Origin of the sequence: Curtobacterium phoenicis, assembly GCF_047238015.1 — a bacterium.
In the GTDB taxonomy this organism is placed as follows: domain Bacteria; phylum Actinomycetota; class Actinomycetes; order Actinomycetales; family Microbacteriaceae; genus Curtobacterium.
The window spans coordinates 2,396,480-2,454,150 of sequence record NZ_JBDFLZ010000002.1 but is presented as its reverse complement, the minus strand read 5'-3'; the positions used below and the strand labels follow the sequence as shown (position 1 = coordinate 2,454,150).

The 57,671-nt window shown below is 71.5% G+C and carries 49 protein-coding genes, 1 tRNA gene and 1 pseudogene (1 of these 51 cut by a window edge); 41 read left to right on the top strand and 10 right to left on the bottom strand.

What is annotated here, in order from left to right:
• Nucleotides 1–571, bottom strand: partial view of a TPM domain-containing protein gene (locus ABC270_RS11780; RefSeq protein WP_412880962.1) — the 5' end (the start) only. The gene continues 1,373 nt to the left of window position 1, outside the view; the window shows 571 of its 1,944 coding nt (coding positions 1–571); its start codon is at nt 569–571; its stop codon lies beyond the left edge, outside the window.
• A gap of 284 nt (nt 572–855) precedes the next feature.
• Between ABC270_RS11780 and ABC270_RS11775 the strand changes: the two genes are divergently transcribed.
• Both ABC270_RS11775 and ABC270_RS11770 read left to right on the top strand, forming a co-directional pair.
• Nucleotides 856–1,059 (top strand): hypothetical protein, encoded by a 204-nt coding sequence (locus ABC270_RS11775; RefSeq protein WP_290131554.1) that lies wholly within the window; start codon nt 856–858, stop codon nt 1,057–1,059.
• 41 nt (nt 1,060–1,100) lie between these two features.
• On the top strand, nt 1,101–1,667 hold the full coding sequence (locus ABC270_RS11770) for a 4'-phosphopantetheinyl transferase family protein (RefSeq protein WP_412880961.1): 567 nt from the start codon (nt 1,101–1,103) through the stop codon (nt 1,665–1,667).
• Here ABC270_RS11770 and map read toward each other — a convergent pair.
• Nucleotides 1,651–2,418, bottom strand: coding sequence for a type I methionyl aminopeptidase (gene map / locus ABC270_RS11765; protein WP_412880960.1), 768 nt, complete (start codon nt 2,416–2,418; stop codon nt 1,651–1,653). The genes ABC270_RS11770 and map overlap by 17 nt on opposite strands.
• Nucleotides 2,419–2,449: 31 nt before the next feature.
• On the opposite strand from map, the gene ABC270_RS11760 reads away from it, so the two are divergent.
• Nucleotides 2,450–2,734: a helix-turn-helix transcriptional regulator gene (locus ABC270_RS11760; protein ID WP_412880959.1), complete on the top strand. Its 285-nt coding sequence runs from the start codon at nt 2,450–2,452 to the stop codon at nt 2,732–2,734.
• A gap of 81 nt (nt 2,735–2,815) precedes the next feature.
• On the opposite strand, the gene ABC270_RS11755 is transcribed toward ABC270_RS11760, so the two are convergent.
• Both ABC270_RS11755 and ABC270_RS11750 read right to left on the bottom strand, forming a co-directional pair.
• Nucleotides 2,816–4,135: a M1 family metallopeptidase gene (locus tag ABC270_RS11755; RefSeq protein WP_412880958.1), complete on the bottom strand. Its 1,320-nt coding sequence runs from the start codon at nt 4,133–4,135 to the stop codon at nt 2,816–2,818.
• Nucleotides 4,136–4,143: 8 nt separating this feature from the next.
• The gene (locus ABC270_RS11750) at nt 4,144–8,070 is read right to left on the bottom strand and encodes a Pls/PosA family non-ribosomal peptide synthetase (protein ID WP_412880957.1); all 3,927 of its coding nucleotides are present in this window, start codon (nt 8,068–8,070) and stop codon (nt 4,144–4,146) included.
• Between the two features lie 150 nt (nt 8,071–8,220).
• On the opposite strand from ABC270_RS11750, the gene ABC270_RS11745 reads away from it, so the two are divergent.
• A tRNA-Arg gene (locus ABC270_RS11745) sits at nt 8,221–8,292 on the top strand.
• 185 nt (nt 8,293–8,477) lie between these two features.
• Here ABC270_RS11745 and ABC270_RS11740 read toward each other — a convergent pair.
• Nucleotides 8,478–9,038, bottom strand: a complete 561-nt coding sequence (locus ABC270_RS11740; RefSeq protein WP_412880956.1) for a hypothetical protein — start codon at nt 9,036–9,038, stop codon at nt 8,478–8,480.
• A gap of 58 nt (nt 9,039–9,096) precedes the next feature.
• On the opposite strand from ABC270_RS11740, the gene argS reads away from it, so the two are divergent.
• The 9 genes from argS (at nt 9,097) to prmC (ending at nt 21,194) form a co-directional block, all read left to right on the top strand.
• Nucleotides 9,097–10,767, top strand: coding sequence for an arginine--tRNA ligase (gene argS, locus ABC270_RS11735; RefSeq protein WP_412880955.1), 1,671 nt, complete (start codon nt 9,097–9,099; stop codon nt 10,765–10,767).
• A 246-nt stretch (nt 10,768–11,013) separates the two neighbouring features.
• Nucleotides 11,014–11,769: a hypothetical protein gene (locus tag ABC270_RS11730; protein ID WP_412880954.1), complete on the top strand. Its 756-nt coding sequence runs from the start codon at nt 11,014–11,016 to the stop codon at nt 11,767–11,769.
• A 43-nt stretch (nt 11,770–11,812) separates the two neighbouring features.
• Nucleotides 11,813–13,342: a diaminopimelate decarboxylase family protein gene (locus ABC270_RS11725; RefSeq protein ID WP_412880953.1), complete on the top strand. Its 1,530-nt coding sequence runs from the start codon at nt 11,813–11,815 to the stop codon at nt 13,340–13,342.
• Between the two features lie 29 nt (nt 13,343–13,371).
• Nucleotides 13,372–14,703: a homoserine dehydrogenase gene (locus tag ABC270_RS11720; RefSeq protein WP_058725330.1), complete on the top strand. Its 1,332-nt coding sequence runs from the start codon at nt 13,372–13,374 to the stop codon at nt 14,701–14,703.
• Between the two features lie 60 nt (nt 14,704–14,763).
• Entirely contained in the window at nt 14,764–15,843 is a 1,080-nt protein-coding gene (gene thrC, locus ABC270_RS11715; RefSeq protein WP_412880952.1) for a threonine synthase, read from the top strand.
• A 68-nt stretch (nt 15,844–15,911) separates the two neighbouring features.
• Nucleotides 15,912–16,835: a homoserine kinase gene (gene thrB, locus ABC270_RS11710; protein ID WP_412882086.1), complete on the top strand. Its 924-nt coding sequence runs from the start codon at nt 15,912–15,914 to the stop codon at nt 16,833–16,835.
• A 163-nt stretch (nt 16,836–16,998) separates the two neighbouring features.
• On the top strand, nt 16,999–19,200 hold the full coding sequence (gene rho, locus ABC270_RS11705) for a transcription termination factor Rho (protein WP_412880951.1): 2,202 nt from the start codon (nt 16,999–17,001) through the stop codon (nt 19,198–19,200).
• A gap of 3 nt (nt 19,201–19,203) precedes the next feature.
• Complete coding sequence (gene prfA / locus ABC270_RS11700) at nt 19,204–20,286, top strand: peptide chain release factor 1 (protein ID WP_412880950.1); 1,083 nt, start codon at nt 19,204–19,206, stop codon at nt 20,284–20,286.
• Nucleotides 20,283–21,194, top strand: a complete 912-nt coding sequence (gene prmC / locus ABC270_RS11695; protein ID WP_412880949.1) for a peptide chain release factor N(5)-glutamine methyltransferase — start codon at nt 20,283–20,285, stop codon at nt 21,192–21,194. Before prfA ends, prmC begins: the two co-directional genes overlap by 4 nt.
• 60 nt (nt 21,195–21,254) lie before the next feature.
• Here the strand turns inward: prmC and ABC270_RS11690 are convergent, their stop codons facing one another.
• Nucleotides 21,255–21,914: an HAD-IA family hydrolase gene (locus ABC270_RS11690; RefSeq protein WP_412880948.1), complete on the bottom strand. Its 660-nt coding sequence runs from the start codon at nt 21,912–21,914 to the stop codon at nt 21,255–21,257.
• A gap of 38 nt (nt 21,915–21,952) precedes the next feature.
• Here ABC270_RS11690 and ABC270_RS11685 point away from each other — a divergent pair, with 38 nt between their 5' ends.
• The 13 genes from ABC270_RS11685 to ABC270_RS11625 all read left to right on the top strand — a co-directional run bounded on the left by ABC270_RS11685 (nt 21,953) and on the right by ABC270_RS11625 (nt 32,776).
• Nucleotides 21,953–22,627, top strand: a complete 675-nt coding sequence (locus ABC270_RS11685; RefSeq protein ID WP_412880947.1) for an L-threonylcarbamoyladenylate synthase — start codon at nt 21,953–21,955, stop codon at nt 22,625–22,627.
• Nucleotides 22,624–23,850: an MraY family glycosyltransferase gene (locus ABC270_RS11680; protein WP_412880946.1), complete on the top strand. Its 1,227-nt coding sequence runs from the start codon at nt 22,624–22,626 to the stop codon at nt 23,848–23,850. The genes ABC270_RS11685 and ABC270_RS11680 overlap by 4 nt, the downstream gene beginning before the upstream one ends.
• On the top strand, nt 23,847–24,326 hold the full coding sequence (locus tag ABC270_RS11675) for a Cg1360 family ATP-synthase-associated protein (protein ID WP_412880945.1): 480 nt from the start codon (nt 23,847–23,849) through the stop codon (nt 24,324–24,326). Before ABC270_RS11680 ends, ABC270_RS11675 begins: the two co-directional genes overlap by 4 nt.
• Nucleotides 24,327–24,430: 104 nt before the next feature.
• Nucleotides 24,431–25,291, top strand: coding sequence for a F0F1 ATP synthase subunit A (gene atpB / locus ABC270_RS11670; RefSeq protein ID WP_412880944.1), 861 nt, complete (start codon nt 24,431–24,433; stop codon nt 25,289–25,291).
• A 58-nt stretch (nt 25,292–25,349) separates the two neighbouring features.
• Complete coding sequence (atpE, locus tag ABC270_RS11665) at nt 25,350–25,586, top strand: ATP synthase F0 subunit C (RefSeq protein ID WP_096899086.1); 237 nt, start codon at nt 25,350–25,352, stop codon at nt 25,584–25,586.
• A 9-nt stretch (nt 25,587–25,595) separates the two neighbouring features.
• Entirely contained in the window at nt 25,596–26,144 is a 549-nt protein-coding gene (locus ABC270_RS11660; protein ID WP_412880943.1) for a F0F1 ATP synthase subunit B, read from the top strand.
• Nucleotides 26,145–26,146: 2 nt separating this feature from the next.
• Nucleotides 26,147–26,941 carry a F0F1 ATP synthase subunit delta gene (locus ABC270_RS11655; protein WP_412880942.1) on the top strand — a complete coding sequence of 265 codons (795 nt, stop codon included), beginning with the start codon at nt 26,147–26,149 and terminating at the stop codon, nt 26,939–26,941.
• 109 nt (nt 26,942–27,050) lie between these two features.
• Entirely contained in the window at nt 27,051–28,679 is a 1,629-nt protein-coding gene (gene atpA, locus ABC270_RS11650; RefSeq protein ID WP_412880941.1) for a F0F1 ATP synthase subunit alpha, read from the top strand.
• A complete protein-coding gene (locus ABC270_RS11645; protein WP_412880940.1) occupies nt 28,680–29,582 on the top strand; it encodes a F0F1 ATP synthase subunit gamma in 903 nt (300 codons plus the stop codon).
• A gap of 46 nt (nt 29,583–29,628) precedes the next feature.
• Nucleotides 29,629–31,083 carry a F0F1 ATP synthase subunit beta gene (gene atpD, locus ABC270_RS11640; protein WP_412880939.1) on the top strand — a complete coding sequence of 485 codons (1,455 nt, stop codon included), beginning with the start codon at nt 29,629–29,631 and terminating at the stop codon, nt 31,081–31,083.
• A gap of 1 nt (nt 31,084) precedes the next feature.
• Nucleotides 31,085–31,348 (top strand): F0F1 ATP synthase subunit epsilon, encoded by a 264-nt coding sequence (locus ABC270_RS11635; RefSeq protein WP_022905158.1) that lies wholly within the window; start codon nt 31,085–31,087, stop codon nt 31,346–31,348.
• The gene (locus ABC270_RS11630) at nt 31,345–32,115 is read left to right on the top strand and encodes a YaaA family protein (protein ID WP_412882085.1); all 771 of its coding nucleotides are present in this window, start codon (nt 31,345–31,347) and stop codon (nt 32,113–32,115) included. The genes ABC270_RS11635 and ABC270_RS11630 overlap by 4 nt, the downstream gene beginning before the upstream one ends.
• 100 nt (nt 32,116–32,215) lie before the next feature.
• A complete protein-coding gene (locus ABC270_RS11625) occupies nt 32,216–32,776 on the top strand; it encodes a hypothetical protein (RefSeq protein ID WP_412880938.1) in 561 nt (186 codons plus the stop codon).
• A gap of 22 nt (nt 32,777–32,798) precedes the next feature.
• On the opposite strand, the gene ABC270_RS11620 is transcribed toward ABC270_RS11625, so the two are convergent.
• Complete coding sequence (locus ABC270_RS11620) at nt 32,799–33,035, bottom strand: hypothetical protein (protein ID WP_412880937.1); 237 nt, start codon at nt 33,033–33,035, stop codon at nt 32,799–32,801.
• A 405-nt stretch (nt 33,036–33,440) separates the two neighbouring features.
• On the opposite strand from ABC270_RS11620, the gene ABC270_RS11615 reads away from it, so the two are divergent.
• The 9 genes and pseudogenes from ABC270_RS11615 (at nt 33,441) to ABC270_RS11575 (ending at nt 49,057) form a co-directional block, all read left to right on the top strand.
• The gene (locus tag ABC270_RS11615; protein ID WP_412880936.1) at nt 33,441–33,797 is read left to right on the top strand and encodes an FHA domain-containing protein; all 357 of its coding nucleotides are present in this window, start codon (nt 33,441–33,443) and stop codon (nt 33,795–33,797) included.
• Between the two features lie 52 nt (nt 33,798–33,849).
• Entirely contained in the window at nt 33,850–34,671 is an 822-nt protein-coding gene (locus ABC270_RS11610; RefSeq protein WP_058725314.1) for a PP2C family protein-serine/threonine phosphatase, read from the top strand.
• Nucleotides 34,672–34,799: 128 nt separating this feature from the next.
• Nucleotides 34,800–36,212: a serine/threonine-protein kinase gene (locus ABC270_RS11605; protein ID WP_412880935.1), complete on the top strand. Its 1,413-nt coding sequence runs from the start codon at nt 34,800–34,802 to the stop codon at nt 36,210–36,212.
• Nucleotides 36,209–42,085: an Ig-like domain-containing protein gene (locus ABC270_RS11600; protein ID WP_412880934.1), complete on the top strand. Its 5,877-nt coding sequence runs from the start codon at nt 36,209–36,211 to the stop codon at nt 42,083–42,085. The genes ABC270_RS11605 and ABC270_RS11600 overlap by 4 nt, the downstream gene beginning before the upstream one ends.
• Nucleotides 42,086–42,163: 78 nt before the next feature.
• On the top strand, nt 42,164–43,135 hold the full coding sequence (locus ABC270_RS11595; RefSeq protein ID WP_412880933.1) for an AAA family ATPase: 972 nt from the start codon (nt 42,164–42,166) through the stop codon (nt 43,133–43,135).
• Nucleotides 43,132–44,544 (top strand): DUF58 domain-containing protein, encoded by a 1,413-nt coding sequence (locus tag ABC270_RS11590; RefSeq protein ID WP_412880932.1) that lies wholly within the window; start codon nt 43,132–43,134, stop codon nt 44,542–44,544. The genes ABC270_RS11595 and ABC270_RS11590 overlap by 4 nt, the downstream gene beginning before the upstream one ends.
• Nucleotides 44,541–47,036 (top strand): transglutaminaseTgpA domain-containing protein, encoded by a 2,496-nt coding sequence (locus tag ABC270_RS11585; RefSeq protein ID WP_412880931.1) that lies wholly within the window; start codon nt 44,541–44,543, stop codon nt 47,034–47,036. The genes ABC270_RS11590 and ABC270_RS11585 overlap by 4 nt, the downstream gene beginning before the upstream one ends.
• Nucleotides 47,033–47,101: pseudogene (locus ABC270_RS11580) on the top strand (zinc-ribbon domain-containing protein); the annotation flags it as partial. The gene ABC270_RS11585 and the pseudogene ABC270_RS11580, both read left to right, overlap by 4 nt.
• A gap of 969 nt (nt 47,102–48,070) precedes the next feature.
• Nucleotides 48,071–49,057, top strand: a complete 987-nt coding sequence (locus ABC270_RS11575) for an FHA domain-containing protein (RefSeq protein ID WP_412882084.1) — start codon at nt 48,071–48,073, stop codon at nt 49,055–49,057.
• 321 nt (nt 49,058–49,378) lie between these two features.
• Here the strand turns inward: ABC270_RS11575 and ABC270_RS11570 are convergent, their stop codons facing one another.
• Nucleotides 49,379–49,600, bottom strand: a complete 222-nt coding sequence (locus ABC270_RS11570; RefSeq protein WP_412880930.1) for a hypothetical protein — start codon at nt 49,598–49,600, stop codon at nt 49,379–49,381.
• Between the two features lie 310 nt (nt 49,601–49,910).
• The gene (locus ABC270_RS11565) at nt 49,911–50,882 is read right to left on the bottom strand and encodes an asparaginase (protein ID WP_412880929.1); all 972 of its coding nucleotides are present in this window, start codon (nt 50,880–50,882) and stop codon (nt 49,911–49,913) included.
• A gap of 190 nt (nt 50,883–51,072) precedes the next feature.
• Here ABC270_RS11565 and ABC270_RS11560 point away from each other — a divergent pair, with 190 nt between their 5' ends.
• Together ABC270_RS11560 and ABC270_RS11555 are read left to right on the top strand one after the other, a co-directional pair.
• Nucleotides 51,073–51,570: an OsmC family protein gene (locus ABC270_RS11560; RefSeq protein ID WP_412880928.1), complete on the top strand. Its 498-nt coding sequence runs from the start codon at nt 51,073–51,075 to the stop codon at nt 51,568–51,570.
• Nucleotides 51,571–51,576: 6 nt separating this feature from the next.
• The gene (locus ABC270_RS11555; RefSeq protein ID WP_412880927.1) at nt 51,577–52,554 is read left to right on the top strand and encodes an FKBP-type peptidyl-prolyl cis-trans isomerase; all 978 of its coding nucleotides are present in this window, start codon (nt 51,577–51,579) and stop codon (nt 52,552–52,554) included.
• Between the two features lie 91 nt (nt 52,555–52,645).
• On the opposite strand, the gene ABC270_RS11550 is transcribed toward ABC270_RS11555, so the two are convergent.
• The gene (locus ABC270_RS11550; RefSeq protein ID WP_412880926.1) at nt 52,646–53,020 is read right to left on the bottom strand and encodes a hypothetical protein; all 375 of its coding nucleotides are present in this window, start codon (nt 53,018–53,020) and stop codon (nt 52,646–52,648) included.
• A gap of 63 nt (nt 53,021–53,083) precedes the next feature.
• On the opposite strand from ABC270_RS11550, the gene dxr reads away from it, so the two are divergent.
• The 4 genes from dxr to ABC270_RS11530 all read left to right on the top strand — a co-directional run bounded on the left by dxr (nt 53,084) and on the right by ABC270_RS11530 (nt 57,670).
• Entirely contained in the window at nt 53,084–54,172 is a 1,089-nt protein-coding gene (dxr, locus tag ABC270_RS11545) for a 1-deoxy-D-xylulose-5-phosphate reductoisomerase (RefSeq protein WP_412880925.1), read from the top strand.
• Nucleotides 54,173–54,301: 129 nt separating this feature from the next.
• Nucleotides 54,302–55,636, top strand: a complete 1,335-nt coding sequence (locus ABC270_RS11540) for a M50 family metallopeptidase (RefSeq protein WP_412880924.1) — start codon at nt 54,302–54,304, stop codon at nt 55,634–55,636.
• 34 nt (nt 55,637–55,670) lie between these two features.
• On the top strand, nt 55,671–57,119 hold the full coding sequence (locus tag ABC270_RS11535) for a purine-cytosine permease family protein (protein ID WP_412880923.1): 1,449 nt from the start codon (nt 55,671–55,673) through the stop codon (nt 57,117–57,119).
• Nucleotides 57,116–57,670 (top strand): cysteine hydrolase family protein, encoded by a 555-nt coding sequence (locus ABC270_RS11530; protein WP_412880922.1) that lies wholly within the window; start codon nt 57,116–57,118, stop codon nt 57,668–57,670. Before ABC270_RS11535 ends, ABC270_RS11530 begins: the two co-directional genes overlap by 4 nt.
• The last annotated feature ends 1 nt before the right edge of the window (nt 57,671 follow it).

Below are 57,671 nucleotides of genomic sequence, written 5' to 3'. Positions count from 1 at the left end.
GGCGCTTGTTGCGCGCACGGACCACGAGCACCACCACGACGATCGCGATCACGACGACGAGCAGGACGACCCACAGCGCCGTGAGGTCCGGCGGGTCCTGCGTCTGCGCGAGTCCGTCGGCGAACGCGGTCGCGGCGGCTGCCCAGTTGCCGTCCCGGAGCTGCGGGACGGCATCGTCCTGGTAGGCGTTCTGCACGTCGGACGAGGACAGGGCCGTCTCGTTCGTCTGGTGGACGTCCGCGATGCGGTCGTCCACCGCGACCGCGAGCACGATGCTGTCGGAGTCGATCTGGTTCCGCTCGCGGAACGCGTCGCCCCACGCGGTGTGGTCGGAGGGGTCCGAGAAGGTCGGGACGTAGACGACGTAGAGCTGCGTCTTCGTCTTGTCGTAGAGGTCCTGCACGGCCTGTTCCACCCGGGTCTGCTGGGCAGCGGTCAGGGCGTTCGCCTGGTCGACGACGTACGCGCCGCCCTGGAGCTGGAAGGGCGCGGTGGCGTGGGACGCGGTCGCGGGTGCGAGGACGAGGAACGCGGTGAGCAGTGCGGTCAGCAGGCGGGTGGCCCAGCGCACGGGGCGGGACCTTCCGCTCTCCGGGCCGTCCCCGACCCCGACCGGTTGTCCGCCGTGGACCGCGCGCATCCGTCCTCCATCCGACCCGCGGGGACCATGGTCGATGCCCCCGGACGGCACCTGGGGGCGCCGTTGCCCGGAGTCTATCCAGGGCACGCACCCGTCGGTCCGGGGACCCCGGCACTGTGGACGAACATCCGTCATCCGCACAGGTCCGAACGATTTGTCCCCCACACCGGGGTATGCTGGCGCCACTGTTCGACGACGAGCGGAAGGGGACAGCAATGGAGCGAACACTGAACACCGAGGTCGTCCCGCTCGAGGACGGCTACCACCGGGTGTCGACCCCGGCGAGCGGCGTGATCGGCTTCGTCCGGGAAGAGGACGGCCGGTACGAGGTGCTCCGCGGACGCGTCCGCCAGGCTACGCGCTCCGAGGGGCTCTACAGCACGATGAACGTCGCGCTGATCGCGCTCACCCACGCCTGATCCGTCGCTGACGGAACCCCTCACCCACGTAGGCTTCCTCCGTGGGTGAGTCGTGCCTCCGGTCCGTCGTCGTGACCCTGCGCCCGGCGGGCGCGGACCGCACGGCCGACCGGGAGGCCCTGGTCGCCGCCGTCGCGTCGACGACGGGCGCCGACGTGGCCGCGGTGCGCGCGGGGCGCGACTGCCCGCACTGCGGCAGCACCGCACACGGCCGTCCGTGGGCGAGCCTGGACGGCCGGGAGGTCGGCGTGAGCCTGTCTCGGACGAGCGGCGTGACCGCCCTCGCGGTCGCACCCGACGCGGTGGGGATCGACGTCGAACGTGTGTCCCGGGTGGCCGCGGCGCCGCTCGACGCCTTCACGCCGGCGGAACTCGACCGGGCCCACGGCGACGTCGACGTGCTCGCAGCGTGCTGGGCGGCGAAGGAGGCCGTCCTGAAACGGGACGGCCGGGGCCTCCGGGTCGACCCGCGCTCGGTCGACGTCGACATCGAGCACGGCCTGGCGGTCCTCGCCGGGGTCGCGCAGCCGGTCGACGTCGTGCGGCCCGGGCCCGACCTCGTGCTCGCGGTCGCCGCAGGGGGACTGCCGGTCACCTGGGGAGCGTGAGCACCTCGGCACCGTCGTCGGTGATCGCGATGGTGTGCTCGGTGTGCGCCGTCCGCGCTCCGGTGGCGCTGCGGAGGGTCCAGCCGTCGGGGTCGGTGACGAGGACGTCCGTGTCGGCCATCACCCAGGGCTCGAGGGCGAGGAGGAGCCCGGGGCGGAGCGTGTAGCCGCGGCCCGGCCGACCGGTGTTCGCGACGTGCGGGTCCTGGTGCATGGTCGACCCGATGCCGTGGCCGCCGAACTCGACGTTGACCGGGTAGCCGGCGCCCTCGAGCACGGTGCCGATCGCGTGGGAGAGGTCGCCGGTGCGGGCGCCGGGGCCGGCAGCGGCGATCCCGGCGGCGAGGGCCCGCTCGGTCGCGTCGATCAGCGCGGAGTCGGCGGGGTCCGCGGTGCCGACGACGAAGCTGATCGCGGCGTCGGCGGCGATGCCGTCGAGCGAGACGGCGAGGTCGAGGGTGAGCAGGTCGCCGTCGGCGAGCGCCCGGTCGTGGGGGAGTCCGTGCAGGACGGCGTCGTTCACGGCCGTGCAGACGTGGTGCCCGAACGGGCCGCGGCCGAACGAGGGTGCGTAGTCGACGTAGCAGGACTCGGCTCCGGCCTGCGCGATGAGCTGCGCCGCCCACCGATCGATCTCGAGCAGGTTCGTGCCGATGCGCGTGCGCTCGCGGAGCGTCTGCAGGATCGTGCCGACGAGGGCTCCGGTGCGGCGGGCGCGGTCGACCTCGGCAGGGTTCAGGATCTCGATCACGGGATGATCGTACTGGTATTACTATCGGTGCATGGTCCGTCTTCCGCTCAGCTCCGTCGAACTCGCCCGCGGTCGTGCGCTCGGGGCGCTGCTCCGCGCCGCCCGCGCCGATCGGTCGATGCTCGACGTCGCGCTCGAGGCCGGGGTGTCGCCGGAGACCCTGCGGAAGATCGAGACCGGACGCATCGCGACGCCGTCGTTCGGGACGGTCGCGGCGCTCGCCGCCGTGGTCGGGCTCTCGCTCGACGACGTCTGGCGGGAGGTGCGTCGGGCCGGCGAGGCCGTGACGGTCGACGTGCCGGCGAGCGTCGTCTGACGCCGTCGGCGGTCGTCCGCGCTCGCGTCGCGTCCACGCTGTCCGCGGGCACGCGCGCGCGTTGCCCCGCGGTGGCGGCCGTCAGTCCGCGGGCAGCCCGGGGACGCCCGACTCCTCGACCCACGGCGCCGTGACGGCACGGACGGCGTCGACGGACACGCCCGCGGCGCCGGCGAAGGCGTCGAGGACGTCGTCCGGCGTGACGGAAGCGTGCCGGTGCCGCTCGGTGATCGTCCGCAGCCCGGCGAAGAACGCGGGGTCGCCGACGGTCCGCCGGAGTGCGTGCAGGGCGAGGGCGCCGCGCTTGTAGACCCGGTCGTCGAACATGTCCCGGGCGCCGGGATCGCCCACCACGAGGTCCTGCGGCTGGTCGAGGAGCCCCTGCCGGTACCGTTCCGCGAGCACGTCGGCGGTCTCGCCGCCGCGGTGCTCGGACCACAGCCACTCCGCGTAGCAGGCGAAGCCCTCGTGCAGCCAGATGTCGCGCCAGCGGGCGACCGTCACGGAGTTGCCGAACCACTGGTGCGCGAGCTCGTGGGCGATGAGCCGGTCGGTGCCGTGCTCGCCGTCGACGTGGTTCCGGCCGAACACCGCGAGACCGTGGGCCTCGAGCGGGATCTCGAGCTCGTCGTCGGTCACGACCACCCCGTACGCGGCGAACGGGTACGGGCCGAACCGGTCGGTGTAGAGCGCGAGCATGTCCGGCACCCGGCCGAAGTCGGTCTTCGCCGCGGCCTGGAGGTCCGCGGGGTGGTGCAGCGTCACCGGGACCCGCGGGCTCCGCAGCTTCGTCGTGCGGTACCGACCGATCTGCACGGTCGCCAGGTACGTCGCCATGGGTTCGGTCGTCGCGTACGTCCAGGTCGTGCCGGCCCGCGTGCGGTCGGTGCCGAGCAGCTCACCGTTCGCGAGGACGTCGTACGCGGCCTCGGCGGTGATCTCGAACCGGTAGGTCGCCTTGTCGTCGGGCCGGTCGTTGCACGGGAACCACGACGGCGCCCCGGTCGGCTGCGCGGCGACGATGACGCCGTCGGTCAGCTCCTCCCAGCCGACCTGACCCCACGGGCTCCGGATCGGACGAGGTGTGCCGCGGTACCTGACGTGGACGGTGAACTCGCTGCCGCCCGTGATCGGCTCCGCCGGTGTGACCGTCAGCTTGTGGGTCGCGGTGCTGACCTTCCTCGCGCGCTTCCCGTCGACGTCCACACGGTCGACCGTGAGCCCGTGCAGGTCGACGACGATCCGTTCGAGCTGCTCGTGCGCCCGGGCGGTGACCGTCGCCGTGCCGTCGAGCCGGTTCGTCGCCACGCGGTAGCCGAGACGGAGCTCGTAGTGCGCCGCGCTCCACCGACGATCGCCGCTGTGCGGGGTGTAGGGGTCGGCGCTGGTGTTCGGCTTCACGGTGCCGCTCAGTCTGGCACGACCACGGCGTCGTCCGACCCGGCAGCGCGCCCCGCGGCCGACGCCCACGGCGGCGCGAGCCACGGCGCGATCGGGTTCCCGGACCACAGCGACCCGGCCGGCACCTGCTCACCGCGCATCACGAGCGACGCCGGCCCGACCGTCGACCCCGCCCCGAGGCCCGCCGCCGGCAGGACGACGCTGTGCGGCCCGAGCGTCGCACCCGCCTCGAGCCGGACGGCGTCGAGCTGCATCACCCGGTCGTGGAAGAGGTGCGTCTGCACGACGGTCCCGCGCGACACCGTCGCGCCGTCACCGATCGCCACGAGGTCGGCCTCGGGCAGCCAGTACGTCTCGACCCAGGTGCCGCGGCCGATCCGCGCGCCGAGGGTCCGCAGCCATGCCGCGAGTGCCGGGGTCCCCGTGCACTGCTCGGCGAACCAGGGCCGCGCGACGGTCTCGACGAAGGTGTCCTGCACCTCGTTCCGCCACACGAAGGAGGACCACAGCGGATGCTCGCCCGCGTCGATCCGACCGACGAACGCCCACTTCGCCGACGTCGAGACCGCGGCCGCGACCGCTCCGGCGACGACGAGCACCGGGCCCGCGAGCAGGACCGTCCAGCCGAGCCCGATCTCGGACCACAGGCCCAGGAGCGACCCGACCACCCCGAGCGCGATCGCCGCCGACACCATCGGCGCCAGGAGCCGCAGCAGCTCCCAGCACCCCCGTGCGACCTTGAGCCTCCGCGGTGGCCGGAACGTGCGCTCCTCGTCGAACGTCGTCGTCGCCCGCCGCAGCCGCACCGGGGGCGTCCCGAGCCACGACGAGCCACGCTTCGCCTTCTTCGGCACCGCCGACAACACGGCCACCAGGGCCTCGCGGGGGACCGACCGACCGGCCCCCGTCATCCCGGAGTTCCCGAGGAACGCCCGACGACCCACCTTCGACCGACCGATCGTCACCCGGCCGCCGCCCAGCTCGTACGTCGCGACCATCGTGTCGTCCGCGAGGAACGCCCCCGACGCGATCTGCGTCAGCGCCGGGATGAGCAGCACCGTCGAGATCTCGGTGTCCCGACCCACCCGGGCGCCGAGGAGCCGGAGCCACAGCGGCGTCACGAGCGAGGCGTACACCGGGAACAGCAGCGTCCGCGCGCCGTCGAGCACCCGCTCGGTCGTCCACACCTGCCACCCGATCCGGCTCCGCACCGGGTGCCGACCCTCGTGCAGGCCCAGCCCGAGCAGCCGCACGGACGCGACGACCAGCAGCGCGTACACGAGACCGGCCACGAGCGTCGCGAGCGGCACCGCGGCGAGTCCGCGCAGCACCGCGACCCCGAGCGTCGGCGCCGCACCCACCAGCACCACCGTCACCGCGAGTCCGGCCGCGACCCCGACGACGGGCAGCCCGGCCACCGCGACCGAGCCGGCCCCGTACGCGACGAGCCAGCGGCGACGGGAGGCGGGTCGCGCCTCCCGGTCGTGCCGAGCCGACCCGACACGCTCCGCCGGCGAACCCGCCCAGCGCTCCCCGTCCGGGACCCGGCCCGCCACCGCCGATCCGGGCTCGACCTCCGCACCGGCCCCCACGTGCGCGCCCGGCAGCAGCGTCGACCGGCTCCGCACCACGGCGTCCGCGTCCACCCGAACCGGCCCCAGGCGGAAGACGTCCCCGTCGACCCAGTGGCCCGCCAGGTCCACCTCCGGTTCGACCGACGCCCGCGCCCCCACCCGCAGCATCCCCGTCACCGGGGGCAGCGCGTGCAGGTCCACGTCCCGCCCGATCCGCGCTCCGAGCGCACGGGCGTAGTAGCTGATCCACGGCGCACCGGCCGTGGACGGACCGTCCACCGCCTCCGCGATCCGCTCCGCCAGCCACACCCGCACGTGGACGGACCCACCACGGGGATGGTCACCCGCCCGCACGCCGAGCAGCAGGAGCCGCGCGAGCACCACCGTCACCGCCATCTTCCCGACCGGGGTCACGAACACCAGCAGCGCCAGGACCAGCCACGGCCACGGGACCGACGGCAGGAACGGCAGCGACGTCGCGTGCAGCACGGTCGACACCAGCGCCGTCCAGGTCAGGACCCGCAGACCACGGAGGACCTGCACCGGCAACCCGAGCACCGTCAGCACGAACCCGGTCGCCGGGGGCACCGGTGCCACCGGCCGCTCCGACGCCTCCGCCGCGCCGGACGCGTCGAGCGCCGCGGCCAGCGCACCGATCCGGGGATGGTCGTACACGTCCGCCACGGTGGTCGTCGGGAACCGCTCCCGGATCGCCGACACCAGCTGCGCCGCCGTCAACGAACCCCCGCCGTGGGCGAAGAAGTCGTCGTCCACGCCCGACACCGGCACCCCGAGGATCGCCGACCACCGCTCCGCGATCCACGCGACCGTCTCCGGCAGGTCCGCGACGCCGGAGACCCCCGGCAACGGCCACGGCAGCGCCGCACGGTCGACCTTGCCCGAGGTCCGCGTCGGCAGGGAGTCCACGACCGCCACCAGCGGCACCATCGCCGCCGGCAGCTCCGCCCGCAACCGTGCGTTCGCCGCGGTGACGTCCACGGTCCGCCCCGCCACCGGCGCCACGTACCCGACGAGCACCTGGTTGCCCGCCGGCGTCCGCTGCACCACCGCGGCACCGCCCGCCACGTCGTCCAACGCCTGCAGCGCCGCGTCGACCTCACCCAACTCGACCCGGCGACCCCCGAGCTTCACCTGGTCGTCCGCCCGCCCCTGGAACACCAGCCCCTCGGGCTCGTACCGCACGAGGTCACCACTCCGGTACGCCCGCTCCCACCCGAGCTCCGGGAACGGCGCGTACTTCTCCGCGTCCTTCGCCGGATCCAGGTAGCGCCCCAGCCCGACCCCGCCGATGACGAGCTCACCGACGCCACCGGGAGCCACCCGCTGCCCCTCGCCGTCGACCACCGCGAGGTCCCACCCGTCCAACGGCAGGCCGATCCGCACCGGAGCACTCCCGTCCATCAGCGCACCACACGCCACCACGGTCGCCTCGGTCGGCCCGTACGTGTTCCACAGCTCCCGCCCACGCGACGCGATCCGAGCCGCCAACTCCGGGGGACAGGCCTCGCCGCCGAAGATCACCAGCCGCACCTGCTCCAACGCGTCGTCGGGCCACAGCGCCGCGAGCGTCGGCACCGTCGACACCACCGTGATCGCGTGCGCGATCAACCACGGCCCGAGGTCGACCCCCGTCCGCACCAACGACCGCGGCGCCGGCACGAGACACGCACCGTGCCCCCACGCCAGCCACATCTCCTCGCACGACGCATCGAAGGCCACGCTCAGACCGGCGAGGACCCGGTCGCCCGGACCGATCGGCGCGTCCCGCAGGAACATCCGCGCCTCCGCGTCCACGAACGCCGCAGCGCTCCGGTGCGTCACCGCCACACCCTTCGGCACCCCGGTCGACCCCGAGGTGAAGATGATCCACGCGTCGTCATCCGGGCGGGGGAGCTCGGCGCTCGCCGTGGGGTCGGTCACCGGCAGTGGTCTGCCCTCCCGGTCCGTGAGCACCCCACCCGCTTCGATCACGCCCACCACGCCGGCCTCGCCGAAGACGAGGGTCGCCCGCTCCTCCGGGTCGTCGGCGTCCACCGGGACGTACGCCGCGCCGGCTGCCAGCACCGCGAGGATGGACACGTAGAGGTCGCGCCCGCCGGAGGGGACGCGGACCCCGACCCGGTCGCCGCGACGCACGCCGCGACGGGCGAGGTCGCGGGCCTGCGCGTGCACGGCTGCCAGCAGGCCCCGGTGGTCGATGGAGCCGTCGGGGTCCTCGAGCGCGAGGGCGTCGGGGTGCGCCGTCGCGGTCTCGGTGAGGACGTCGAGCAGGGTGCGCGGCGCGGGCGCGTGGGTGCCGCGTGCGAGCTCGAGCTGCGGGTTCCCGGTGGCGGTGGTCATCGAGTCCTCTCCCTGGTCGCGTGCTGGGTGACCGGGCCGTGATCCTAGGGGGTCGACGTGACGTGCCGGGAAACGCCGCCAGGGGCGGTGGCACGACATGCCCTGGTCCGGAAGGGTGCCCGAGACCTGCTACGGTTGGTGACACCCCGGGCCCCCATAGCTCAGGGGATAGAGCACTGCCCTCCGGAGGCAGGGGCGGAGGTTCGAATCCTCCTGGGGGCACAGTGACATCCCCGCGCAAGCTGTCGTCCTCGCTGCGCTCGGTCGGCAGCGCGCGATGTCGCGTCCCGCGACCTTCCCCCAGGGCCGGTTCCGGCGAGTGCGTCACTTTTCCAGGGTGACCCCATGACGGCCGGGAGGCGCGGGGCGGCGCCGCCACGGGCCTCCAGGCCGACGCGCGGTCGCGGCTAATTCCCCGTGGTCGGCTTCACGACGCCGCGGATCGCGTCCACCACGGGCTGCGCGCCGCCCGGCTCGGTGAAGAGCGTCGAGGACGCCGTGATCCAGTACGGGTCCGCGAACGCGTCCGCCCGTCCGATCCCGTCGTCCGACAGGTCGAAGTACCCCTCCACCGTGTAGGTCGGCACCGAACCGCCCCGCTGGTACAGCGCGTCCTTGAGGTTCGTGAGCGACTTCTCAGGCAGGTCCGCGACCGCGAACGAGATGGTGACCGCGTGGTCGTCGACCTCACGGAACTGGCAGGCCCGCCCCCGCTGCTGCGCGATCCGCGCCGCCGGGGTGCCCTTCGCGGGCCGGTACGAGTCGACCTCCTCGAACGCCGTGCCGTACACCCCGAGCGACTCGAGGGGGAGCAGCTGCGCGCACGTCTGCGACACGGGCTTCCCGATCGGTGTCGCGGACGGTGTCGGGGTCGCCCCACCGCCATCGGAGCACGCGGCGAGCACGGCCACGGACGTGGTCGCGAGGACGGCGGCGCTGATCGCCCGGACGCGGCTGCGGGAGGTCATCCGGCCATGATGGTGCATCGTCCGGGGAGGTCCGTGGACGCCGGTAGGATCGACCGCTATGACACCAGCCGAACTCTCCGCCGCGTACCTGTCGATCCTGACGGGGATCGTGGAGCGACGAGGTGCCTCGGACACGGTGACGGTCGAGGAGTCCCACGCGGCCCTCGAGCGGCCGAAGAACCGGGCGCACGGCGACTGGGCGTCGAACGCGGCGATGCAGCTCGCGAAGCGCCTCGGGACGAACCCGCGCGAGCTCGCGACCGAGATCGCGGGGGAGCTGACCGAACTCGACGGCGTGGCCTCGGTCGACGTCGCCGGCCCCGGCTTCATCAACATCACCCTCGACGCCGCCGCGGCCGGCGCGATCGCCCGCACCATCGTGGACGAGGGCTCCGCGTTCGGTCGTGGCGACCTCTACGAAGGCGTGAAGATCGACCTCGAGTTCGTCTCCGCCAACCCCACCGGTCCGATCCACATGGGCGGCGTCCGCTGGGCCGCCGTCGGTGACAGCCTCGCCCGCGTGTTCGAGGCGCAGGGCGGTCTGGTCACCCGCGAGTACTACTTCAACGACCACGGGGCGCAGATCGACCGGTTCGCCCGGTCCCTCGTCGCATCGGCGCTCGGCGAGCCCACGCCCGAGGACGGCTACGGCGGCGCGTACATCGGCGAGATCGCGGCGCGCGTCATCGCGACCCTGCCGGCCGGCACCGACGTGCGGAACCTGCCGCGTGACGAGGCGCAGGAGCTGTTCCGGCGCGAGGGCGTCGAGTTCATGTTCGCGGACATCAAGTCGTCGCTGCACGACTTCGGCGTCGACTTCGACGTGTACTTCCACGAGAACTCGCTGCACGAGTCGAAGGCCGTCGAGCGCGCCATCGAGCGGCTGCAGTCCCTGGGCAAGATGTACGAGGCCGAGGGGGCGCTCTGGCTCCGCACGACCGACTTCGGCGACGACCGTGACCGCGTGGTCATCAAGTCCGACGGGCAGCCGGCGTACATCGCGGGCGACCTGGCGTACTACCTGGACAAGCGCGAGCGCGGGTTCGAGCGGAACCTCATCATGCTCGGCGCCGACCACCACGGCTACGTCGGCCGGATGATGGCGATGTGTGCGGCGTTCGGTGACGAGCCCGGCAAGAACCTCGAGATCCTCATCGGGCAGATGGTCAACCTGCTCAAGGACGGCGAGCCGATGCGCATGTCCAAGCGCGCGGGCACGATCGTCACGATGGAGGACCTCGTCGACGCCGTCGGTGTCGACGCCGGCCGGTACGCCCTGGTGCGGTTCGCGAGCGACACCTCGATCGACATCGACCTCGACCTGCTCACGAAGCGGACGAACGACAACCCGGTCTTCTACGTGCAGTACGCCCACGCGCGCACGCAGTCGGTGGCCCGGAACGCCGCCGCCTCCGGGGTCGACCGGTCCGCGTTCGACGCGTCGCTCCTGACGCACGAGACCGAGAGCACCCTCGTCGGTGCCCTCGCCGAGTACCCGCGCGTCGTCCGGCAGGCCGCGGAACTCCGTGAGCCGCACCGCATCGCGCGCTACATCGAGCAGCTCGCGGGGCTCTACCACCGCTGGTACGACTCCTGCCGGGTGACCCCGCTCGGGGACGAGCCCGTGACGGACCTCCACCGCACGCGTCTCTGGCTGAACGACGCCACCGGGCAGGTCATCCGCAACGGCCTCGGCCTCCTCGGGGTGAGCGCGCCCGAGCGCATGTAGCGCTGCGGCGCGCTGCGCGCTGCACGCCGTCGCGCGTGTTGCACCACGAACGCGACATCGAACCAGGGCACGCGCCCGGTTCGATGTCGCCTTCGTGGTTCGACGCGGCCGCGCAGATGCCGCGCGGGCGCCGCGCGACGTCGCGCCGCGCCGCCAAGCGCACCCAGCGCACCCGCGGCGGACACCCACCGGGCGCACGCCGCGCCTCCAGGCAGGCTGACGGTGGGTGCTGGCAGGGTGGGACGCATGACCGCCGCCCCCGCCGCCCGCCCGAAGCGCCGCCGCTGGCCGATCGTCCTCGTCGTCGTGCTCGTCGTGCTCGCCGCCCTCGTGGTGGTCGCCGAGTTCGTCCTCCGCGGTGTCGTCGACCGGATCATCGCCGAGCAGGTCGAGCAGGCGCTCCCCGAGGGCACGACCGGCCAGGTCGAGGCACACGCCGACGGCATCGTCATCCCGCAGCTCATCGGCGGCACGCTCGACCAGGTCGAGATCTCCTCGCGGAAGATCACGGTCGACGGCATCCCGCTCGCCGCCGACGTCACCGTGCACGACGTCCCCGTGGACGGCAAGGGGGACGTGCGCGACCTCGACGGCACCGTGACCCTCGCCTCGGGCAGCATCAAGGACCTGGCGAAGTACAGTCCGCTGTTCGATCGCCTGAAGCTCGTCGACGGCGGGGTCGAGCTCTCCGGCACGACGGCGGTCCTCGGCTACGACATCACCTACGCCGCTCGCGGTGACGTCGCCACGCAGGACGACGGCAAGGGCGTGACGATCACCCCGAAGAGCGTCCGCATCACCAACTCGTCGCTCGGGTTGAAGGTCGACTCGATCCCCGGGGTCACGAACGTCCCGGTCGAGGTCTGCACCGCACGCTTCCTGCCGTCCCAGCTCGCGGTGCGCGACCTCGACGTCACGGCGCGCGAGGCGACGGTCCGCGTCACCGCGGACTCCCTGCCGCTCAGTGAGCAGGGGCTGCGGTCGGTGGGGTCCTGCTCGTAACACCGGACAGGAGGCACCGCGCGGCTCGGTAGGATCGGGTCCCGTGAGCGAGAACCCCCTTGCCCCGCCGCGGCTGCGGTTCCCGACCGACGCCTCCGCGCTGACGGCGCGCATCTGGCCCGCCTCCGCGACCCGGACGGACGACGGCGAGCTCGCCGTGGGGGGCATCACCGCCTCCGACCTCGCCCGGCAGTTCGGCACGCCGCTGTACGTGCTCGACGAGCGCGACGTCCAGTCACGGGCCGTGCGGGTGCGGACCGCCTTCTCGGACGCGTTCGGCCGCATCGGTACCCGGGCGCACGTCTACTACGCGGGCAAGGCGTTCCTGACGACCCAGGTCGCCGCGTGGATGGCCGAGGCGGACCTCCGCGTCGACGTCTGCACCGGCGGGGAGCTCGCGGTCGCCCTGGCCGGCGGCGTCGACCCCGGGATGCTCGGCTTCCACGGCAACGACAAGTCCGACGCCGAGATCGCCCGCGCCGTCGAGGTCGGGGTCGGCACGATCGTCCTCGACAGCCACGAGGAGGTGCAGCGCGTCGCCCGTGCCGCTGCCGACGCCGGTGTCGTGCAGCGCGTCCGCATCCGGATCAACAGCGGTGTGCACGCCTCGACGCACGAGTACCTCGCCACGGCCCGCGAGGACCAGAAGTTCGGCATCCCGCTCACCGAGGCCGAGCAGGCTGCGGCCGCGGTCCGTGCGGAGCCCTCGCTCGCGTTCGTCGGGCTGCACTCGCACATCGGCTCCCAGATCTTCGACGAGTCCGGTTTCCGCGAGGCCGCCCGCCGCCTCATGGACGTCCACGCGGCGCTCGTGGCCACGGGGCCGGTGCCTGAGCTCAACCTCGGCGGGGGCTGGGGCATCGACTACACCGAGGCCGACTCGGCGTTCGCGCCCGAGGACGTCGCGGAGGCCCTCGCGACGATCGTGGCCGACGCCTGCGCGGAGCGTGCGATCCCGGTACCCGAGATCGCGGTGGAGCCCGGCCGGTACATCGTCGGTCCCGCCGGCATCACGCTCTACTCCGTCGGCACCATCAAGCCCGTCACGCTGGAGCTCGACGACGCGGCGGCGCACGGAGGCGCTGCCGCACCGGTCGACAGCGGCTCGCCCGTGCAGGACGCGACCGAGCGGGTGCTCGCGACCGAGGACGACGCCGTCGCCGCGGACGCACCGTCCGCCCGTGCCGCGACCCGGACGTACGTGTCCGTCGACGGCGGCATGAGCGACAACGCCCGCCCGGCGCTGTACGGCGCCGACTACACCGCCCGCCTCGCCCGGAGTTCGGACGCGCCAGCGGTGCTGAGCCGGGTCGTCGGCAAGCACTGCGAGAGCGGGGACGTCGTCGTGAACGACGAGTACCTGCCGGGGGACGTGCACCGGGGCGACCTGCTCGCCGTCGCCGCGACCGGTGCCTACTGCTGGAGCCTCGCGAGCAACTACAACCACGTCGGTCGCCCGCCGGTCGTCGCCGTGGCGGACGGCGCAGCCCGTATCCTCGTCCGGGGCGAGTCGATCGACGACCTGCTCGCCCGTGACACCGGGGTCGTCCCCGCACCCGGCCCCGGCCGGTGACCCGCCCGAACGACAGGAACCACCCCCAGATGATCGAATACCGCAACGTCCGCGTCGCCCTGCTCGGAGCCGGCTCGGTCGGGTCGCAGGTGGCGCGGCTCCTCCTCGAACACGGCGACGAACTCGCCTCCCGCGCCGGCGCCGGGCTCGAGCTCGTCGGCATCGCCGTCCGCGACACCGAGGCGGAGCGGGACGTCGACCTGCCGAAGGACCTCTTCACGACCGACGCCGAGTCGCTGATCCTGGGCGCCGACATCGTCGTCGAGCTCATCGGCGGCATCGAACCCGCGCGGACGCTCGTGCTCCAGGCGCTGCAGTCCGGAGCGGACGTCGTCACGGGCAACAAGGCGCTCCTCGCGACCCACGGTCCTGAGCTGTTCGCGGCCGCCGAGCAGGTCGGAGCGCAGCTCTACTACGAAGCCGCCGTCGCCGGGGCGATCCCGATCATCCGCCCGCTGCACGACTCGCTCGCCGGTGACCGCATCGTGCGCATCATGGGCATCGTCAACGGCACGACGAACTTCATCCTCGACCTGATGGACCGCAAGGGCGCGACCTTCGAGGACGCGCTGGCCACCGCGACCGAGCTCGGCTACGCCGAGGCCGACCCGACCGCCGACGTCGAGGGCTACGACGCCGCGCAGAAGGCCGCGATCCTGGCGTCGCTCGCGTTCCACACCTCGGTGCCGCTCGCGGCCGTGCACCGCGAGGGCATCACCGCGATCACGATCGACCAGGTCCGCGCGGCGCGCAAGGCCGGCTACGTCGTGAAGATCCTCGCGACGGCCGAACGCCTGACCGACGAGGACGGCCGCGAGGGCGTCTCCGCCCGTGTGTACCCGGCCCTCGTGCCGGAGTCGCACCCGCTCGCGAGCGTGCACGGCGCGAAGAACGCCGTGTTCGTCGAGGCGGAGGCCGCTGGCGACCTCATGTTCTACGGTGCCGGCGCCGGTGGTGTCGAGACGGCCTCGGCCGTCCTCGGCGACCTCGTGTCCGCCGCGCGCCGACACGTCATCGGCGGCCCCGGCGTCGCCGAGTCGACCCAGGCGGACCTGCCCGTGTTCCCGATCGGGACCGTGCGCACCCGCTACCAGATCACGCTGCACGTCGCGGACGCCCCGGGTGTCCTGTCGACGGTCGCGGGCGTGCTCGCCAAGCACGGCGTCAGCGTGGAGACGGTCGAACAGACCAGCGCGCTGCAGACGGACGCTCCCGGTGCCGACCGCACCGGTGCGACCGCGACGCTCGTCATCGGCACCCACCTTGCGCGCGAGTCCGACCTCGCCGACACCGTGGTGGCGCTCCGGAACGAGGACGTCGTCGCCGAGATCACCAGCGTGCTGCGGGTCGCCGGCGCCTGAGCCGCGACACGACCTCGCACCCACGCACCCGAACAGCACACCGATACAAAGGGGAGCCTGATGGCCCACCAGTGGCAGGGAGTCCTGCGCGAGTACGCCGACCGTCTCGACGTGACCGAGGCGACGCCCGTCGTCACCCTCGGCGAGGGCGGCACCCCGCTCATCCCGGCGCGACGTCTCTCCGAGCGCACCGGGGCGGACGTCTACGTCAAGTTCGAGGGCATGAACCCGACCGGTTCGTTCAAGGACCGCGGCATGACGATGGCGATCTCCAAAGCGGTCGAGCACGGCGCCAAGGCGGTCATCTGCGCCTCGACCGGCAACACGAGCGCGTCCGCCGCCGCCTACGCCACGCACGCGGGCATCACCGCCGCGGTGCTCGTGCCCGAGGGCAAGATCGCGATGGGCAAGCTCAGCCAGGCGATCGCGCACGACGGCCAGCTGCTCCAGGTGCAGGGCAACTTCGACGACTGCCTCGACATCGCGCGCGACCTCGCGGCGAACTACCCGGTGCACCTCGTCAACTCGGTGAACAACGACCGCATCGAGGGCCAGAAGACCGCCGCGTTCGAGGTCGTCGACGTCCTGGGCGACGCGCCGGACTTCCACTTCCTGCCCGTCGGCAACGCGGGCAACTACACCGCCTACTCCCGCGGTTACCGCGAGGACGTCGCCGCTGGTCGTTCCTCGAAGCTCCCGCGCATGTTCGGCTTCCAGGCCGCCGGCTCCGCCCCGATCGTCCGTGGCGAGGTCGTCCCCAAGCCCGAGACGATCGCGTCCGCCATCCGCATCGGCAACCCGGCCTCGTGGCAGTACGCCCTCGAGGCGCGTGACGAGACCGACGGCTACTTCGGTGCGATCTCGGACGAGGCGATCCTCGCGGCGCACCACATCCTCTCCGCCGAGGTCGGCGTGTTCGTGGAGCCCGCCTCCGCGATCGGTGTCGCCGGGCTGCTCGAGCGCGCGGACGCCGGGGTCGTCGGCAAGGGCGCGAAGGTCGTCATCACGGTGACCGGCCACGGCCTCAAGGACCCGCAGTGGGCCCTCCGCACCGAGGACGGCGGCGAGGTGCAGCCCACGGTCGTGCCGGTGGACACGAAGTCCGTCGCCGACGTGCTCGGACTGGTCGGCGCCGAGTGAGCACGCACCGCTCGTCCGGACCGGGGGAGGGCACGACCGCCCAGCACGCTGTACCGGCCGGACGGGCGGTGCGCGTCCGGGTGCCGGCCACGTCGGCGAACCTCGGACCGGGCTTCGACTCGCTCGGGCTCGCGCTCTCGCTGTACGACGAGGTGACGGTCCGCGTCCGACCCGAACCCGGCGCGTCCGTGACGGTCGAGGGCGTCGGCGCGGGTGAGGTCGCCACCGACGACACGAACCTCGTCGTGCAGGCCGTCCGTCGGGGACTCGCCGCCGGTGGGGTCACCGAGCAGCCGGGGCTGGAGCTGCACGCGGTCAACGCGATCCCGCACGGCCGCGGACTCGGGTCGAGTGCGGCCGCGATCGTCGCCGGGCTCATGGCGGCGAGGGGGCTCCTCGACGGGGTCGTCGACCTCGATGCCTCGACGCTCCTGACGCTCGCCACCGAGATGGAGGGGCACCCCGACAACGTCGCTCCGGCGCTCTTCGGCGGTCTGACCATCGCGTGGATGACCGCGGACGGCCCCGCCTACAAGCGACTCCTCGTGCACCGCGGTGTCTCGCCGGTGGTCTTCGTGCCGACCTCGACCCTGTCCACGAAGCTCGCTCGGTCCCTGCAGCCCGCGAGCGTGCCGCACGCGGACGCCGCGTTCAACGTGTCCCGGTCGGCGCTCCTGGTCGCCGCCCTCATCCAGAGCCCCGAGCTGCTCCTGGCCGCGACCGAGGACCGCCTCCACCAGTCCTACCGGGCGAGCGCCATGCCCGAGACCGACGCACTCATCGGGCTCCTGCGGCAGCACGGGCTCGCGGCGGTGGTCTCGGGGGCCGGCCCCAGCCTCCTCGTCCTCGGCAGTGACCCGGCTCAGCGCCTGACCGCCGCCGACCTGGTCTCACGACACGCGGAATCCGACTGGCGCCCGCTCATGCTGGCCGTGGACCTGGGTGGTGCTACAGTGGCAGCGCACTCGGCGCTCCAAGCCGATCCCGCATAGGCAGCAGGAACGATCCTCGCCGGTGCAGGGTCCGGTGCGCGGGGGCACTCTCTTTCTGATCACCGTTTCCCGGTCCGTCGTCTGAACGACGGTCAGTGCACCCCTGTGCATCCGGGGCGGTGGAAACTCTCCGCGTTCTGCGGTTCGAAAGGAAACACCGACCTTGACGAACGTCAACGACTCCACCCAGGTGGAGATCCCCAGCGACCTGCGCGCCCTCCGGCTCCCGGAGCTCCAGCGCATCGCTTCCTCCCTCGGCATCACGGGTCTCTCGAAGATGCGCAAGGGCGACCTCATCGCCACCATCGAGGAGAAGCGCCCGGCGACGGGCGAGACCCCCACCGCCGAGTCCCCGGTCGCCGAGCAGCCGACGCTGCCCGAGCCCGCGGCAGAGCAGACCGCCACCGAGCAGTCGGCGCCCGAGCAGTCGGCGCCCGAGCAGCCCGCGGCGCAGGCGCCCGCCGCCGAGCAGCAGGACGCGACCCCGGACGCCGCCACCGGCGCCGAGGCGACCGACCAGCCGACCGGCGGCCGTGCACGTCGCTCGCGCCGTGCCTCCTCTGCGGGCACCGTGAACGCCGCCCCGACGTCGGCCACCGAGCACCAGAACCACGGGCACACCGGCACCGAGGACCTCCTCGCCGGGCTCGACCAGGTCCGCGCGGAGAAGGACGCCCAAGAGGCAGCGCAGGCGGCCGGCCAGCGCCGTGGCCGCGGCCAGCAGCAGAACGGCCAGCAGGGCGGTCAGCAGCAGGCTGACCAGCAGGGCGAGGGCGACGCCGCCACGCAGGCGGGCGAGCACGGCGGCGAGTCCGGCGAGGGCGACCAGCAGGGCGAGGGCGGCTCGCGCCGCGGACGCCGGAGCCGTGGCCGCGGTCGCGGCCGCGGCCAGAACGCCGAGAACGGCGAGCAGAACGGCCAGGGCGCGAACGGCCAGGGCGGCAACGACCAGCAGGGTCAGCAGAAGCAGGACGACCAGAACGGTCAGCAGAAGCAGGGCCAGCAGAACGGCCAGCAGAAGCAGGGTCAGCAGAAGCAGGACGACCAGAACGGTCAGCAGAAGCAGGGCCAGCAGAAGCAGAACAACCAGCACGGCCCGCAGCAGGACGCACAGGAGGGCGAGGGCCGCAGCCGTCGTCAGCGTGACCGCAAGCGCGGCCGCGGCGGCCAGCAGGACGACCTCGAGCCCGAGGTCACCGAGGACGACGTCCTCATCCCCATCGCGGGCATCCTCGACGTCCTCGACAACTACGCCTTCGTGCGGACGACCGGCTACCTGCCCGGCCCGAGCGACGTCTACGTCTCGCTCGGCCAGGTGAAGAAGTACCACCTCCGCAAGGGCGACGCGATCGTCGGCTCGATCAAGCAGCCCCAGGGCGGCGAGCAGCAGAGCCGGCAGAAGTACAACGCCCTCGTCAAGGTCGACACCGTCAACGGCCAGACCGCCGACGAGGCCGCTGCCCGCAAGGACTTCTCCGACCTGACGCCGCTCTACCCCAACGAGCGCCTGCGCCTCGAGACCGAGCCGCAGAAGCTGTCGACACGCATCATCGACCTCGTGTCGCCGATCGGCAAGGGCCAGCGCGGCCTCATCGTGTCGCCGCCCAAGGCCGGCAAGACCGTCGTGCTGCAGGCCATCGCCAACGCGATCGCGAAGAACAATCCCGAGGCGCACCTCATGGTCGTCCTCGTCGACGAGCGGCCCGAAGAGGTCACCGACATGCAGCGCTCGGTGAAGGGCGAGGTCATCGCCTCGACCTTCGACCGTCCGGCCGAGGACCACACCACGGTCGCCGAGCTCGCCATCGAGCGTGCGAAGCGCCTCGTGGAGCTCGGTCACGACGTCGTCGTGCTGCTCGACTCGATCACGCGCCTCGGCCGCGCCTACAACCTGGCGACGCCGGCCTCCGGTCGCGTGCTCTCCGGCGGCGTCGACTCGGCCGCGCTGTACCCGCCGAAGCGCTTCTTCGGCGCGGCGCGCAACATCGAGGACGGCGGCTCGCTGACCATCCTGGCGACCGCGCTCGTCGAGACCGGTTCCAAGATGGACGAGGTGATCTTCGAGGAGTTCAAGGGCACCGGCAACATGGAGCTCCGCCTCAACCGCCACCTCGCGGACAAGCGGATCTTCCCGGCCGTCGACGTCAATGCCTCGGGCACCCGTCGCGAGGAGCAGCTGCTCTCCGCCGACGAGGTCAAGATCACGTGGCGCCTGCGCCGGGCCCTCGCCGGGCTCGACCCGCAGCAGGCGCTCGAGATCGTGCTGCGGAACCTCAAGGAGACGCAGTCGAACGTCGAGTTCCTGGTCCAGGTGCAGAAGTCGGTCCCCACGACCGGCGGGCACCACAACGGCCACCAGGAGTAATCGGTGTTCGAGTCGGTAGCGGGGCTGCTGGCGGAACACGAGGACCTGACGCAGCAGCTGTCGGACCCCGCGCTCCACGCCGATCCGGCCCGTGCGAAGAAGGTGAACCGGCGGTACGCCGAGCTCAGCCAGATCAAGGCCGCGTACGAGTCCTGGCAGGCGGCGGGGGACGACCTCGCCGCCGCCCGGGAACTCGCCCGCGAGGACGAGGCCTTCGCGGACGAGGTGCCCGCGCTCGAGGAGCAGCTGCAGGAGCGTCAGGAGCGCCTGCGTCGCCTGCTCATCCCGCGCGACCCCGACGACGGCCGTGACGTCATCATGGAGATCAAGGGCGGCGAGGGCGGCGAGGAATCGGCGCTCTTCGCGGCGGACCTCCTGCGGATGTACTCGCACTACGCCGAGACGAAGGGTTGGAAGGTCGAGCTCCTCGAGCGCACCGAGTCCGACCTCGGCGGCTACAAGGACGTGCAGGTCGCGATCAAGTCGAACGCGACCGACCCGTCCCAGGGCGTCTGGGCGCACCTGAAGTACGAGGGCGGCGTGCACCGCGTGCAGCGCGTGCCGGCGACCGAGTCACAGGGGCGCATCCACACGTCCACGACGGGCGTCCTGGTGTTCCCCGAGGTCGACGAGCCCGAAGAGGTCCAGATCAACCAGAACGACCTCAAGATCGACGTGTACCGGTCCTCCGGTCCCGGCGGTCAGTCGGTGAACACGACCGACTCCGCCGTCCGCATCACCCACCTGCCCACGGGCATCACGGTCGCGATGCAGAACGAGAAGTCGCAGCTGCAGAACCGCGAGGCCGGCATGCGGGTCCTCCGGGCGCGCATCCTCGCGAAGCAGCAGGAGGAGCTCGACGCGATCGCCTCGGACGCGCGCAAGTCGCAGATCCGCGGCATGGACCGTTCCGAGCGCATCCGCACGTACAACTTCCCGGAGAACCGCATCGCGGACCACCGCACCGGGTACAAGGCGTACGACCTCGACCGGGTGATGAACGGCGCGCTCGAGCCCGTCATCCAGTCCGCCATCCAGGCGGACGAAGAGGCTCGTCTGGCCGCCATCGGCGACCAGGACGCGTGAGCGACACCGCGTCGGACGGACGGGAGGCGCGACCCGCCTCCGACGCGCCCGTCACGTTCGCCGCGGACCGCCTCCTCGCCGAGGCGGCCGCGGCGCTCCGCGCCGCCGGCGTCCCGACCCCGCAGGTGGACGCCGAGCTCCTCCTCGCCTGGGCGACCGACACCTCCCGCGGAGCCGTCCAGGCCCGCGCCCTGACCGGGGGAGCGATCGCGACGGAGCACGTCGATCGCTTCCGGCACGCCGTGGCCCGCAGGGCCACCCGTGAGCCGCTCCAGCACATCACCGGGGTGGCGTACTTCCGTGCCCTGACGCTCGCCGTGGGACCGGGCGTCTTCGTCCCGCGGCCCGAGACCGAGGGCGTCGTCCAGTTCGGCATCGACGCACTCCGGGCCACCGCACTGCCCTCGCCCGTGGCCGTCGACCTGGGCTCCGGCAGCGGGGCGATCGCGATCGCGATGGACACCGAGGTGCCGAACGCGGTCGTGTACGCCGTCGAGCGCTCGCCCGAGGCCCTCCCGTGGACCCGCAGCAACGTGGCCGCCCACGGTGGGACCGTTCGGCTCGTCGAGGGCGACCTCGCCGACGCGCTGCCCGAGCTCGACGGCACCGTGTCCGTGGTCGTGTCCAACCCGCCGTACGTCCCCGACGACATGGTGCCGGTCGACCCGGAGGTCCGGGACCACGACCCGTCGCTCGCACTGTACGGGGGACCGGACGGCCTCGACGCCGTGCGTGCCCTCACCGAGACCGCCTGGCGCCTGCTCGTGCCTGGTGGGCTCCTCGTGATCGAGCACGCCGAGCAGCAGGGCGCCGGCGTCCGCGCGGTCCTCGCCGCGCGGGGGTTCCGCAGCCCGGAGACGCACGTCGACCTCACCGGTCGCGACCGCACCACGACGGCCACCCGCTGAGGCGACCCGCGGGACGGACGTGAGCCCTGCCTCCCGGCCGGGTCCGACGCAGCGCGTCCGTCAGGCGACGGGGGAGGCGAGCCGCTCCTGCTCCTGCTCGGCGACGAAGGCACGGACCGCGTCGCGGAGGTCGGTGTGCTCCTCGACGAGGACCGCGTGGATGCCGACGCTCCTGGCGCCCTCGACGTTGACCGGCATGTCGTCGGCGAAGAAGGTGCGCTCGGCCGGGACGCCGTGGTGCTCGAGCGCCCGACGGAAGACCTCTGGTTCGGGCTTGCGCGCGCCGAAGTTGCTCGTCGTGTCGAGGTGGTCGCCGAACACCGCCGCGAGCGAGGGCACCCATCGCGCGATCCACCGACCGGCGAGCGGGCCGTTGTTCGTCAGCAGGCCGACGCGCCCGTGCCCGGCTGCGATCCGCACCGCCTCGACCCGCTCGGGCAGCTCCGTCATCGCGGCGCCGCGGAAGCGCGCCCACTCGGACTCCGGGACGTCGCAGCCCATCGCGTCTTCGAACGCGGCGAGGTAGGCGTCCCCGTCGGGCCAGTGGCCGGCCTCGGCCCGCGCCTCGTTCCCGCAGTCCCACCAGCGGCGACGCAGCTCGGCGAAGTCGTGGCCGGTGAACTCGGCGAGTGCCTCCATCCGCACGCGCCAGTCGTAGTGCACGAGGACCTCGTCCATGTCGAAGAGGAACAGGAGCGGGGGCGCGGTGGTCTCGTTCACGATGTCCTCCATTGTGTCGCACTATCATCGTGCGAGTCATGGCCTCCCGATACGACTGCACCGACAACGACGGCCTCCTCACCGGGATGCGGCTCGCACGTGCCGCACTCGGACGCGGAGAGCTCGTCGTCGTCCCCACCGACACCGTCTACGGCCTCGCCGCGGACGCCTTCAGCGCGGCCGCCGTGCAGCGGCTCCTCGACGCGAAGGGCCGGACCCGGCAGTCCCCGCCGCCCGTGCTCATCCCCGGGCCGCCGACCCTCGACGCACTCGCGAGCGAGGTCCCGCAGCAGGTCCGTGACCTCGTGGCCGAGTTCTGGCCAGGCGGGCTCACGGTCATCCTCCGCGCGCAGCCGTCGCTCGACTGGGACCTCGGCGAGACCCGGGGCACCGTCGCGCTGCGGATGCCGGACTCCCGGATCGCGCTCGAGTTGCTGCAGGAGGTCGGGCCGCTCGCGGTCTCCTCGGCGAACAGCACGGGCGACCCGGCCGCGATGGACGTCGACGCCGCGGAGCGCATGCTCGGCGACAGCGTGTCCGTCTACCTCGACGGCGGTCCGATCGCGGCCCACGACGGGTTCGCGGTGTCGACCGGCTCGACGATCGTCGATGCGACCGGTCTCTCCACCGGCGACAAGCTGACGATCGTGCGGCACGGGGTGACCCCCGACGACGAGATCGCCCGGGTCGTCGGAGCCGACCTGATCGCGTGAAGTACTACCTGCTCGCGGGGGCCATCGCCGCGGTCGTGAGCTTCTGCATCAGCTGGCTGGTGTGGAAGCTCGGCGTCCGGTTCCGGTGGTACCCGAAGGTCCGCGAGCGCGACGTGCACCGCACACCAACGCCACGGCTCGGCGGCATCGCGATGTACCTCGGGGTCATCGTGGCGATGCTCGCGGCCTGGTTCCTGTTCCCCTCGATCGCCGGGACCGACTACTTCCGGCTCGTGTTCTCCGAACCGGGTCGGGTGCTCGCCGTACTCGGCGGGGCGACGATCATCGTGGTCCTCGGTGTCGCGGACGACATCTGGGACCTCGACTGGATGACGAAGCTCGCCGGGCAGATCATCGCCGCCGGCATCCTGGCGTGGCAGGGCGTGGCGATCGTCTCGCTGCCGATCGGCAACACGCTCGGCGTGGGCTCGTCCTACATGAGCCTGATCTTCACGGTGCTCGCGGTGGTGCTCGTGATGAACGCGGTGAACTTCATCGACGGGCTCGACGGGCTCGTCGCCGGAGTGGCGATCATCGCCGGCGGGGTGTTCTTCCTCTACACGTTCTTCATCAACCGCGTGGTGCAGCAGACGGAGTTCTTCTTCAACCTGCCGTCGCTGTTGACCGCGGTCCTCGTCGGGGCGTGCTTCGGGTTCCTCATCCTCAACTGGCACCCGGCGAAGCTGTTCATGGGGGACGCCGGCGCGTTGCTCGTCGGCTTCCTCATGGCCACGAGTGCGGTGAGCGTCACGGGCAACATCGACCCTGCGGCCGTGCAGACCCGACAGGCGCTGCTGCCGGCGTTCATCCCGATCCTGTTGCCGTTCGCGATCCTCATCGTGCCGATCCTCGACTTCGGGCTCGCGGTGACCCGGCGTCTCAGCGCCGGGAAGTCGCCGTTCTCGGCCGACCGGAAGCACCTGCACCACCGCCTGCTCGACATGGGGCACTCGCACTTCCACGCCGTGCTGATCTTCTATGCGTGGACCGCCACGGTGGCGTTCGGGTGCCTGCTCTTCCTCTTCGTCGACTGGTACTGGGTCGTGGCGTTCGTCTCGGTCGGGTTCACGGTGTGCGCCGTCGCCACCTTCGCCCCGCTCGGTCGGAAGCGCACCGAGATCGCCGCCCAGACCGCGAACCGGTCCGCCGCCGTGGTGGACGCCAGCCACGACCCGCTCGACCGGGCCGCCAACGACCGCACGATCCCTGGAGACATCACGTGACCGCACCGAACGCGCTCGACCACGTCCGGCCGGTGTTCCGCCGCATCCTCGTCTGGGCGGGCCTCCTCGCGGTCGCCCTCGCCGTCGTCGGGGGAGTCGTCGGGCTCCTTCTGGCCGGGACGCCCGGTCTCGCGGGCGGACTGCTCGGCGCGGTGCTGAGCGTCGTGTTCCTCGGGCTCACCGCGCTCTCCGTGCTGGTGGCGCTCCGGGCCTCGAAGGGCCAGATGATCTCGGGGGCGTTCTTCGGGATCGTGATGGGCACCTGGCTGTTGAAGTTCGTGCTGTTCCTCGTCGCGCTGTTCCTGCTCCGCGGGCGGGACTGGGTCGACTTCCCGACCCTCGCGATCGTCATCATCGTCGGCGTCGTCGGATCCCTGGTGATCGATGTCGTCGCGGTGGCCACCGCCCGGGTGCCGATCGACGTCCCGCTGCCCGGTTCCTCCTCGGACCCTGAGAAGAACGACACCCGCGACTGAGAGCCCGGGAAGCCTCTCGCACCTGATAGGCTTCTCGAAGTCCGCGTCCGGAGCCTCGCTCGGAGCGGACGAGCCTCCACAAAGTCCACCATCGCGTGCCGTGTGTGCGCGCGCCGACACAGGAGACAGCGCTGCTATCCCACGCTCTTCCCCTGTCCCTCACCGCTGCGGTCAACCCCGTCGCGGCGGGGAGCAGCCAGGCCGCCGAGTTCCACGGTCCGTCGATCAACGAGTTCTTCCCTGACGCGATCTTCTTCGCCGGGACGCCGTTCGAGATCGACCGCCTCGTCATCATCCGGTTCATCGCCGTCGCCGTGCTGCTGATCATCGGCATCGTCGGGACCCGCTCGCTGAAGCTCGTCCCCGGTCGTGGCCAGGCGCTGATCGAGTACGCGTTCGACGTCGTCCGGCGCAACACGTTCGACAACCTCGGCGAGAAGGACGGCAAGCGGTTCCTGCCGCTCCTCGCCACCATCTTCTTCTCCGTGCTGTTCCTGAACCTCACGGGTCTGATCCCCGGGTTCAACCTGCAGGGCACCAGCCGCATCGCGTACCCGATGATCCTCGCGATCGTCGCCTACGTGGCGTTCATCTACGCGGGTCTGAAGAAGCACCCGGGTGCCTTTCTCCGGAACTCGCTCTTCCCGCCGGGCGTTCCGTGGTACCTCTACTTCATCGTGACGCCGATCGAGCTCGTCTCGACCTTCGTGCTCCGTCCGGTGACGCTGACGCTCCGACTCCTCATGAACATGGTCGTCGGGCACCTGCTCCTCGTGCTGTTCTTCGCGGCGACGCAGTTCTTCTTCTTCGACACCGAAGGCGCCTTCAAGCTCTTCGGCGTCGGGACGCTCGCGTTCGGCATCGCGTTCAGCTTCTTCGAGATCCTGGTCGCGCTGCTGCAGGCGTACGTCTTCATGCTGCTGACCGCTGTGTACATCCAGCTCGCGCTGGCTGACGAGCACTGACCTGCACTGACCCCCATACGGCACGGCATCCGTCGGGCCGCACCTGAAAGGAAAACACGTGGACGCAACGACCGTTCTCGCGGCAATCAACGGCAACATCGCGACGGTTGGCTACGGCCTCGCGGCGATCGGCCCGGCCATCGGCGTGGGCATCGTCGTCGGCAAGACGATCGAGTCCGTCGCTCGCCAGCCGGAGCTCCAGGGCCGCCTGACGACCCTCATGTACATCGGTATCGCCTTCACCGAGGCGCTCGCCTTCATCGGCATCGCCACGTACTTCATCTTCACCAACTAAGGCCTCTCGATGCAGAACGCACTGATCCTCGCAGCGGAGGAGGCGAACCCCAACCCGCTGTTCCCGCCGCTGTACGACATCGTGTGGTCGCTGGTTGCGTTCGTCATCATCCTCCTGGTCTTCTGGCGGGTCATCATCCCGCGGATCACGAAGATGCTCGACGAGCGCACCGAGGCCATCGAAGGTGGCATCAAGAAGGCGGAGGCCGCTCAGGAGCAGGCCGCCGCTGCGCTCGACGAGTACAACAAGCAGCTGGCGGAGGCGCGTGCCGAGGCATCGCGCATCCGTGAGCAGGCCCGTGCCGACGCGACCGCGATCGGCAACGAGGTCCGTGAGCAGGCCGCTGCCGATGCCGCCCGCATCACCGCGAACGCCCAGGCGCAGATCGAGGCCGAGCGTCAGAGCGCGCTCCAGTCGCTCCGCACCGAGGTCGGCTCGCTCGCGCTGGACCTCGCGTCCGGTGTGATCGGGGAGTCCCTCAAGGACGACGCGAAGTCGAACGCCGTCGTGGACCGCTTCCTCGCGGACCTCGAGGCCTCCAAGGCCGGGGAGCGCTGAGCATGCGCAGCGCCACCAGGGAAGCACTCGCGTCCACGAGGGCGGTGCTCGCCGACCTCGGCAGCAACGCCGACCTGGCCACGGGTGCCGAGATCCTCGCCTCCGGGCGTGCGATCGCCGGTGCGCCGCAGCTGCTCGGTCTGCTGTCCGACCCGACGGCCGACCCCGCCGGGAAGAAGGTCCTCATCGACCGCGTCTTCGCCGGTCAGTCGGCCGCCACGCGTGCGGTGCTGACCGCGGTGGCCGGCTCGCGCTGGTCCTCGCAGGAAGACCTCCTCGCGGGCATCGAGGACGCGGGCATCCGCGCCGTCGCCGCCACCGCGGGCTCGGACACCTCGATCGAGTCGGAGCTGTTCGCCTTCGAGACCGCTGTCCGGTCGGACGCCGAGCTCGAGCTGGCGCTCGGCACCAAGCTCGGCAGCCCGGCGGAGAAGGGCGCGCTCGTCGAGCGGCTGCTCGGCTCCAAGGCGTCGCAGCAGACCGTGACGATCCTCTCGGCGCTCGTGCAGCAGCCGCGCGGTCGTCGGATCGGCGAGCTGGTGCGCGAGGCGAGCCGGATCGTGGCCGACCAAGCGGACAAGCTCGTCGCGACGGTCATCACCGCGGCGCCGCTCGACGCCGGACAGTCCGCACGCGTGGCCCGCGGCCTCGGCGAGCGGTACGGCAAGGACATCAGCATCAACCAGGTCGTCGACCCCTCGGTCGTCGGCGGGGTCCGGCTGCAGATCGGCGGCGACGTCATCGACGGCACCGTGTCCACGCGCCTGGCGGAGCTCCGGCTCCAGCTGGCCGGCTGAGCGTACGGTCGAAGCCGCCCCACCCAAGTCCACAACGGGAACTGTCGTCGTGACGGCAGCATCACCCTCTCGGAGCCGAAGGGCCCCGGAAACCAACAAGGAAAATCCCATGGCAGACATCACCATCAGCCCCGATGAGATCCGTGATGCCCTGAAGGACTTCGTCTCGAACTACGAGCCGACGAAGGCCTCCACGGCCGAGGTCGGGCACGTCACCGACGCCGGTGACGGCATCGCGCACGTCGAGGGCCTCCCCGGCGTCATGGCCAACGAGCTCATCCGCTTCGCGGACGGCACGCTCGGCCTCGCGCAGAACCTCGACGAGGACGAGATCGGCGCCATCGTGCTCGGCGAGTTCGACGGCATCGAAGAGGGCCAGGAAGTCACCCGTACCGGCAAGGTCCTCTCGGCACCGGTCGGCGACGCCTTCCTCGGTCGCGTCGTCGACCCGCTCGGCAACCCGATCGACGGTCTCGGCGAGATCGAGGCCGAGGGCCGTCGCGCCCTCGAGCTCCAGGCCCCGGGCGTCATGTCCCGCAAGTCGGTCCACGAGCCGCTCCAGACCGGCATCAAGGCCATCGACGCGATGATCCCCGTCGGCCGCGGTCAGCGTCAGCTGATCATCGGTGACCGCCAGACCGGCAAGACGGCCATCGCGATCGACACGATCATCAACCAGAAGGCCAACTGGGACTCGGGCGACGTCAACAAGCAGGTCCGCTGCATCTACGTCGCCATCGGTCAGAAGGGCTCCACGATCGCCTCCGTCAAGGGTGCGCTCGAGGACGCCGGTGCGATGGAGTACACCACCATCGTCGCGGCCCCCGCCTCCGACCCGGCCGGCTTCAAGTACCTCGCCCCTTACACCGGCTCGGCCATCGGCCAGCACTGGATGTACGGCGGCAAGCACGTCCTGATCATCTTCGACGACCTGTCGAAGCAGGCCGAGGCCTACCGAGCCGTGTCGCTCCTCCTCCGCCGTCCGCCGGGCCGCGAGGCCTACCCGGGCGACGTCTTCTACCTGCACTCCCGTCTGCTGGAGCGTTGTGCGAAGCTGTCGGACGACCTGGGCGCCGGTTCGATGACGGGTCTCCCGATCATCGAGACCAAGGCGAACGACGTCTCGGCGTACATCCCGACCAACGTGATCTCGATCACCGACGGCCAGATCTTCCTGCAGTCCGACCTCTTCAACGCCAACCAGCGTCCGGCGGTCGACGTGGGCATCTCGGTGTCGCGAGTCGGCGGCGACGCGCAGGTGAAGTCGATCAAGAAGGTCTCCGGCACGCTCAAGCTCGAGCTCGCGCAGTACCGCTCGCTCGAGGCGTTCGCGATGTTCGCGTCCGACCTCGACCAGGCGTCGCGCCGTCAGCTCGACCGCGGTGCGCGTCTGACGGAACTCCTCAAGCAGCCGCAGTACTCGCCGTACCCGGTCGAGGAGCAGGTCGTCTCGATCTGGGCCGGTACGAACGGCAAGCTCGACGAGGTCCCCGTGTCCGACGTCCTCCGCTTCGAGTCGGAGCTGCTCGAGCACCTGCGTCGCAACTCGGACGTCCTCACCACCCTGCGTGAGACCAACCAGCTCAGCGACGAGACCGTCGCCGCGATGGACCGCGAGATCGACGCCTTCACGAAGGGCTTCCAGACGAGCGACGGCAAGACGCTCGGCTCGGAGCACGTCGAGGCCGCGTCGGCCGAGGACGTCGACCAGGAGCAGATCGTCAAGGGTCGTCGCTAGATGGCAGCGCAGGTCCGGGTCTACCGACAGAGGATCAAGTCCGCGAAGACCACGAAGAAGGTCACGCGCGCGATGGAACTGATCTCGGCGTCGCGGATCCAGAAGGCACAGGCCCGCATGGCCGCGTCCGGTCCGTACTCGCGGGCCGTGACGCGCGCGGTGTCGGCCGTGGCGACGTTCTCGAACGTCGACCACGTGCTGACCACCGAGCCCGAGTCGTCGACGCGTGCCGCGGTCGTGCTGTTCACCTCGGACCGCGGTCTGAACGGTGCGTTCAGCACGAACGTCCTCAAGCAGGGTGAGGAACTCGCGTCCCTCCTCCGCAGCGAGGGCAAGGAGGTCGTGTTCTACCTCGTCGGACGCAAGTCCGTGGGGTACTTCACCTTCCGTGAGCGCCCGTTCGAGCAGCAGTGGGTCGGCGGCACCGACCAGCCCGAGTTCTCGACGGCGAAGGAGATCGGCGACGCGGTCGTCGGCAAGTTCCTCCAGGACACGGCAGAGGGCGGCGTGGACGAGATCCACATCGTCTTCAACCGCTTCGTGAGCATCGCGACGCAGGAGCCGCAGGTCGTCCGCCTGCTCCCGCTCGAGGTCGTCGAGGGCGTCGAGGCGCCGTCGAACGACGAGCCGCTCCCGCTGTACGAGTTCGAGCCCGACGCGGACGCCGTGCTCGACGCACTGCTCCCGGTCTACATCGAGAGCCGCATCTTCAACGCCATGCTCCAGTCGGCTGCCTCCGAGCACGCCGCCCGGCAGAAGGCGATGAAGTCGGCGAGTGACAACGCGGATGCCCTCATCCGTGACTTCACCCGCCTCGCGAACAACGCTCGTCAGGCCGAGATCACGCAGCAGATCTCCGAGATCGTCGGCGGCGCCGACGCCCTCTCGTCGAAGAAGAAGTAGTCCGCGTCGTTCGCGGACAGAACCCATCCCCAGGAAGGCACCAGCCATGACCGACACCGCCACCACCGCGGTCGAGACGTCGTCGGCGCCCGGTGTCGGCCGGATCGCCCGTGTCACGGGTCCCGTCGTCGACATCGAGTTCCCCCACGACGCCATCCCCGACATCTACAACCTCCTGCACACGACGGTCACCATCGGTGACTCGTCGCAGGAGATCGGCCTCGAGGTCGCGCAGCACCTCGGCGACGACCTCGTCCGTGCCATCTCGCTGAAGCCGACCGACGGCCTCGTCCGTGGCCAGGAGGTCCGTGACTCGGGCGCCCCGATCTCGGTCCCCGTCGGTGACGTCACCAAGGGCAAGGTCTTCGACGTGCTGGGCAACGTGCTCAACACCGACGAGCAGCTCGAGATCACCGAGCGTTGGCCGATCCACCGCAAGGCCCCGGCCTTCGACCAGCTCGAGTCCAAGACCACGATGTTCGAGACGGGCATCAAGTCGATCGACCTCCTCACGCCCTACGTGCAGGGTGGCAAGATCGGTCTCTTCGGTGGTGCGGGCGTCGGCAAGACGGTCCTCATCCAGGAGATGATCCAGCGCGTCGCGCAGGACCACGGTGGTGTGTCGGTGTTCGCCGGTGTCGGCGAACGCACCCGTGAGGGCAACGACCTCATCGGTGAGATGGAAGAGGCGGGCGTCTTCGACAAGACCGCCCTCGTGTTCGGCCAGATGGACGAGCCGCCGGGAACGCGCCTCCGCGTGGCCCTGTCGGCGCTGACGATGGCGGAGTACTTCCGCGATGTCCAGAAGCAGGACGTGCTCCTCTTCATCGACAACATCTTCCGCTTCACGCAGGCCGGTTCCGAGGTGTCCACGCTGCTCGGCCGCATGCCGTCCGCGGTGGGCTACCAGCCGAACCTCGCCGACGAGATGGGTGTCCTCCAGGAGCGCATCACCTCGACGCGTGGTCACTCGATCACCTCGCTGCAGGCGATCTACGTGCCGGCCGACGACTACACCGACCCGGCTCCGGCGACCACGTTCGCGCACCTCGACGCCACGACCGAGCTCTCCCGTGAGATCGCGTCGCAGGGTCTGTATCCGGCCATCGACCCGCTGACCTCCACGTCACGGATCATGGACCCCCGTTACCTGGGTGCCGACCACTACGAGACCGCGACGCGCGTCAAGCAGATCCTGCAGAAGAACAAGGAGCTGCAGGAGATCATCGCGATCCTCGGTGTCGACGAGCTCTCCGAAGAGGACAAGATCACGGTCGAGCGCGCTCGTCGTATCCAGCAGTTCCTCTCGCAGAACACCTACATGGCGAAGAAGTTCACGGGCGTCGAGGGTTCGACCGTCCCGCTGAAGGACACCATCGAGTCGTTCCGCGCGATCGCCGACGGCGAGTTCGACCACGTCGCGACGCAGGCGTTCTTCAACGTCGGTGGCATCAACGACGTGGAAGAGAAGTGGGCGCAGATCCAGAAGGAGAACCGCTGACATGGCGGCACTCACCGTGAGCGTCGTCTCGGCCGACCGCGAGGTCTGGTCGGGCGACGCCACCATGGTCGTCGCACGCACGACGGAGGGCCAGATCGGTGTCCTCGCGGGGCACGAGCCGCTGCTCGCCACCCTCGCCGAGGGCCAGGTCCGCATCACCCGAGCCGACGGCTCGACGGTGACCGCGGACGCCGCCGACGGCTTCCTGTCGGTCGAGCACGACACGGTCACGATCGTGGCGCGGCAGGCCGCGCTGGCGTCCTGACCGGACTGACCGTCCTCCTCCCGCCTTCGGAGACGAAGCGGGAGGGCGGGGACCCGAGCCGCACGCTCGACCTGCGTGCCCTCAGCTTCCCGGAACTGTCCGACGAACGGGCCGCGGTGATCACCGCGGCCCGTTCCGTCAGTTCCGAGGAGGACTCCGCCCGGACGGCGCTCAAGCTCGGTCCGAAGTCGATCGCCGAGCGGCTCCGGAACCTCGTGCTCGACACGGCACCGACGATGCCGGCGATCGATCGCTACACGGGCGTGCTCTACGACCCGCTCGATGCGCTCTCGGCGGACGACGAGACCCGTCGGTGGTGGTCTGACCACGTCGTCGTGCAGTCGGCGATGTTCGGGCCGATCGGCGCGGGCGACGCGATCCCGGCGTACCGCCTGTCGCACGACTCGCGACTCGGTCCGCTCCGACTCGCGTCGCACTGGCCGGCGGCGTCGGCTCGGGCACTCGCGTCGCGGTCCGACGGACTCGTCCTCGACCTCCGGTCAGAGGGGTACCGCCAGCTCGGCCCCGTACCCGACGCCCTCGCGCCACGGGTCGTGAGCGTCGACGGGAGCGGCCGACGCAAGGCGCTCAACCACTGGAACAAGACCGCGAAGGGTCGGCTGGTGTCGCTGCTCGGGCGGACCCGTGCGGACGTCGCGACCGTGGACGACCTGGTGGCCTGGGCGGACGAGCACGGTGTGGTCGTCGAGCGCACACCGGACGGGTGGGACCTCGTGGCCGAGTCCCTCGAATCGGTCCGCGCCTGACGGAGGGTCGTTCCTGCACAGCCCGGGCAGGCCGAGTCGCCGTCCACGGACGGCCGCGTGCAGCCGGCCTGGAGGCGCGGATCGCGCTTCGATGGCGTGCATGATCCCCTCCACGACACGATCCGAACACGACCGAGCGGTGCGGTACCCGCGTGAGATCGCTGCCGCGGTGACGCTGCGCGCGGCTTGCGCCGCCCTCACGGACGGCCCTGCCGACGAGCCGCTCGCACCGCCTGCAGCGATCGCGGTACTCACCTCGTGCGGGGCGTTGGCGACGCGCTTCGCCATCCTCGAGCACCTCGCCGACCCGGACGACCCCGACCCGAGGACGGCCGTACCGTTCGACGCGTTCTCCGACCGGCTCCCGCCGGCGCTGACCGGATCGGGTCCGGTGCCCGACCGCCGCCGGGTGCGCACCGCGGGCGACCGTGCCGCCGACGCCTGGCGGATGTGGCGCTCCGGCGACGATCCCCACGGGTCCGCTCGCGGGGCAGCAGGCGCACTGTCGATCGCAGCCTGGTGCGCGTGGGGCCTCGGTTCGGCCGAGCGCGCCCGGACCCGGGCGGTGTACGCGCTCGAGACCGCGGCGGACGACCCGCTGGCATCGCTCGTCCTCCGGATGGTGCGGTGCAAGGTCGGGCCGACCTGGGAGCAGCGGTGACGTGCATGGTCGACCGCATCGTCTACGGTTGGAGCAGCAGCGAGGGAGGGGCCGAGTGCGCGACGACGACACCGCTGACGAACGTCACCGCACCGCCGACGGTGCCCACGACGTCGACGACACGGTCATCCGACCGCGTCCAGGCGCTCACGCCGGTGACGACGTCCTCGGCGACACGGTCATCCGGCCGCGTCAGGGCGCTCACGTCGGTGGCGACGACCTCGGCGTCGGGGTCCACCGACCGCGTGCGGGAGCTCACGTCGGCGACGACCCCCTCGACGACACCGTCTTCCGTCCACGACGGCGTCCCGGTGCGGACCCGGCTGCCGACACGGTCATCCGTCCGCGACGGCGTCCCGGTGCAGACCCGGCTGCCGACACGGTCATCCGACCTCGATCGGACACCGTCCACGACCCCTTCGGAGACACCGTCATCCGTCCGCGCGGCGACGGCACGTCCGCACCGGCGTCGGCCGCGGGGGGACCGGTCGCCGCCCCGGCGGGCGCGCCGTCCGCCGGTGGTGACCCTGCGACGGACGACACCGTGCGGCGTGAGCCGACGCGACCCGACGCGGACCGAGGCCCGGGCGCGCGGCCGGCACCGAGCCTCCAGGCCGATGCGTCGCGGAGCACCCGTACACCCTCCGTTCGGATCGGCAACCACGTGCTGCGCCTCGACCGCCCCGTGGTCGTGGGCCGGAGGCCCACGCTGCCGCGGGTCGTCCGCGGGCCCGAGCCGTTGCTCGTCACCGTGCACTCGGCGTCGGGGCAGGTCTCGTCCTCGCACCTGCTCCTGCATGCGTCCGGGGAGGCCGCGGTGGTCGAGGACCTCCGGTCGACCAACGGAACCGTCGTCCGGCCCGTCGCGGGGAAGCCGTTCCGACTCGCCTCGGGTGGGTCAGCGGTGGTCCTGACGGGTACGGTTGTCGAGATCGGTGACGGCAACGCCGTCGAGATCCTCTCGCCACACCTCCGGGTGCCGCCCGCGGATCCCGTCCCGACCCCGCCGGACCGGCCGTGAGCGGTTCCCTGACCGACGTGCCACCGACCCACCAGAGAGCGATCCAGTACACGTGACCGAACTCGGCCGAGCTGCCAACGCGCACGCCATCGACGTCCCCGGTGCCGACGGCGCCGTCCTCACCCTGTCGTGGGGCGCGGCGACCGACGTCGGTCGCCGGCGTGACCACAACGAGGACAGCTACATCGTCGGTGCTCCGTTCTTCGTCGTCGCCGACGGGATGGGTGGTCACCTCGCGGGCGACCGCGCGAGCGACGCCGTCGTGCGGCGCCTCGCGCAGGTGTCGGAGCAGCCCTTCACCACTCGGCAGGGCATCCAGCGGGCGCTCCTGCTCGCCACGGCGGACATCGAGCGGGCGGCGGGCGGCAACGCGATCGGCGCGGGGACGACCGTGACCGGGATCGCACTGGTCGCGACGCAGGGGCAGCCCGCGGCGCTCGTGTTCAACGTGGGGGACTCGCGGACCTACCGGATCGACGACGGCGTGATGCGTCGCGTGACCGTGGACCACTCGGTCGTGCAGGAGATGGTCGACGCCGGTCTCCTCCGCGCCGAGGACGCCGAACGGCACCCGGACAGCAACGTCATCACGCGGGCCGTCGGGTTCGGCGAGCCGCCGGAACCCGACTGGTGGACGTTGCCGCTCCGGCAGGGAGACCGCTACATCGTGTGCTCGGACGGGCTCACGAAGGAGCTGGGCGACGTCGGGATCGCGCGCATCGCCGCGCGGGTCGAGGGCGCGCAGGAGCTCGCGGAGCGCCTGGTGGGCGACGCGGTCGTCGCGGGCGGGCGGGACAACGTGACCGTGGTCGTGCTGCAGGTCGACGGTGCTCCCGACGACGGTGACGTCGAGGACACGCTGCCGCGACACTGACCCCCGAACTGGGGCCGTCGGTGTTCCCGGGGTCGTCAGGGCGCCCGCCTGGGGGTCGGAGGCCCTCCGTAGAATGACATGGCCGTGACGAGCGTGCCGGCCGACCGACGGCTGGGGAGGAGGGGAGCATGGCGCGACGACTGCCGTCCGAGCCGCCCGTGATCCCGGGCTTCAGCCCCGTGCACGTCCTCGGGTCCGGCGGTTTCGCGGACGTCTTCCTCTACGAGCAGGACATGCCCCGCCGCAAGGTCGCGGTCAAGGTGCTCCTGGACGAGGTCGTCGACGACCGGGTCCGGCAGATGTTCCAGGCCGAGGCCAACCTGATGGCACGGCTGAGCACCCACCCGTCCATCCTCACGGTGTTCCAGGCCAGTGTTGCGGCCGACGGGCGCCCGTACCTCGTGATGGAGCTCTGCTCGTCGTCGCTGAGCGATCGGTACCGGCGCGAGCCGATCCCGGTGTCCAAGGTGCTCGCGATCGGGATCCGCATCGGTGCAGCCCTCGAGACCGCCCACCGCGAGGGGGTCCTGCACCGCGACATCAAGCCGTCGAACATCCTGCTCACCGCCTACGGCAACCCGGTCCTGTCCGACTTCGGCATCGCTGCGACGGTGGGGGAGTCCGACCCCGACGAACCGGTCGGCATGTCGATCCCGTGGTCGGCCCCCGAGGTCCTCGGCGACGAGTCGCGCGGCACCGTCCAGTCCGAGGTGTACTCGCTCGCGGCCACCGTCTACTCACTCCTGGCCGGCCGGAGCCCCTTCGAGGTCCGCGGTGGCAAGAACGGTGCCGGCGACCTGATGAGCCGGATCGACAAGGGCGGCGTGAAGCCCACGGGGCGCACCGACGTGCCTCCGACGCTCGAACGTCTGCTCGCAGCCGCGATGTCCCGCAGGCCCCAACAGCGTCCGGCGACCGTGCTCGAGCTCGTCCGGGGGTTCCAGCAGGTCGAAGCCGAACTCGGCATCCCGCAGACCTCCGCCGACGTCGCCGTCGAGGCCTGGGCGGTCGCCACCCCGTCAGCAGAGGGTGACCGGACGATGATCCGCGAGCTCCAGCCGCCGTCCCGACTGGGGGGCCGTCGTCGAGCACGCCGCGCGGTGCAGGGCGGTGTCGCGGCGATCGGCGCGCAGAGCGTCGGGACCGTGCACCGCACCGGTTCGGCGACCCGTGCACGACGACGCAGCCGCTCGACGCTGCTGTGGGCCGGCTCCCTCGCCGTCGTGGTCGTGGCCGCGCTGGTCGTCGCGACCGTCGTCGTGGTGGGGCGGCTCGGCAGCGGGGCGATCCCGGTCGTGTCGGACATCCGCGCGACCACCACGGCCAGCTCGGTGACGTTCCGGTGGACCGATCCTGGTCTCACCAGCGGGGACACCTACGTGGTGTCGTCCAACGGCGCATCGAGCCAGCAGTCCGGCACGAGCTTCGTGGTCTCCGGGCAGCGCGGCGACGAGGAGTGCATCTCCGTGGCCGTCAACCGTGACGGGAAGACGGGCGTCGCGAGTGCGCAACGCTGTGCGACCATCGGGAGCGGCCGGTGATCCGCCGCTTCCTCGTGAAGCACCGCTCGGCGGCGATCACCACCGCTGCGTCGGTGCTCGTCGGTGCCGTGGTCGCCACGGCGGCGGTGGTGTCGAGCGGGTACCACACGCAGCGCGTCGACCTCGGCGACGGCACCGTGTGGGTGCCGTCGGCGCAGTACGGGGCGATCGGCCGCGCCAACACCGGTGTCCTCGAACTCAACACGGCGGTCGAGACCTCCACGGACCAGCTCGCGGTCCTCCAGCGGGGCTCCACGGTCTACAGCGTCGACCAGACGAAGGGCACCGTGGCGAAGGTGGACGTCAGGGACGCCACCGTCGGCGACCCGGTCACGTTGCCGGCCGGGTCCCCGCAGGTGTTCTTCGCGGGGTCGTCGGCCGTCATCGGGAACGCCGACACGGGGGAGCTCTGGTCGACGCCCGCCGCGGACCTCGCCGACTTCGACGCGTCGAGCAAGGCGGACCTGACGCTCGGCGCCGACGCGGTGTTCGACGCCTCCGACGACCACGTCGCGGTCTACTCCCCGAAGACCTCGACCGCATCCCTCGTCGACCTCGGCGCCACCGTGTCGGTGGCGCAGAAGTGGTCGGTGCGGATGGACGCCGACCACGACCTGCAGGTCGCGGCGTTCGGCCGCAACGTGGCGGTGCTCGACCGGACGGACGGTGTCCTCGCGATCGACGGAGACCGCGTCGAGCTCGGGGACCGGGTCGGCGCCCAACCGGCCTTGCAGCGGTCCACGACCGGCGGCGACAGCGTGGTGGTGGCCGGGACGGCCGGTGTCGTCCGGGTGTCACCGTCGGGTGCCGTCGATGCGACCCCGCTCGCGGTGTCGGGGCGAGCGGCGCGTCCCTACGTCGACGGCTCGTGCGTCTACGGCGCGTGGGCAGGCGGGCAGGCGATCGACACCTGTGACGGTCGCGCGGTGCAGCGCCTCGAGCAGGCGACGAGCAGCGGTGCCCTGCAGATCCTGCACAACGGCAGCACCGTGGTCGCGAACGACCCGGACAGCGGGCGGTCCTGGGCCATCGACCGGAGCGGTCAGCTCATCGACAACTGGTCCGACCTCATCAAGAAGGACGACGACCAGCAGCAGGAGCAGGTCTCCGACGACGACCCGGAGGTCGAGAAGGACCAGAAGCCGCCTGTGGCGGTCGACGACGCGCTGGGTGCGCGTCCCGGTCGCACCACGAGCCTCCCGGTCCTGCTCAACGACTACGACCCGAACGGCGACCCGATCATCGTCTCCGAGGTCGGGAAGATCGACGAGTCGATCGGCCGCGTCGCGATCGTCGCCGACGGGCAGCGTCTGCAGATCACGCTGACGTCGCGGGCGCGCGGCACCGTGAAGTTCCCGTACACGATCACCGACGGCAACGGCGGGTCCGACACCGCGACCGTCACCGTCTCGGTCCGGCAACCGTCGGAGAACGACGCTCCACGCCAGGTCCGGGACACGAGCGCGAACGTGGTCCAGAACGGACACGTCGTCTCGAACGTCCTGGGCGACTGGGTCGATCCCGAAGGCGACCCGGTGTACCTGAAGTCCGCGACCGCAGCCGATGGCGACACGGTCTCGACGACCCCGGACGGTCTGCTCGACTACCGGAACAAGAGCGGTCGAACCGGCGACCGATCGGTCCAGCTCGTCGTGAGCGACGGCAAGGCGGACGGACGCGGCTCACTCACCGTCAGGGTCGGGAAGGCCGGCAGCGTGCCGCTGTACGCCGACGCGTTCCCCGTCGCCGGCTACGCCGGAAAGGCGTTCTCGGTCGACCCGCTGGACCACGTCCGCGGCGGCAACGGCACGGTCACGTTGACGAGCGTGTCGTCGTCGAAGGGTCTGACCATCACGCCGAGCTACGACGCCGGCACGTTCCGTGTGGTCGGGACGGGCGCGGGGGACCACCAGCTCGAGTACACCGTGACCGACGGGTCGAAGACGACCAGCGGGGTGGTCCGCGTGACGATCCAGGCGCCACCGGACGCATCCACGCCGCCGATCACCACGCCCAAGACGGTGTTCGTCAACACGCTCTCGACGAAGGACACCGACGTCACGGCGACCGACATCGACCCGGCCGGTGGCGTCCTGCTCGTGACCGCCCTCGACGCTCCCGACCGCGCATCCGGCGTCCAGACGAGCATCCTCGACCAGCACACGGTCCGCATCACCCTCACGGCACCGCTCGACGGGCCCGTGACGTTCGGCTACACCGAGACCAACGGCCTCGCCTCCGCGACCGGCACCATCACGGTCGTCGAGATCCCGAAACCGGACCGGGTCCAGCCCCCGGTCGCCCAACCGGACACGGCCACTGTCCGCGTCGGGGACGTGGCGAACATCCCCGTCCTCGACAACGACACGCAGCCCGAGGGGGAGCCGCTCACCCTGCAGCCAGACCTCGTCCAGAACGTCCCGGGCGACGGCGGTCTGCTGTTCGTGTCTGGCGACCACCTGCGGTACCTCGCTCCCCAGACCCCTGGCAACTACACCGCCGTGTACCGCGTGGCGGGTCCGGACGGGCAGTACGCCGACGCCACCGTCTCGCTCTCCGTGCGCGACAAGGACGCGGCGACGAACAACCCGCCCGTGCCGCAGACCGTCACGGCACGCGTCGTCGCGGGGAAGTCCGTGCGCATCTCGATCCCGTTGAACGGCATCGACCCGGACGGCGACTCGGTGCAGCTCGTCGGCGTCGGATCGAACCCGGACAAGGGGTCGGTGAGCGACGTGTCCTCGGACTCCCTGACGTACGAGGCCGGCGACTACTCGGCGGGCACCGACGAGTTCACCTACACCGTCGTGGACGCGCTCGGCGCCCGCGCCACCGGGACCATCCGGGTCGGCATCGCCCCTCGTGCCGAGCAGGCGTCGAACCCCGTGGCCGAGGCCGATCACGTGACCATCCGCCCCGGCGGTTCCGTCACGGTGCGCGTCCTGCAGAACGACTCCGACCCCGAGGGCGGTCAGCTCACCGTCACGAAGGCCGAGCCGACCGACGACAGCGTCCGGGCGAAGGTGCTCCGCGGGCAGCAGATCCGGGTGACACCGCCGAAGTCGGCGACGAGCGGCGACTTCGCGGTGTTGTACACGGCGACGAACGAGAGCGGCGGGTCGAGCACCGCGTTCCTGACCGTCACCGTCGACAAGGACGCGCAGCCGCTCCGCCCGGAGGTCGACGACACCACCCTCGACCTGCAGGACATCATCCGGCGGCAGACCGTGACGGTCGACGTGCTCAAGAACGTGTTCTTCGCCGAGGGCACCGCTGCCGACCTCACCGTCGGCGTGGTCGACGGGTACGGCGACACGGCGAGGCTCACCGACGACGAGCGGATCGTCGTCCGGCTGACGGACGAGTCCCAGGTGATCCCCTTCTCGGTCGCGCGCAAGGACCGTCCGGACATCGTGTCCTACGGCTTCATCAACGTCCCGGGCTTCGACGACGCCCTGCCGCAGATCGACCGCACCGCACCGGCCATCACCGTGAAGAGCGAGTCGACCGTCCGGATCCCGCTGTCGGACTACGTGATCACGGCGAACGGCAGGACCGCGACGATCACCGACGACGGCACCGTGAAGGCGACGCACGCGAACGGGCAGGACCTCGTCGTCAACTCCTCGACGCTGCAGTTCACCTCCGCGAAGCTCTACTACGGCAACGCATCGATCTCGTTCGAGGTCACCGACGGCTCGTCCGCCAACGGCGGCAAGGGCCGGACCGCGACACTCGTCCTGCCCATCAAGGTGCTCCCTCGGTCGAACCAGCCGCCGGCGTTCTCCGGGTCCGCGCTCGACATGGAGCCGGGGCAGTCCCGCACGATCGACCTCGCGAAGCTCACCGACTACCCGTACCCGCGGGACCTGCCGGAGCTCCGCTACTCGATCGTGAGCCAGCCGACAGCGGGCGTCTCCGCGACCATCTCCGGTCAGCGGCTCACCGTGAAGGTCGCCGACACCGCGCAGAAGGACACGACCGCTTCGATCGGGGTCGGTGTCGCTGACGACGCGAACGCCGGGCGCGCGGGCACGGTGAGCGTCGCCGTCGTCGCGTCGACGCGTCCCCTCGTGCAGCCCGGTGCGGACACGAGCGTCGCCAAGCGCGGCGAGACCACCACGATCGACGTCCTCGCGAACGACCAGCCGACGAACCCGTTCCCCGGCGAGCGACTCCGCGTGGTGAACATCCGGGGCCTCGGAGGCGGGTTGCCCGCCGGCGTGAGCGTGACGCCGAGCGCGGACAAGTCACGGCTCCAGGTCCGGGTGTCCGACTCCGCGAAGCCGGTCGACGCGCACCTGCAGTACCAGGTCGCCGACGCCACGAACGACCCCGACCGGTACGTCTGGGGCGACGTGACGATCTCCGTGCAGGACGTCCCGGACGCGCCGGGCGCTCCGACCCGGACGGGGTCGTACGACGGCGGCCAGGTGACGCTGACGTGGTCGACCCCGCAGGCGAACAACTCGCCGATCACGGGGTACCGCGTCACTGGGACGAACGGCGTCTCGAAGGACTGCGGGACCGCGACGGTCTGCCAGGTGAAAGGTCTCGACCCGAAGGCGTCCTACCGGTTCTCGGTGATCGCGACGAACGCCGTCGGCGACAGTGCACCGTCGACGCAGTCCGTGCCGATGAGCGCCGACTACGTCCCCGCCCCGCCGACTGGCATCACCGTGAAGCCGAACCAGGACACGCCGAACCAGCTCGACGTGAACTGGAACGCGGTGCCGGCGCCGAACAACGGCAGCGCCGTCGACAACTACGTCGTGACGATCAGCGGTCCGGGCATCTCGACGACGAAGAGCACCGGCACCTCGACGAGCACCTCGTTCGGGGGCGCGCAGAGCGGTGCGCAGTACACGGTGACGATCTCGGCGCGGAACGGGGCGGACCGCAACAACACCGTCGTCCAGTGGAACGAGGGAGCCGCTACGGGCGTCGCCGTCGGAAAGCCGACCGCACCGAGCGTGTCCGCTTCTGGGTCGAACGAGGACGGCGCGACCGTAGTCAGAATTGACTACGGCGCGTCGCAGGGAAGCGGTGGAACGGTGACTGCGTACCGCCTCTACCTCAGTGACGGACCGTCATTTGATTGCTCGGCTGCTTCTGCAGACGGGGCACTCGCAAACTCGTCAGCGCCGGGTACTTTCACGCAGACGCCAGGCGGAGAAGGGAACCTCTACTACGCGGTAGTTGCGGTGAACAATCTGGGTTTCTGCGCCGCAGGTGTCGATGGGCCGGTGAAGACCTACGAGGCACCGACCTCCCCCGCAGGCGACCTCTCGCTCGTGGACGAGGCAGATGGGTCGGGCAACTTTGCTGTCAGAGTGAAAAACCTGCGTGTTGGCGGCGGTATAGCCGCGTTCTACCGGTTGAGCCTCGAGAACGGATCTTCGACAACTTCGAGCGGCGAGGACGTAACGCTCGTCCCGTCGAACGGCTGGGGGAATGAGGCCCGAGTGACAGTCTCCGCTTGTCGACTCGCTTCGAACAACGGCCAGTACTGCTCGGCGGAGTCGATGCTCGGCCCTATAACGCCCGTGGCCACCCGCGCCCTTGCCAAGTCGCCGACGGCAGGAGCTGCACTTGCAGTCACAGCGCCTCAAAACTCCACGACTCTTCCGACCTCCTATTCCATCGAGGTTTGCCGCCCGCCTGTCGTGGTCATCAATCGCTGCTCGACGACCGACAGCAACGGAGATGCCTATCGCGACGGCTCCGTCTTGCCGACCGACGCGCAAACCGTGACGGTGACGGCCACAGTTACCGCGAACCGGGCCGCCTACACTGACCCCTCGCCAATTACGCAAGATGTGACTTCGGCTCCACAACCACCTGCGGATCCCACAACTCCGTCCGGCAACTGAGCCCAGCGCCGCCCACGCCCTACGCTTCCGAGTAGCGCGTCCACGACCCACGACTCACCACCGAAGGAACGACCCCGCATGAGCATGACCCCGGAGCAGGCCACCTGGTTCGCCGACGCCGCTGGCCGCATCGTGACCAACGTCGAGCAGGTGCTCCTCGGGAAGACGTTCGTGATCCGGCTCGCGGTCACGGCGATGCTCAGTGAGGGCCACCTCCTGCTCGAGGACGTCCCCGGCACCGGCAAGACGAGCCTCGCCCGGGCGATGGCGCAGAGCGTGCAGGGGTCGACGAACCGCATCCAGTTCACACCGGACCTGCTCCCGGGTGACATCACCGGGATCAGCGTGTACGACCAGCGCACCCAGGAGTTCGATTTCCACCGCGGCCCCGTGTTCGCCAACATCGTGCTCGCGGACGAGATCAACCGCGCGAGTCCGAAGACGCAGTCAGCCCTCCTCGAGGCGATGGAGGAGTCGGCGGTGACGGTCGACGGCGTGAACCACCGGCTCGCAGCCCCGTTCATGGTCATCGCGACCCAGAACCCCGTCGAGCAGGCCGGCACGTACCGCCTGCCCGAAGCGCAGCTCGACCGCTTCCTCATGAAGGCGTCGATCGGCTACCCGGACCACGCGGCGACGGTGAAGATCCTCGAGACGTCCTCGGCACCCTCGGCGTCGGTACCGCTCGCGAGCGTCGTCCCCGCGGCCACGATCACCGAGATGGCCGCTCTCGCCCGGTCGGTGCACGTCGATGCGGTCATCGCCGACTACGTCGCCCGGCTGGTCGACGCGACCCGGGCCGCGAGCGAGGTCCGTCTCGGCGTCAGCGTCCGCGGGGCGATGGGGCTCATGCGCGCATCACGCGTCTTCGCGGCGCTGAACGGACGGCACTACGTGACCCCGGACGACGTGAAGGCCCTCGCGGTCCCGGTGCTCGCGCACCGTCTGGTGCTCGATGCCGAGGCCGAGTTCGACGGCGTCAGCGCGAACGCCGTCGTGTCGCAGTTGCTGGTCGAGACGCCGCCGCCCGCGGACCGGGTCACGTCGTGACCGACCGCCGGCCTGTCTCCACGCGTTCGCGCCGCCCCTCCTCGACGCGGTCGCGTCGCGGTGCGGGTGCGTACGAGCGCACCGGGACGGTCGCCGGCCTGACCAACGTCCGGACGCGTCTGGTCGGTGACCGCGAGGGCGTGGCAGCGGAGGTGCTCGTCGGGTTCGTCCGGGTCTGGGCATCGGCCTGGAGGCTCGTCAAGCGCGCCTGGGGCGAGGTCTCGTCCGTCGTGACCGGCCTGGGATGGACGGTGGCGGTGCTCACGCTCGTCGCGTTCGTGGCGGGGTACCGGCTCGGCCTCCGCGAGGTCGTCGTCGTCGGGTTCGCAGGAGCGCTGCTCGTCGTGGTCGCGGCGATCGCCCTGATCGGGCGCTCGCGGCTCCTCATCCACATGCGGCTGCCGCAGCACCGCGTTGCGGTCGGGGACCCGGCCACCGTGGTCGTGACCGCGGAGAACCCCGGACGCCTGCCCTCGGTGCCGACCACGGTCGAGGTCCCGCTCGGCACGGGCCTCGTCGACGTGGCGATCCCGGCGGTGCCGGCCAAGGGGACGTTCGAGCGGGAGGTCCCGGTGCCGACGATCCGTCGCGGGGTGCTGGACGTGGGGCCCGTGACCGGCGTGCGGGCTGACCCGGTCGGGTTGGTCCGGCGAGAGATCGTGTGGACGGCGCGGGAGCAGGTCATCGTGCACCCGCGGACGATCGCGATCCCGTCGACGAGCACCGGCCTCGTGCGGGACCTCGAGGGGCAGGCCACCACGGACCTGTCCCCGGCAGACATCGCCTTCCACGCCATCCGTGAGTACCTGCCCGGCGACGACCCCCGGACGATCCACTGGAAGTCCACCGCGAAGTCCGGCGCGCTCATGGTGCGCCAGTTCGAGGACACCCGGCGATCGCACCTCGTCGTCGCGCTCGGGGTCTCACGGGCGGAGTTCGCGGACGGCGACGAGTTCGAGCTGGCTGTGAGCGCCGCGGCGTCGCTCGGCACCCGGGCGATCCGGGACGGCCGTGACGTGACCGTGGTCGTGTCGGAGCGCACGCCGGAGTTCGCCAAGCGCCCGGTGTACGCCGTGCACCCGATGGCCACGGTGACGCCCACCCGACTCCTCGACGACTTCGCGCGTGTCGGCCTGGCCGAGGCGTGCCTGCCGATCGCGGAGGTGTCCCGCATCGTGGGCAACGACACGGCGGGCGTCTCGGTGGCGTTCCTCGTGGTGGGGTCGACGGTGGAGCTGCCGGCGCTCCGGCTGGCGGCGACGCGGTTCCCGGTCGGGGTCGAGGTCGTGGCCGTGATTTGTGAGCCCGAGGCACAGCCGCGGTTCCTCCGGGTCGCGGGTCTGACGGTCATGACCATCGGCTACCTGGACGACCTCCGCCATGCGCTGCACCGGTCGGCGGCCGCATGAGCGCCCCCGCACCTGCTCCCGCGCCGCCGACGGTACGCGTCCGCGGTTCGGCGCGACGCGACGCCCGGCGCAGTGCTCGTCGGGTCTCCGCACTGCGCTGGGTCGGAGGGACAGTCGTCGCCTGGCTGCTCGTCGCGGTCGCGAGCGTCTCGTGGTGGCCCGTGTACCGCGACGGCGCGATGGTCGTCGCCGCGGTCACGGCGATCCTCGCGGGCACGCTGGTGGCACTCCTCGGGGCCGCGTACCGACTGTCCTCGCCTGTCGTCGCCGTCGCGACGGTCGCGGCGTTCGCGCTCACCGGGGTGCCCGCCGCGGTGCCGGGGGAGGCGAACGGGGTCCTGCCGACCGGGCAGGGACTGCTCGACCTCTTCGCGGGCGTCGCCCTCGGCTGGAAGCAGCTGGTGACCATCAGTCTGCCGGTCGGTTCGTACGAGGCGCTGCTCGTCCCCTTCTTCGTCACCGCCCTCGTCGTGACGGTGACCGGCGTGAGCGTGGCGACCCGTGCCTCCCGGCAGGAACTCGGCGCGGTGGCGCCGCTCGTGCTCTTCGTGGTGGGGATCGTGGTGGGGCCGAGCCGGCTGGACACCTCGATCGTGACCGCGGTGGCGCTTGCCGGCACCGCGCTCGTGTGGGCGCTGACCGCGCGGCACGCCCGTCGAGCGGTCGCGGTGGCCTCGACGATCGGGGCCCGCGTCCCGATCGCCCGCTCGGTGCTGCGCCCAGCGTTGGTCGGCACCGGCACGATCGTCGCGGCGGCGGTCGTCGCGACCGGTCTCGGACTGGTCGCCCCGCCCTCGGTCGGACGGACGGTGGCGCGGACCGACGTCGTGAAGCCCTTCGACCCGCGCGACTACGTCAGTCCGTTGAGCGGTTTCCGTGCCTACGAGGAGGCCGACGAGGCCGATGCCGAGCAGCTGCGGGTGACCGGGCTCCCCGCGGACGGCTTCGTCCGCATCGCGACGCTCGACACGTACGACGGCGTCGTGTACCGGGTCGGCGGGTCGGACGGCGTTTCCGCTTCCGGGACGTTCGAGCGCGTCCCGACCTCGGTCGACGTGCGCGGGGTCCGGGGCAGGACCGTCCGTGTCGGCGTGACCGTCGAGGGCTACCGAGGCGTCTGGCTGCCGACCGTCGGCGATCTCGAGCGGGTGGACTTCTCCGGCCGACAGGCCGACCGGGACCGCACGGCCTTCTTCTACAACGCCTCGACCGGCACCGGCGCGGTCGTCGGCGGCGTGACGGAGGGCACGACCTACGACCTCACCGCGGTGCTGCCCGATCAGCCCACGGAGGACCAGCTCGCGTCCGCGCGACCGGGGTCGGCGGAGGTGCCCGCACTGCAGGGCGTCCCCGACGCGGTGCGGGACACAGTGGAGGCCTACACCGACGGCGCGGGTTCGGACGGCGAGAAGCTCGTCGCGATGGTGCAGGAACTCAAGCGCACGGGCTACGTGAGCCACGGCGTCGGCGACGACCGCGCGAGCCGCTCGGGTCACGGCGCCGACCGGATCACCGAGCTCCTCACGTCACCGCTCATGGTCGGCGACCAGGAACAGTACGCGGTCGCCGCGTCGCTCATGGCGCAGCAGCTCGGGTTCCCCGCTCGGGTCGTGCTCGGGTTCACCGAGGGCGGCGACTCCGGAGCGGGGGCGACGTCGGGCGACGGGACGACGACGTTCCGCGGCTCGGACGTCACGGCACGCATCGAGGTCGACACGGCGCAGTGGGGATGGGTGATGCTCAATCCGAACCCGACCGTGCGGGAGATCCCGGATGCGCAGCAGGAGACGCCGAAGCCGGTCACCCGTCCGGAGACCGTGGTGCCGCCGCCCCCTGCCGACCAGCAGGACCAGGACCAGCAGGCACCCCCGCAGAGCGACCGCGACACGCCCTCCGTGCAACCGCTGTGGCTCCAGATCCTGCTCGCGGTGCTGCCGTGGGCGCTCGGTGTCCTCGGCCTCGCCGCACTCGTGCTGCTGCCCTTCGCCGCGATCGTCCTCGTCAAGCGTCTCCGACGCCGACGGAGACGTCGCGCGTCGTCCCCGCGCGCTCGTGTCGTCGGCGCGTGGGACGAGTACCGCGACGCCCTGGTCGACCGCGGGCACGACGTGACACCCTCCGCGACGAGACGCGAGAGCGTCCGGGGCGCGCCGGGCGAGGGCGGAGCCGGACTCGCCGCACTCGCAGACCGTGCGGTCTTCGGTCCGAGCGACGTGGACGAGCCGACCGCAGACCGGATGTGGGTGGCGACGGACGAAGCGATCGCGAGCCTCGGCGCAGGACGGAACCGGCGGGAGCGGTTCCGGAGCGCGGTGTCCCTGCGGTCGCTGCGGGTCGGTGCAGCAGGTCGGGCCGCGGTGGCTGGTGTCGTCGGCGTAGTCGGCTCGGAGGGCGGTCGGACGTCGCGTGACTACGATGGCCGGAGGCCGTTCGAACCCCGTGGACGTCAACGCGAGGGTGGACGGCCGAGTGAGGACAGAGGCACCACGTGATCAGATGCGAACACTGCGGCTCGGCGCTCCCGGACGGAGCGATCTTCTGCGGTGAGTGCGGACGTGCGGTGACGGCGTCGGCGAGCCGGATCCCGGCAGCCAGCGCACCGGTCGAACAGGCGCCCCCGCCGCCGCTCCTCCAGCCCGACGTGAACGGTCGTCGTCCGGACCCCGCCGCGGACGCCTGGTTGCCGGAAGCGACCCTCGACCCCGCGACCCGTGCGTGGCTGACCGGCTCGGACCACCAGGGGCAGCACCCCGGCGTTCCGGCGTCGCGTTCGGAGCTGCGCGGCCCGGACGGTGCGGACGCCGAACCGGCACGGTGGACTCCGACTCCAGGTGGCGTACGGAACGAGGAGCCGCCGCTCGATCCGGATGCCTTCACGAACGGGGCGGGGGACGGCACCGCGGACGACGATCCCGAGGTGACCCGTGTGGCCGAACGCTCCCGTCGGGGTCCGGTCGCGGACGGCGCGACACCGTCGGCTCCCGCGGCACCGGCAGCAGCGTCGACACCGGCCCCTCCGGCGTCGCCCGTGTGGAAGCCGCCGGTGCAGCAGGACGTCCCGTCGTGGCAGCCGCCCGCGAGGGAGGTGACCCCGGCCCAACCGTCGACACCGTCGTGGTGGATCGGTCGATCCACCCCTTCCGACCGGCGCGCCGAGCCCGACTCGTCAGGCGGTGTTCCGGAGAGCCCGGGCGGCGGGACGGTCGCACGGTCCGGAGACTCCGTCGAGGCCGCGAACGGCGAGGGAACGGACGGACCCGACCAGGGCCGCGGCACCCCGGAGGTCGGGAGCGATCGCCCGACGACCGTGGCGTCCCCGCCGCAGCCCGGGGACACTGCCGTCGTCGAGCCGTTGGTCGACCGGCGGCCCGCGCCCCAGCGGCCCGCACCGCTCGTGACCCCGGGATCCGCCGGGGCCACCTGTCACGTGTGCGGACACACGCTCGAGCCCGACGACATCTTCTGCGGCGAGTGCGGTGCCGTGCGCCCTGCGGTCACGGCGGCCTTCACCGGTCCGATCGTCCCGTTGCCCGTCGCACGCCCCGACTGGGCAGCAGACGACGACGGCGATCCCGGGACCGGTGACACGGTCGCCGAGCACGACGAGCTGACGGCCGGCACGGCCCCGTCGGACGGTGTCGACGACGCGGACGGTGCTGACACGGCTGGTACGACCGATGCGTCGACGAGGGCCGACGGGCCGTCCGGCGCCGCGAGGCAGACGGCCGAGCCGACGGACGTTGAGTCGTCCGTGGGGGCGCCGTCAGCGGAAGCCGACGACCAGCTCTTCCGTGCGGCGGTCAGGCGGCGCGGGCTCCACGCCGCGCCGACCGACGACGGCGACGACCTCGACACGTCGGCGACGGGCGGGTCCCACCCCGCCGAGGCGCAGGCGCCGACCGTTGCGCCGCTGCCACCGGTCCCCACCGCCGCTCCGCTCCCGCCCATCCCAGGGGTGCCCCAACCCGAGTCCACGACTCAGATCCCGGCGACGCCGCTCGGCCAGCCCGTGGTCCCGTCGAGCGCCGGAGCCGGGCTCGACGACGGCGACGCCACTGACGACGGTGACGGACCCGACGGGGTGCGGGACGACGGCGCACCCGACGATCGCCCTGTCGGGAGCGGACTGCCGCGCGACGAGGAACCGGACGTGGACGAGACGCGGATCGTGTCGAAGACCCCGACGCATGCGCCGTTCGTGCTGCACTTCAGCACCGGCGAACGCTTCGGTGTTCACGGGACCGGGCTCCTCGGGCGCCTTCCCCGCCCACAGCCAGGTGAGCGGTTCGATGACCTCCTGACCGTCCACGACCCCGGCAAGTCGGTGTCGAAGACGCACCTCGAGCTCGGGCGGGACGGCGGAGACCTCTGGGTGTCCGATCGGTTCTCCGGCAACGGGACGGTCGTGCGGCACATCGACGGATCGATCCGCCGATGCGAGCCCGGACGTCGCTACCGCGTCGAGCGGGGGGCGCGGGTCGACATCGGGGAGCAGTTCTTCCTCGTGCAGTAGCGCGTCCCTGCACCGGAGCCGATCGACGTGGCCGTGTCCACAGTTCGTCGGGCGCGTGCACGGGCGTGCACGGAGTGCTGGTGCGATGGGGGAGTGGAACTCCTCGCGGCGCGGACAGCGCTCGTCGGCGGCGCAGTCGGGCTCGTCGCCCTCGGCGTCCTCGCGCCGACCTCCGGGGTCGCCCGCGCGGTGGCGATCGGCGCCGGGTTGGTCCTCGCATTGCTGGACCGGTCGCTGCTGCGATCTGCCCGGACAGCGCCGAAGCCGCAGCAGAGCGCGTGGTCCGCTGCAGTGCCGGTGTCGACGTCCCTCGCTGGATCGTCACCGGGCGGCTCCGAAGCGCTGTCGGCGTCGGAGGGGACGGACGATGAGGGCCGCATCAGCCACGACCGGTCGGTGCTCGTGGGGCACGCCCTCGACGACGCTCGCGCCGTCCGGACCGACGCCCCGCACATCGTCGTCCTCGGGCGCGGGGTCCTCGCCCGAGCGGTCTTCGACGCCGTCGTCGCACAGTGCCACGCTGACGTGACCGCGGTCCGTCACAGCGATGACCTCCCGGGCGACCTCTCGGCTCCTCCGGACGGCGTGGCGGTGGCGGTCTGCACCGATCCCACGGAGTCGAGACGGACGGTCGTCCTCGTGGCCGAGCACGATCAGGTGCCGCGCCGGACGGACCTCCTGGTCACCGTGGGGCGCTCCGGCTGCTCGGTGCGCACGGACGACGGACGCATGGTGCGGATCCTCCCGGTGCTGCCGCGCGTCGAACCCCCGGCAGCACCGGGCGGATTCGACCAGGACACATCGGAACGCAGAGCGTCGGTCCGCCGGGCTGGAGCACGCCGGCGCTCGGGACTCAGCGCAGGCCGGCTCCGACGCGGACGGCCCCCACCGGCACGCCCCCGCCGAGCACCTGCTCGCCGGTCGCCGCCATGACCCTCGCGACACCCTCGGCGCTCACGAGACCGTTGCGTTCGAGGAGCGTCAAAGCCGCCAACGTCCCCGCCCGCTGGGCCCCGTCGAGGGTCTTCACCGCGACGGCCGCGCCGCCGGGCAGACCCATCACCATGACGCCCTCGGCGCCGAGCTTCGCGAGGACCCCGAGCTGCTCGATGGTCACGGTGTTCGCCCGACCAACGCCGTCGATCGCCCAGGGGTGCGCGAGCACCGCGTCGATCAGTGCCGCCGAGTCGCCGTCGGCACGGGCGACCACGGCCGCGAAGCCGCGGGCGAGTCCGGTCAGCGTGAGCGGGAAGACGGGTGCGCCGCAGCCGTCGGTGCCGACGAGGTCGACCGTCTCCGACGTGTACTCCTCGACCGTCGCACGGACCAGACGTTGCATCGGGTGCTCGATGTCGAGGTAGGTCTGCTCGTCCCAACCGTTGATCCGGCACGCGGCGAGCATCGCGGCGTGCTTGCCGGAGCAGTTCATGGCCAGGCGTCGTGGCTGGTCCATCGTGCGAGCGGTCGACCGGTCGAAGGGCATGTCGGGCGGGCAACCGAGGTCTGCCTCGACGTGGTCGAACGACTCGAGCATGTGTTGTGCCACGGCCTGGTGCGCGGCCGTCCCCGCGTGGCTCGCGGTGGACAGCACGAGCTCCTCGTCCGAGAACGATGCGCCGGCACGCCGTACGGCGAGCGCCTGGAACGGCTTCATCGTCGACCGGGGGTAGATGCTGGCGGCGACGTCGCCGACCGCGTCGATCACGGACCCGTCCGCCGCGACGACGACCCCGGCACCGATGTGACGGCTCTCGTCGAAGCCGTTCCGGTCGAGGACGGCGAGTTCGACGGATCCGTCGGCGGTGAGAGGATGGCGCGCAGTCATGCCGCAATGCTAGAGCGCGAGCCCCCGCCCGGACGGCAGGAGCGTGCCCTCCCGCCGCGACGGCGACACGAGCACGCGACGCCGAACGAGCAAGCACGCGACGGTGACACGATCAAGCACTCGACGGTGACACCAGCCAGCACGACCCGCCGACCCGAACCGCCACAGCCACAGCCACGAGGAGCCACACGTGTCCGACCACACCTACGATGTGTCCGTCCGTTGGACCGGAGACCGCGGCTCCGGGACGAGCGGCTACCGCGACTACGGCCGCGACCACGTCGTCTCCGCCGCGGGCAAGCACGACCTCGCCGGCTCCGCCGACCCCACCTTCCGCGGCGACCGCGACCGCTGGAACCCCGAGGAACTCGTCGTCGCCGCCCTCGCGCAGTGCCACATGCTGAGCTACCTGCACGTCGCCGTGCAGCAGGGGTTCACCGTCGTCGCGTACGAGGACCGCGCGACCGCGAGCCTCAACCTCAACCGCGACGGCTCCGGCGAACTCACGGAGACGACGCTGCACCCCGTCGTGACCATCCGGGAGGCCGACCGGGTCGAGGACGCCACCGCCGCCCATGCCGAGGCCAACCGCCTGTGCTTCATCGCCCGTTCCGTCGCGTTCCCCGTCCACCACGAGCCCGTGATCCGGGTGCTCGCAGTGGACTCATCAGCGAGTGCGGCAGACTAGGTCCTCGTGAAGCGTCTCCGCCTGCTCCCGATCGCCCTGGTCCCCGCCGTCGTGCTGGGGCTCGCCGCCTGCTCCGGCTCCGGGTCGGGGACCGCCTCCTCGTCACCGAGCGCGTCGTCGAGCGCGAGCGCGAGCGCAGCGGCCATCACCTCATGCCCGGACCCGGGCAAGGCGTCCGACTCGGTGAAGGTCTCGGGCGCGGTCGGCGGTGAGACGGCTCCGAAGGTGTCGTTCGCCAAGGGGCTCAGCGCATCGGAGCCCCAGCTGACGGTCGCGGTCAAGGGCGACGGTGCTTCGCTGCAGTCCGGCGACTACGCGCAGGTGTCGTACAGCGTCTACCAGGCGAAGGACGCGTCCAAGCTCGGCAGCGTCGGCTTCGACTCCGGCAACCCGCAGGCGCTCTCCGTCGGGGGCAGCGGGTTCGGCGCGATCCTCGCGTGCTCGAAGGTCGGCGACCGTCTCGTGACCGTCGGTCAGTCCTCCGCGATCGGGTTCAACACCGGTGGCGACGTCGTCGTGGTCGCCGATGTCGTGTCCAAGATCCCGACGAAGGCCACCGGCACGCCGCAGCAGCAGGACCCGGCGCTGCCGACCGTGAAGGACAAGGCCGACGGCGAGCCGGAGATCACGGTGCCGTCCGGCGCCAAGGCCCCCTCGAAGACCGAGGTCGAGGTCCTCAAGCAGGGCGACGGTCAGGCCATCAAGGACGGCGACACCGCACTCGTGCAGTACAAGGGCGTGACGCTGAAGGACGGCAAGGAGTTCGACTCGTCGTGGTCCAAGGGCGTCCCGACCACCTTCACCGTCTCCGAGGGGCAGCTCATCAAGGGCTTCGTCACCGGGCTCGTCGGGCAGAAGGTCGGCTCGCAGGTGCTCATCGTCACGACCGCGGCCGACGCCTACGGCGCGAACCCGCCTGAGGGGTCCGGCATCCCGGCGAACGCGCCCCTCGTGTTCGTCGTGGACATCCTCGCCCTCGGCTGAGATCCGACACGACGGAGGGCGGGGAGCACGAGCTCGCCGCCCTCCTCCACGTGGTCACCGCCTCGTGCAGCACGTTCGCCATCGGTGGTCATCAGGAGCGTGTTCGCGTGCTCACCGAGCCGAGGAGGAACGACGTTGCCGCGTCGGTCCCCGCGCACACGACGGTCTGCGCGCAGTCAGGCAGGACGGGGACGAACGCACGCGCCGGGAGGATCCTCGCCGCGAGCACCTTCCCGGTGTCGGTGTCGGTGTCGGCGTCGACGGAGAGGGAGACCGGCGCGTCGCCGTCGACGAGCGCCTCGATCTCCGTCCGACTCTGTGTGCTGCTCAGTGCCTCGAGCACCGCACGCTCGTCACTCGCGGAGCGGTCGGCGGGGCGCACCTCGGTCGCACTGGCTCCCATGAGTGCGACCCCGGTGATCGCCGCTGTGAGGGACGCGGCGAGCACGGTCTTCTTCGTCCTCATGGGGTCGCGCTCGTCACATATCAGCGGACAGTGGGTGTCGGTGGTCCTGGATACAGTGAATCCATGCAGCCAGACAAGCGCCGGATCGTCATCCTCGGCAGCACCGGCTCGATCGGCACCCAGGCCCTCGACGTGATCGAGCGGAACCCGGACCGCTTCGAGGTGGTCGGCCTGACCGCCGGCAGCAACCGCGACCTCGTGGCGCACCAGGCGGCGCGGTTCGGCGTCCGTGACACGGCGTTCGGCGACGAGGACTCCGAGCACCTCGTCCGCAGCGTCGAGGCCGACGTCGTCCTCAACGGCATCACCGGCTCGGTCGGCCTCGGCCCGACCCTGGCCGCCCTCGAGTCCGGCGCCACCCTCGCGCTCGCCAACAAGGAGAGCCTGATCGTCGGCGGCCCCCTCGTGCAGGCTGCCGCCCGCCCCGGTCAGATCGTCCCGGTGGACAGCGAGCACTCCGCGATCGCGCAGGCGCTCCGCTCCGGCTCCGCCGCCGAGGTCCGCCGCCTCGTGCTCACGGCGAGCGGTGGCCCGTTCCGGGGTCGCTCCCGTGACGAGCTCCGCGACGTCACGCCGGCGCAGGCTCTGGCGCACCCGACCTGGGACATGGGTCTCGTGGTCACGACGAACTCGGCGACGCTCGTGAACAAGGGGCTCGAGGTCATCGAGGCCCACCTGCTCTTCGGCGTCCCCTACGACCGCATCGACGTCACGGTGCACGCCCAGTCGATCGTGCACTCGATGGTCGAGTTCGTCGACGGTTCCACGATCGCACAGGCGTCCCCGCCGGACATGCGGCTCCCGATCGCGCTCGGCCTGGCGTGGCCGGACCGGGTGCCCGGCATCGGCGTGCCGCTCGACTGGACGACGGCGAGCACGTGGACCTTCGAGCCCCTCGACGCCGACGCGTTCGGTGCGGTGGCGCTCGCGAAGCGTGTCGGCGAGGCCGGCGGGACGTTCCCCGCGGTCTTCAACGCCGCGAACGAGCAGGCGGTGGCGGCGTTCCACGCGGGCGCGATCGGCTTCCTCGACATCGTCGACACCGTCGAGCGGGTGGTCGACGAGCACACGATGGGGGAGTCCTCCCTCGAGGGCGTGCTGGCAGCGGAGCGCTGGGCGCGCGCCGCGGCGGACCGCGCGCTGGCGCGCTGACCCGACCCGTGCCTCCCGGCTGGACGTCGGCGGTGGACCACCGGAGGTGACCGACCCTGCCTGGAGGCACGGTAAGCCTCTCAGAGAGCGCTCGGCTGGGTCTTGGGGAGCGTCCCGTACCCTTTCCCGGTGACCGTCGAATCCGTCCTGCTCTTCGTCCTCGGCGTGGTCGTCTTCATCGTCGGCCTGCTGGTCTCGATCGGACTCCACGAGCTGGGACACCTCTCCTTCGCGAAGCTCTTCAACGTGAAGGTGACGCAGTACTCGCTCGGCTTCGGCAAGGCGATCTGGTCGTTCAGGCGGGGCGAGACCGAGTACGGCATCCGTCCGATCCTGCTCGGCGGGTACATCTCGATGGTCGGCATGCTCAAGCCGCGGGCGTCGGGCAAGCCGAACGCGATCACGAACACGGGCATGTACGGCGCGTTCGTGCAGGACGCCCGGCAGGCGAGTGCCGAGCAGATCGCGGAGTCCGGCGGCGACGACTCGCGCGCGTTCTACCGGCTGACCCCGTGGAAGCGGATCATCGTCATGGTCGCCGGTCCCGCGATGAACCTCGTGATCGGGATCGTGCTCTTCGGCGTGCTGCTCTGCGGCTTCGGTGCCCCGACGACGACGTTCACGTCGAGCGTGGGCTGCGTCCTGCCGAACAGCCAGACGACGACGTGCTCCCCGGGCGACGCGGAGTCCCCGGCGAAGCAGGCCGGCATCCGGTCCGGTGACGTCGTGCTCTCGATCGACGGGAAGTCCGATCCGACGATCGCCGAGGTGTCGACGCTCTTCCAGCGGAGTGCCGGCAAGGAGCTCACGGTCGTGGTCGAGCGTGACGGCGAGCGGAAGACGCTGGAGATCACGCCCGTCACCGCCACGCGCGACGTGTACCTGTCCGACGGCACCGTCGCGAAGAACGAGGACGGCACCACGAAGACGCAGCAGGTCGGCGTGGTCGGGGTGAGCATCGGGCAGTCCCTCGTCCGGCAGTCGCCCGCTGCGGTCCTCCCGGCGACGGGCGCGCAGATCTCGGCGTCCGCCCACCTCATCATCGACCTGCCGCAGCGGCTCGTCGCGGTGTGGAACGCGGCGTTCGGCTCGCAGGCCAGGTCGCAGGACAGCCCGGTGTCGGTCGTCGGCGTCGGCCGCGCGATCGGCGAGGTGTCGTCGATGTCGGGCGTGCCGGTGGTCGACAAGGCGTACACGATCCTGGGGCTGCTCGCGTCGCTCAACATCGGGCTCTTCGTGCTGAACATGGTGCCGCTCCTGCCGCTCGACGGTGGGCACATCGCGGGCGCGCTGTGGGAGGCCGTCAAGCGTCGGTCGTACAAGCTCGTCGGCAAGGCGGACCCGGGTCCGATCGACCTCGCCAAGACGATGCCGCTCACGATGGTGGTCGTGGTGCTCCTCGCCGGCATGAGTGCGCTGCTCATCTACGCCGACATCGTGCGTCCCGTGAACCTCTTCGGGTAGCGACGGGCGCGCGGCCGAGCACTACGCTTCCCACATGAGCACAGCTCCGGAAGTCCGCACGGTCGAGCGCCAGGGGACCGACGTCATCGCCGAGGCCGACCGGAAGGGCACTCCGCGCGGCTTGTTCTGGCCGTGGTTCGCCGCGAACATCTCGGTGCTCGGACTGAGCTACGGCTCGTTCGTGCTCGGCTTCGGCATCTCGTTCTGGCAGGCGACGGTCGTGACGGTGATCGGCGTCGCGTTCTCGTTCCTGCTGTGCGGCGTCGTCGCCATCGCGGGGAAGCGTGGCTCCGCGCCGACGATGGTGCTCAGCCGTGCGGCGTTCGGGGTGCGGGGCAACCGACTGCCGTCGTTCCTCAGCTGGATCCTGACGGTCGGGTGGGAGACCGCTCTCGCGGCGCTGGCCGTGCTCGCCACGTCGACGGTGTTCCGCGAGCTCGGGTGGGACGGCGGCGTGCTGACGAAGGTCGTCGCACTCGTCGTGGTCGCGGCGCTCGTGGTCGGAGCGGGGGTCGCCGGGTTCGACGTCATCATGCGGCTGCAGACCTGGATCACCGTCATCACCGCCGTGCTGACGGTCGTGTACATCGTGCTCGCGGTCCCGTCGATGGACCTCGGCCGCGTCGGCGCTCTGCCGTCAGGGAGCGCGCAGAACGTGGTGGGTGCGCTCGTCCTCGTGATGACGGGCTTCGGTCTCGGCTGGGTGAACGCCGCAGCCGACTACTCGCGCTACCTGCCGCGCGCGTCCTCCACCCGCGGCGTGGTGGGATGGACGACGTTCGGCGGTGCCCTCGCCCCGGCGGTCCTCGTGGTCCTCGGCGTGCTCCTCGCGGGCTCGTCGAAGGACCTGAACGACGCCGTCGGCAGCGACCCGATCGGTGCGCTCACGACCATCCTCCCGGTGTGGTTCCTCATCCCGTTCGCGCTGGTGGCGATCCTCGGACTCGTGGGCGGCGCGGTCCTCGACATCTACTCGTCCGGGCTCGCCCTGCTGAGTGCCGGCGTGCGCATCCCGCGACCCGTCGCGGCCGGGGTGGACGGCGTGTTCATGGTCGCCGGCGCGGTGTACGTCGTCTTCTCCGCGCCGGACTTCATCGGACCGTTCCAGTCGTTCCTCATCACCCTCGGCGTCCCGATCGCGGCGTGGGCCGGAGTGTTCGTCGCTGACGTGCTGCTCCGTCGTCGCGACTACGCCGAGACAGAGCTCGAGGACCGTCGCGGCCGCTACGGCGACGTCCGGGCGGTCGCGATCGGACTCGTCGGGCTCGGCACCGCGGTCGGCTGGGGTCTCGTCACCAACACGTCGGGGGTGCCCGCCTGGCTCAACTGGCAGGGCTACCTGCTCGGCCCGTTCGGGCTCGGCGGCCGAGACGGGGCGTGGGCGTACGCGAACCTCGGGGTCCTCGTCGCACTGCTCGTCGGCTTCGTCGGCACGCTCCTGCTCTCCTCCGGGGCCGTGCGCCGCCAGGAAGGCCGCGCATGACGGTCCCCGACGACGCGTGGCTCATCGTCGTCGACATGCAGGAGGTCTTCACCGGTGAGAGCCCGTGGGCCGCGCCGCGGTACGCCCATGCCGGGATGGCGATCGAGCACCTCCTGCCCCGGTTCACCGGACGGACCGTCTTCACACGGTTCGTCGCCCCCGAGCGACCCGAAGGTGCCTGGGTGCCCTACTACCGTGACTGGCCGTTCGCCCTCGTGCCCGACGCCGACCCGCTCTACGCGCTGACGGAGCCGTTCGCGACGGCGGCAGCCGACCGGGGCGACCCCGTCGTGACGGAACCGACCTTCGGCAAGTGGGGGACGAGCCTCCGGGCCGTCGTCGGCGACCACCCGCACCTCGTGCTGTCCGGGGTCTCGACCGACTGCTGCGTCCTGTCGACCGCGCTCGCGGCGGCGGACGCCGGCGCGACCGTCACGATCGTTGCGGACGCGTGCGCCGGTGCGAGCGACGAGGACCACGAGCGCGCGCTGGCCGCGATGCGGCTCTACGCGCCGCTCATCACGGTCGTCGACTCCGCGAACGACCTGTGAA

Excerpts from the sequence above, each read along its gene's own strand:
- thrC (WP_412880952.1), top strand. The coding sequence starts at position 14,764 with ATGGCCCACCAGTGGCAGGGAGTCCTGCGCGAGTACGCCGACCGTCTC.
- argS (WP_412880955.1), top strand. The coding sequence starts at position 9,097 with ATGACACCAGCCGAACTCTCCGCCGCGTACCTGTCGATCCTGACGGGG.
- ABC270_RS11635 (WP_022905158.1), top strand. The coding sequence starts at position 31,085 with ATGGCGGCACTCACCGTGAGCGTCGTCTCGGCCGACCGCGAGGTCTGG.
- ABC270_RS11645 (WP_412880940.1), top strand. The coding sequence starts at position 28,680 with ATGGCAGCGCAGGTCCGGGTCTACCGACAGAGGATCAAGTCCGCGAAG.
- ABC270_RS11720 (WP_058725330.1), top strand. The coding sequence starts at position 13,372 with ATGATCGAATACCGCAACGTCCGCGTCGCCCTGCTCGGAGCCGGCTCG.
- ABC270_RS11585 (WP_412880931.1), top strand. The coding sequence starts at position 44,541 with ATGAGCGCCCCCGCACCTGCTCCCGCGCCGCCGACGGTACGCGTCCGC.
- ABC270_RS11550 (WP_412880926.1), bottom strand. The coding sequence starts at position 53,020 with ATGAGGACGAAGAAGACCGTGCTCGCCGCGTCCCTCACAGCGGCGATC.
- ABC270_RS11625 (WP_412880938.1), top strand. The coding sequence starts at position 32,216 with ATGATCCCCTCCACGACACGATCCGAACACGACCGAGCGGTGCGGTAC.
- atpD (WP_412880939.1), top strand. The coding sequence starts at position 29,629 with ATGACCGACACCGCCACCACCGCGGTCGAGACGTCGTCGGCGCCCGGT.
- ABC270_RS11730 (WP_412880954.1), top strand. The coding sequence starts at position 11,014 with ATGACCGCCGCCCCCGCCGCCCGCCCGAAGCGCCGCCGCTGGCCGATC.
- ABC270_RS11685 (WP_412880947.1), top strand. The coding sequence starts at position 21,953 with ATGGCCTCCCGATACGACTGCACCGACAACGACGGCCTCCTCACCGGG.
- atpA (WP_412880941.1), top strand. The coding sequence starts at position 27,051 with ATGGCAGACATCACCATCAGCCCCGATGAGATCCGTGATGCCCTGAAG.
- ABC270_RS11535 (WP_412880923.1), top strand. The coding sequence starts at position 55,671 with ATGAGCACAGCTCCGGAAGTCCGCACGGTCGAGCGCCAGGGGACCGAC.
- ABC270_RS11605 (WP_412880935.1), top strand. The coding sequence starts at position 34,800 with ATGGCGCGACGACTGCCGTCCGAGCCGCCCGTGATCCCGGGCTTCAGC.
- ABC270_RS11660 (WP_412880943.1), top strand. The coding sequence starts at position 25,596 with ATGCAGAACGCACTGATCCTCGCAGCGGAGGAGGCGAACCCCAACCCG.
- ABC270_RS11775 (WP_290131554.1), top strand. The coding sequence starts at position 856 with ATGGAGCGAACACTGAACACCGAGGTCGTCCCGCTCGAGGACGGCTAC.
- ABC270_RS11750 (WP_412880957.1), bottom strand. The coding sequence starts at position 8,070 with ATGACCACCGCCACCGGGAACCCGCAGCTCGAGCTCGCACGCGGCACC.
- dxr (WP_412880925.1), top strand. The coding sequence starts at position 53,084 with ATGCAGCCAGACAAGCGCCGGATCGTCATCCTCGGCAGCACCGGCTCG.
- ABC270_RS11530 (WP_412880922.1), top strand. The coding sequence starts at position 57,116 with ATGACGGTCCCCGACGACGCGTGGCTCATCGTCGTCGACATGCAGGAG.
- ABC270_RS11565 (WP_412880929.1), bottom strand. The coding sequence starts at position 50,882 with ATGACTGCGCGCCATCCTCTCACCGCCGACGGATCCGTCGAACTCGCC.
- ABC270_RS11595 (WP_412880933.1), top strand. The coding sequence starts at position 42,164 with ATGAGCATGACCCCGGAGCAGGCCACCTGGTTCGCCGACGCCGCTGGC.
- ABC270_RS11760 (WP_412880959.1), top strand. The coding sequence starts at position 2,450 with ATGGTCCGTCTTCCGCTCAGCTCCGTCGAACTCGCCCGCGGTCGTGCG.
- ABC270_RS11655 (WP_412880942.1), top strand. The coding sequence starts at position 26,147 with ATGCGCAGCGCCACCAGGGAAGCACTCGCGTCCACGAGGGCGGTGCTC.
- ABC270_RS11740 (WP_412880956.1), bottom strand. The coding sequence starts at position 9,038 with ATGACCTCCCGCAGCCGCGTCCGGGCGATCAGCGCCGCCGTCCTCGCG.